Raw genomic sequence first — 57671 nt, forward strand, 5'->3', positions numbered from 1 at the left:
AAAAAGCAACACCCCTATGAATTATTAAAAGCAAATGGATACATTAAAAATCCTTTGGAGGAATTCTACTAGGAGGGAACGCATGCTGCCATTCTTTACGGATCCATATCCAGATGAATTGATATATTCGGCGATTGCGCGATATCACTTTTACAGTGGAAATATTGATTACAAAGATACATTGGAAGAAGTGTTTCAAAGTCGTTCTGTAATACCGAGTGTAGAGATTGGTAGTCATTTTTCTATATTAGCTGAGCAATTAGGCTCCAACTATTCTGTTGAAAGCTTATTAGCTAAGCATACGATCTACCCTTACTATGCTTCGTTTCTTTCCAAGCAACGCCAGAAAGAACTTCTACAAGATGTTCAAGTAGATGGAAAAGGACTTTATACAAGACTTGGCATAGTTGCAGGAAGCATTTGCAGAAAGAATGGACTCTTTTATTGCCCAGAGTGTGCAACTAATGATATTGAGCAACATGGAGAACCCTATTTTCATCGTGAGCACCAGCTACAAGGGATTGATTTCTGTGCACATCATGAACTGAAATTAATGAAGTATCCTATCGATTTTTCAAAGCAAAGTCGAATTGAGTTTATTCGATTTGATAAAAAGCTATTGAACTTATCAATGATTCAAGAAGTTGAACTAAAAGAGTTTATAGCCATTCAAATTGCTTTAGCAAAGATGGCTTATCAACTGCTGCAAGTTCCAATACATCAATTTTCAAGAGAATCTATTAATCTTAAATATCGTGTTCTTTTACGGGAGCGTAATTTAATAACAACGTCTAATCGAATTCGGCAAAAGGAGCTATACAAAGCATTTCAATCAAAGTTCCCAAAAGGCTTTTTAGATGAGTACGAATCAGCAATCAATGTAAATGATGAATACAATTGGCTGAAGGTCATTACACGCAATCTAAAACGTCATGTACATCCTTTCCGTCATTTGCTTATTCTTTATTTCTTAGAACAAGATTTGGAGTCCTTTTTACAAATTGAAGCTGATACAGGTCCTTTCGGTAGTGGCCCATGGCCCTGTTTAAATAAAGCAGCTAATCATTATAAGGAATTTGTGATTCATGAAGTAAATGTTACAAGGGATTTTAAATCAAATGCACCCATTGGCACGTTTGAATGCTCTTGTGGCTTTATTTACGCTAGAAAGGGTCCTGATAGATTATCTGAAGATAAATATCGTATTGGACGTACAAAAGCGTATGGAGATGTCTGGAAGGCTAAATTACATGAATTAGCAGTTGATGGAACCTACAGTATAAGAGCATTAGCTAGAATGCTTGGCGTGGATTCGAAAACAGTTAAAGGACATCTTGCCTCAGTTGAGAAAATAGAGAAATTACCTGATAAAGTTTTTCCACCAATGTTACATATGTATCGAAAGCAATTATTAAAAGGAATGCAGCAATATCCAAGTTACTCGAGAACACAAATTCGTCAATGTTTACCGAAAGAATATATTTACTTATATCGAAATGATAAAGAATGGCTGTTTGAACAGTTACCTATAATTCAGGCGAAGGAAAAGCCAAAATCAATTGTCAATTGGGACGTACGTGATCGAGAATATCTTTCTAAAATTAAACAGCTTTACAAAGAATTAATTGAACTGGAAAAGCCCGTACGTATCACGATTTCGATAATTGGGAAACGTCTAGGAATCTTATCAAATTTGGAGAAACATCTTGATAAGCTGCCACAAACTGAAAAATATCTAAATAAAATTACGGAATCTATACAACAGTTTCAGATTCGACGATGCTGTAAAATTATTGATCGTATGTTGCTGGAGCAAGAACCAGTTTTATTATGGAAAGTACAGCGTATTGGCGCTGTTAAGTCACATCATTTTCACGAAATAAAACCGTATTTGGAAGAGTATTTACGAACAAAACAGGAAGTGAAAAGTTATGAGCAAACAACAGGTTAAACTAGCTTGGCCTTTTGCTAAAGGTGAAAAAGCACAACTAATATGGATTGGTGAGCCATTTCGATATGATCATAAAATGATAATCAAAGCTTATTTTCGCTCACAAGGTCGTACAGAAGGTATATTAATGGATTGGGGTACATTACCATGCTTAGCAATCCAACATTATTATACTGATGGCATCATAACGGCTAGTCAAGTTTCTGAAAGTGTACAAGAAATCGATATGACTATTTATCCTAATAAAGTTAAATTTCACGAACGCCCTTGGTCTATTCAAGGAAGCAGTGATCCTGCAACTTCCCGTAGTTTCGTGTTCTCTTTTGATGGAAAGAATGTGATTTTACCAGTCATTGAAGTATTGCGTAGCATTTTAGCTCCGAACGGCTTCCTTTTATATCGCTTGTTTGAATCGAATTCATTTCCTCAGTTCTTCACAGAAACATATGAACCTAATAAAATCCATCTTAGCTTTTCATCACAATATGAATTGAAATACACAAAGACAACGTTCATTTATCAATTGGTGTGGTTGCTAACGAATCGAGACCTACGACAAGCCTATGAAAATATAGCATTTACTTGGTTGCAGGAAAAGACTTTGAAGTTCGAATGGAACTTTACACAACCGATTACAATAACAGCTCGTGTAAAGGAGAAGAATAACACGTGTACAGTATTACAAATTGTTAATGTGAAAAATAAAGATATTCCGTACCAACATATTTCGATTTCGCATCCAGAAATACAAAATCAAGAGAAATCCAATGAGGCAAAGAAATACACTTATCGTTTTCTAAATAGACAGGGTGATGAAGAGGGCTTTACATTAGATGAACAAGTAGATGGTTCTACAGAAGACTTTGATCTTGTACAAATGAATCAGTTGAAACATGAATATACATCGGTACCCAAAATCAAACGAATTAAAAGTAGTTCCTCAAAGCAGCGAACGAAAGAAGATGAAAATACTAAGAAATACTATGGCAGCAATGATTCAATTCGATCTACAGCAGACACTGGAGGTCAAAAACTAGCAAGAGGAATAGAACATCAAATGTTATCTGAAATTCAAGTACAAGGTGAATTGCAAGATTTCATTAATGTCCTTAGAATAATGGAGCAATATCCAGAAGTAAGTGCGATACGAGCATTTATAGATGTGTTACCAGAGGGAATTGGAGACCGCAGATTTACGAAATTGAGTGATAATATCACGAAACGACGTTATGTGATTGCAGAAGTATATATGATAAGTGGGAAGAAATTCAATATTATTGAAGTTGAGCGAGAAGATCGCTCTTTATCAATGCTAATTTTATCATCACTTGCAATAAATGATTGGAAATCGATTTATGATAGATTGTTAGTAAACCTTGTGAATGATAGTGGTACGTGGACAAGTAAGTCGCTGAAAAGTATTGAGGAGAGTAGGGTTACAGTGATGAAAGCTAAACACAGTTCTAAAGGGGTTAAGCATAAGGCTGAAATTCTATTAAATAAGTTAGAATAGCAGTGAAGATTTGAGTAAAGGAATAAATGAAATACCTCTTCCCTCAAAGAATAATCCAAATATTTCCCCGAATTAATTCACGCTATATACACTTACAATAACTAATTCGAGAGCTATCACCAATACTTCGTAATCAAAACGGTGCGACTTCTTTAACTTACATAAAACAATTACGCTAAGAGTGACTAAGTATATTATTTACTTTCTTTGTTAACAATAGTTAAGAGTGTTAACAGTATTAGAAATAGGAGGGTGCATTTATGAAGGCTGTAACTTATCAAGGACCAAATCATGTACAGGTTAATCAAGTAGAGGATGCAAAATTAGAAAAAAAAGACGATATTATAGTTAAGATTACTTCTACTGCTATTTGCGGATCTGATTTGCATTTATATCAAGGTAACATGCCATTACCCCCAGGATATATTATTGGCCACGAACCAATGGGTATTGTGGAAGAAGTTGGACCTGAAGTCACAAAAGTAAAAAAGGGAGACCGTGTTGTCGTTCCCTTTAATGTTTCATGTGGACATTGCTTTTATTGCCAACATGAAATGGAAAGCCAATGTGATAACTCAAACCCTCATTATGATTCTGGCGGATACTTTGGTTATACTGAGAAGTTCGGTAACCATCCGGGTGGTCAGGCTGAATATTTAAAAGTCCCTTTTGGAAACTTCACTCCCTTTGTTATCCCGGAGTCATGCGAATTGGAGGATGAGTCACTGCTCTTTTTATCGGATGTTCTGCCAACAGCTTATTGGAGTGTAAAAAATGCAGGTGTAAAATCAGGCGATACAGTTATTGTTCTTGGATGCGGACCTGTTGGGTTGATGGTACAAAAATTTGCCTGGATGGAAGGTGCAAAGCGTGTAATAGCAGTTGATTACTTGGATTACCGGATCAATCATGCGAAAAAGATGAACAATGTTGAGGTATTTGAGTTCACAAAATACCCTGATATGGGCGAACATTTAAAAGAGATCACACATGGTGGGGCAGATGTCGTCATCGATTGTGTAGGTATGGACGGAAAGAAATCACCCCTAGAGTTTCTGGAACAAAAATTCAAACTGCAGGGCGGAACCCTTGGACCTATTCAAATTTCTACTAAAGCTGTCCGAAAGTATGGGACAGTGCAAATGACTGGTGTTTACGGGGGTAACTATAATCTATTTCCATTAGGTGCATTTTGGATTAGAAATATTAATCTTAAAATGGGACAGGCTCCAGTCATTCATTTTATGCCAGAATTGTTTAAAAAAATAACAAATAACGAATTTGACCCAAGAGATATTATCACACACAAGATGTCCCTTGAAGAAGCAAGTCATGGTTATCGAATTTTTAATAATCGTGAGGATGAATGTATAAAAGTCGTTTTAAAACCGTAATCCTCTTCTCTTTCCAAAAAGACTTCATACTTTGTATAGAAGTCTTTTTATTCGACCATTTAGCCAAGAAGGTCAAAAAGTAATTGATAGATACAATGAATAAACTCGCATACAGTAAAGACGAACCTGCTGACCTAGTCAATGTAGCAATTGAAGAGCTAATACATCAAAAATATGAACTTCCCATCTACAATACTTTAAAAGATGCAGCCAATGATGTTCGAAAAAGGTCTTATCGTATGATTTATCATAACTTACTTAATGAAAATCAAAAAGAGAGCGTGAATCAACTTTTCGAGGTATCAGAAGGTTCTACAAACAGTCCATGGAATCAATTGAAAGAGGATGCAAAAAGAGCGACTTTATCACATTTAGAACTCTCGTTGCTCGCCGAGATTGGTTAATGGAAACTGAACATCTCTACAGAATTACTTCATGATATTAAGAATTTGTGGAACAACAAAACGTATTTTTTGTTATTCAGCAATAGGGTCAAATCGTATTATGTGGTTAGCCGGTTTTTTCTGGTTGACCTATTTTTTTAGGTACTATTCTTGAGGTAGCCGGGATTAAAGAACTGTTAAGTAAAAATAAGTTGATCCGTTAAAGGGGTAGAATATTGAGTAAAGCTCCTTGTCCTAAAGGTCAGTTCAATAAAGAAAAAAGGTGTCTCTTTTGAGGAAGAATAAGCTTCTGTGTTGAAAGTAAACCACTTTTTTCAAACTTTTTTAATTTATTTGTAGTGAACAACATAAACATTCTATAGAAGAAAATTATTTCTATAGGAGGTTTCCATGGATCAAAAGGATCAAAGTCGTCAATTAGACCAAATAAAGCAAATGCAACAAATGTTTAAAGCGAACATGAAAACTCAACCTTATCCCATGTACCCTAACTATGGGAAAATCACACGTTACGAAGAAATTCCGATAAGTTTACCTGAACAGCGCCAGCTGCGCCATCCCGGAGTGGAAAAATTTATGGTACCCCTTCCAATTATCGAAAACCCGAACTATAAAGGGAGTGAAAAGTTAACAGGAAAAGTAGCACTTATTACAGGGGGGGACAGTGGTATTGGTGCAGCAGTAGCAATTGCGTTTGCTAAAGAAGGCGCAGATGTTGCTATTTCATACTTAGATGAACATGAGGATGCAAATAGAACAAAAACGAGGATTGAACAACTCGGACAACGTTGTTTTCTAATGCCTGGGGACTTGCGAGACAAACAACAGTGTATCTCCATTGTAGAACAAACAGTAAATACGTTTGGACGTCTCGATATTCTTTGTAACCACGTTGGTATCCAATTCCAACAACTAAGTCTGCTTGACATTACAGATGAGCAATTCGATGACACCTTCAAAGTTAATATATACTCTCATTTTTACACAACAAGGGCAGCGCTTCCTCATTTAAAACCAGGCAGCTCAATCATTGGCACTTCTTCAGTGGTGACGTATGTAGGTGAGCAGCAAATGATTGATTATACGGCCACAAAAGGCGCAATAGTTGGTTGGACACGTGCCTTGGCTAAAAATGTCGTGAAACAAGGGATCCGAGTCAATGCCGTCGCCCCCGGCCGAATTTGGACCCCACTTATTTCAGCAAGTTTCTCGTCAGACCAAGTCGCTGTATATGGAGCATTTAATCCAATGGAACGAGTTGCCCATCCATTTGAACTCGCACCAACCTTTGTCTATCTTGCTTCTGATGATTCTCGTTTTGTTACTGGTCAAGTTCTTCATGTTGATGGGGGAGAATCCACACGTTCCTAATGGAAGGGGGTTACCATTTTGAGATATGAATTTAATCCAGAAGTAAAGCTATTGCTAGTAAACCATTCAAATGAAAAAGTAAGGATGGTCTATATGGAGGATTCCTGGCCCATGCCAAAAATAGGACTGAGACCACCATATTATTGCTACCCAAGTTACGAGCTGAATTATCCAATAATCTAAATAATAACAGACAAAAAGACTTCTATACACAGTGTGGAAGTCCATTCAACATTTCGCTTAGGGTTCGCAATTATGCTAACTTTCAATTCATCCATTTAAACTAATAGGATAACGGTTTTAAAACGACTTTTATACAGTCGTCCTCACGATTATTAAACATTTGATAACCATGACTTGCTTATCCAAGGGCCACTTTGTATGTGGGTCAAACTCGTTATTCGTTATTTTTTCAAAAAATTCAGGCATAAAATGTATGACTGATGCCAGTCCCATTCTCAGATTGATATTCCTAACTCAACCCAATGGAAACACATTATAGTTGCCCCCATAAACATCTATTAATTGGACCGTTCCATATTTTTGCACAGCTTTTGTAGAAATTTGAATAGGTCCAAGGGTTCCACCTTGGCAACTTTAATTTTTGTTCAAGAATCTCCAAAGATGATTTATTCCCGTCAATACCTACACAATTGTGGATTTGAAATAAAGTCGTACCGTTTATAAAAAAGATGTACCGTTTTAAAGAAAGTTATACCGTTTACAAAAAAGTTGCACCGTTTTATTCCTTTTCGATTAAAGGATTCTATGTGAGTTTTAATTAAACTTTTTTATAAAAAGGAATGTTCATTCAAAAAGAAAAGAACCCATTTTGATCAATCTTTTTTCAAAATGGATTCTTTTCTTTTACCGTAAAATATGGATTTGTCGAACGTTTTTGATCAAACTTTATTTTAAAGTTACATGAATTTGATCTCCCTGTTACTTTCTTCTTTCTAGTGCTAAAAGTTTTTCCTAAAGCAGAAAGGAACCGGGGTAAAGAAGCAGAAAAAAATTAGGTAAGCCAAATGGTTTTTTAATACCAATCAATACAATTCAGGCTGGATCCAATATCAGGGTCCAGTCTATTTTTTGGGCAATATCTCTCCAATACCTTGTTCAATAAGGGTCTTAAGTATCTAATGAAACCGGATCCAGCAAAGAGAGAAGAGGCTAGAGTAGGGTACTGACTTATTAACAATTAAACATAGTAGTCGTAGGAAATAGAGAAAAGCAAATTATAAATTGTGGGCCTCTTATTAGCTAGTATTGCTGAGGGCTTCTCAGAGATAGTTGTGTATGATGGATAAAGATTTAAAAAATGTAATTCAATTAATACCGAAGAAAATTACTTCTTCATCAATCTATTGGCGTTTGGCAAGCTGGCAACGAAACTGGACAAAACATTGGCCCAAAAAGCTCTTTCACTTCAGGATCGACACGAAAACGATTGATAGGCTGGGCAATCCGTTTCACGTAAAAAAAATGCGGCCGCCTCTTTCGGAATGCTTGCAACTAAAGCCATTTACAGTAATGACAATATCGTTTTTCTGTACCTTTATTTCAAAACCTAAAGGCAAAACGACTTGATTCACATGTATAAACGTAGGGGCAACTTTGATGTGTGGTAACTCTTATTTCAGAAGGTGTCCTTTTTTACTTCTAACATTATTTTAAAATATAAATAAGCGTGGTATCCGCCTAAATGGCGAGGATACCACGCTTATTGTTTTCATTTACCAGGTTTTGCCCCAGCCACATGAGTGGTCAAAAGGTTAGGCTGCTGCTACGGGGAAACGAACAAAATTGATGGCAGCTAAGGAAATATATACTTTGGTGTTTCCATAGCCACTACTGATTTCGATCACAAGTACTAATTCTGGGGTTACGGTTGAAAGTATGCCATCAATGAGATTGTTATCAGTTGCAACCTCAACTCTCGAACCAGCCCTATTGGCTAATTCAGCAGCAAGTGTATTCTGAAACATTTTATAGACCCTCCCTTACATTTCACTGACAAATTCGATTTTATCTATGCGGACCAAGGTTTGCTCACCGTTACCTTCTACCAATACTACGTAATCATTTTTAACTGCAATTAGTGTTCCTGTAACGGTATCAAAAGGGGTGGTAATCTGTACCTGTTCGTTTAATAGGCTCATTAATAGTTCGCGCATGGTTCTAGGAGGAGTTGGGGTGGTGCCTCCGCCTGAACTCCTTCCAATATCGACATCAAAATCGACATTTAAGCCTGGTAAGTTCAAGGAAAAGTCGTTACTAAGCCCGCTGCTAGTAATGCCTTGTGACAATTGGTTAAGAACATTTAGCAGTTCCCGCTGACGAGTAGTTAGTGCCAATTAGTATTCATCCTTTCTGTAATATAATGATCTTTCTCTATTTACTATATTCCGTTGCTGTCCAACGGGAAGGGCTTTTATTAAGAAGTATTGTAAATCCACCAATGCCTTAGACTGAAGATAGATAACTAGTATCAACTTGTCAAACTGACTGTTATTTCATAAAGGAAAAAAATAGGTGTCTAAATGTTAATTGAATTAGACGATGATTGATATCACTTCATCATCGGATGAATATTGATGTAGTAAACCGCTAGAAGGATAAGAGATATAATGCGTAAGCAACAAATTTTTTGTTAGAAAGACAAAGGGCTAAAACAAGCCATAAGCAGTGCATGTTAAGAACAAGAAATAGAGACTAAAGTTGCTACACATTTTACTATTTCTTAATTCTTAATAGGGTAGTGTATGGAAAACAAAATTTAAGGGGGGATTGTATGGTCAATCAACCACATGGAGGAAAGCTGATCAACTGCGAATTTACTGGTGAAAAAAGAGATGAAGCGATCAAAAATGCTCAAAAGCTTCCATTTATAACGGCTAGTTCCTGGGTGATTTCTGATTTGGAGCTGATTGGGACAGGAGGCTTTAGTCCGTTGACAGGATTCATGATGCAAGCTGATTATGAGAATGTTGTGCAACATACCCGTCTTGCAAATGGCGTGATCTGGAGTATTCCGATTACGCTGCCAGTAACTGAAAAACAAGCTAAAGAATTTCACCTTGGTGAACAAATTGCACTTAAAGGTAAGGATGGCATCATTTATGGGACGATTACCTTGGCCGAGAAATACGCATATGATAAAAAAAAGGAAGCACAGCATATTTATGGCACGACTGACGTGGCGCATCCAGGTGTGAAAAAAGTCTATGAGAAAGGAAATATATACCTTGGCGGCAAGATTACGTTGCTCAACCGTCCCGACCATAGTCAGTTTGCAGCGTATTATAAAGATCCTGTGGAAACACGAAGGATGTTTGAGGAACTAGGATGGAAAACAATTGTTGGTTTTCAGACACGCAACCCGGTTCATCGTGCGCATGAGCACATTCAAAAAACAGCACTCGAGTCTGTGGATGGCCTCCTGCTGAATCCGCTCGTTGGTGAAACGAAATCCGATGATATCCCCGCGGAAATCCGGATGGAAAGCTATGAAACTATTTTAAAAAACTACTATGTTCAAGATCGTGTTCGACTTGTCATCTATCCGGCAGCCATGCGCTATGCTGGGCCAAAAGAGGCGATTCTGCATGCGATTGTCAGAAAAAACTATGGCTGCACACATTTCATTGTTGGACGTGATCATGCTGGTGTAGGTGATTACTATGGGACCTATGATGCTCAAGAGCTAATAGCACAATATGAGGAAGAGCTTGGCATTCAGATTTTTAAATTTGAGCATGCGTTTTACTGCAAAATTTGTGAAAATATGGCATCCGCAAAAACGTGTCCACATAGTAAGGAAAATCATGTTCACTTAAGCGGCACAAAAGTACGTGAACTGCTCCGCGATGGTAAACGTCCACCAAAGGAATTTTCCCGCCCGGAGGTAGCAGATGTACTCATTAAAGGGATGCAAGGAAATTAAGCAAAGCAAAGCGGTTTGAAAAGGGTAGATCTAATTCACGAAAAGGAGATATAACTATGCCATGTCGCCTGCAATGATATTTGTTTTGATTTTACTGTTAACTATGTTTGCGGCGTTGATTTTTGAGGTGGCCCGGCCAGATATGATTGTTTTTTCAGTGCTGGTTATATTGCTGCTGTCTGGTATTCTGACGGTCGATGAAGCACTGAGCGGTTTTTCCAATGAAGGAATGCTGACGGTCGCGTTGATGTTCATCATTGCCGGCGCTGTCCATAAGAGTGGTTTTATTGACCAATGGCTGGAAAAATGGCTTCAAAACAGCCGTACCCACACAGGTACGATGATCCGTTTTTTTGTACCGATATCAGCGTTCTCGGCTTTTTTAAACAATACGCCGATCGTCGTAACGTTTACCCCCATGATAAAAAAATGGTGCGAAACCCGGGGGATCGCTCCTTCTAAGTTTTTGATTCCATTATCTTTTGCCACAATTTTGGGTGGGATGATCACATTGATGGGAACATCCACGAATCTCGTCGTTCATGGATTGCTGCTGGACTTCGGACTGGAAGGATTTTCGTTATTTACACTCACTGTCGTTGGTGTACCGGTTGCACTGATCGGGCTCATTTATTTATTTACAATTGGGTATAAACTGTTACCGGATAACAAAGGCTTCGGTGAGAAGATGAAGGAAGACTCTAAAGAATATATCGCTGAAATGCAAGTGACACAGGATTTCGCAAACCTTGATAGAAGTGTCAAGCAAGCTGGCCTACGTGAATTGAAAGGACTTTATTTGATTGAGATTATCCGTGGTAAGGAACGTATTTCACCGGTTAGATCAACAACGGTGATTCATGCTGGCGATCGGTTGATTTTCACTGGCTTGATTTCAACGATTGCCGATTTGCAAAAAATAAAAGGTTTGGAGCTGGAAACAGGGACGAACATTACCCTTCATGATTTGAAAGATGGATCGACCAATTTAGTGGATGCCGTTGTGTCAGACCAGGCGTCATTTTTATCCAAGTCAATTAAACAGTCGAAATTCCGATCACGTTATGATGCGGGTGTTATTGCGGTGCATCGGAATAATGAACGGATCCGGAGTAAGGTTGGGGATATTGTTTTAAAACCAGGGGACTCGTTATTACTTGTGGCTGGCAGTGACTTTGTTGAAAAATACCAGCAATCAAATGACTTTTTTGTTGTGTCATCACTGGGTATACCGATTACCTTGCACCAGAGCACAAAAAAAGGATGGTTTTCCATCCTTCTGTTGCTCGCGACGATTGTGACAGTAACATTTGGGTGGCTCGATATGTTTAAGGCGATGGCATTGGCTGTCTTAATCCTTTTAACAGCAAAAATTATTACTCCCCAGGAAGCCAAGAAATATGTTCATTTCAATGTTTTATTGCTGATTGCCAGTTCGCTTGGAATTGGCACCGCTATGATGAAAACAGGTCTTGCAGAATGGATTGCGTCTGCCCTGTTAAGTTTTGGCGAACCGTTGGGTTTATTAGTGATTTTATTTTTAATTTATCTCTTGACGAATGTATTTACGGAGATTGTCACCAATAGCGCAGCAGCTGTCATTATGCTGCCGATCGGAATTGAAATCGCACAGAGGCTCGCTGTTGATCCAAGAGGCATTGCTGTCTTGATTGCGATAGCTGCATCGGCAAGTTTTATCACCCCAATCGGTTACCAGACGAATTTAATCGTGTATGGTCCTGGCGGCTACAAGTTTACGGACTACGTAAAAGTTGGATTTCCACTCAGTTTAATAGTAATGGTGACGTCTGTTTTGATTATTTACTATGTATGGTTTTAGGAGGAAGCACTGATGGCTAAGTCAGAAAATATAAAATGGCATCATTCCAAGGTAACAAAGGAACAGCGGAGAATTTTGAATCAGCATAAGAGTGCGGTGGTCTGGTTTACCGGTTTGTCCGGTTCCGGCAAATCGACTATTTCGGTTGAACTGGAAAAAGAACTGTACAATAGGGGAGTTCGGACATTTCGTTTGGATGGGGATAATATCCGCTACGGTCTGAATAAAAATCTTGGTTTCAGTCCTGCAGATCGAAAAGAAAACATCCGGCGCATCGGGGAGGTATCCAAGCTAATGGTTGAAGCCGGATTGTTTACCTTGTCCGCATTCATTTCACCATACCGTGAAGATCGAGACGAAATACGCGAACTGCTTGATGAAGATGAATTTATTGAAGTGTTTGTCAACGCCAGTCTAGAAACATGCGAATCTCGTGATCCTAAAGGCCTTTATAAAAAAGTGCGCGCGGGAGAGATGAAAGGTTTTACCGGAATTGATGCACCATATGAAGCACCAGTGGCACCGGAGATTACGGTGAATACGGATATACAGAGCATTGAAGCATCCGTTCAAACGATTCTATCCTATTTGATAACGAAAGGGTACCTGAAATAATGATGGATGTGAGCTTTAAAGTGATGTTGGATATAGTAACAGACGCCGGTCGGGAAATTTTAGATGTTTATGATCAGGATTTTTTGGTTGAAACGAAAGCGGACGACTCCCCTCTGACAGAAGCTGACCGGCGTTCCCAGCAGATGATTGTCAAAGGACTTCGTGAGGCGTATAGCAAGGTCCCGATTTTAAGTGAGGAAGGTGAAGAGATTCCGTATGTTAAGCGCAAGAATTGGTCGATGTTTTTCTTGGTAGACCCGCTGGACGGCACGAAAGAGTTCATCAGACGAAATGGCGAGTTTACAGTGAACATTGCCTTGATTGAAGCAGGTTATCCCGTAATGGGTGTCATTTATGCTCCGGTGCTGGATACATTTTACTTCGGAAAGCCGGGGCTGGGATCATTTAAATTAGAAGAAGCCTCACGTGCGGCTGTAGCTGATGATCAAGCATTGATTAGGCAAAGCACACGGCTGCCAGTCGTTGGCTCGGATGACATCATTCATGTAGTCACGAGCCGCTCGCATATGTCAAAAGAAACGGAAGCATTCATTGGTGAGCTGCGAAGGGACTATGAAGTTGATGTGATATCAGCCGGAAGTTCTTTGAAATTCTGTCTTGTGGCTGAGGGTGTAGCTGGCTACTATCCGCGATATGCCCCCACGATGGAATGGGATACTGCAGCAGGACAGGCGATTGTTGAAGCTGCCGGCGGAACTATGCTGCGGTATGAGGATCATGAGCGATTTTATTATAACCGGGAGAATTTGAAGAATGGCTGGTTTTTGGTGAAGCGTCTTTAGATTTTATGTTAGCATTTTTCCACATTATTCTTTCCATATCCTTCATCATTTGCGTGTCTGACCATCTCGGTATCAGACGATGCTGCTTGGACTTACAGCAGCAGCCCCTTTTGCCTTCACTTAAACGTATATCATGTACAGTCTACTATTTTTTTCATAAATTGAAGTATAACCTATTAGAAAAATGATGTCGGTTATCAAATAGGGTCTGAACGGACAGATTCGAGAACCTAATTGAGAAGCATTCCTGTCATCCAAATCATCAGCTGCGCTTAAGATGTATCTACTTTCTGATGATATAAACAATAGGCTTTATTACTGGAGGGAGTTGTTTAAATGTGTTTAAAAATACGATAATATTGATTACCGGAGGGACAGGTTCCTGGGGATATGAACTCGTTAAAAAACTACTGCTATTTCAACCAAAGGAAATAAGGATTTTTTCACGGAATGAATTTGCTCAGGTGAAAATGAAACGAATATTCTCTGATCATACTAATTTAAACTTTGTAATTGGTGATGTAAGGGATTTTGAAGCGGTGAACGAAGCGGCAAAAAATGTGGATTATATATTCCATCTTTCGGCACTCAAGCATGTACCAATCTGTGAGGATCAGCCTTCAGAGGCGTTAAAAACCAATGTACATGGAACGGAGAATATTATCAAAGCAAGTTTAAGTCAAAAGGTTAAAAAGGTCATTGATGTTTCGACAGATAAAGCTGTCGAACCAATCAATTTTTATGGGCTTACAAAAGCAATCGGTGAAAAATTGATTGTTCAGGCCAATCAATTAAGCAATCATACACGTTTTGTCTGTATCCGTGGTGGCAATGTTATTGGAACAAATGGCAGCGTGATCCCGTTTTTTAAAGAACAAATTGCCGCCCATCATACAGTTCCCCTTACCTCCTCGGAAATGACCCGGTTCTTCCTGACAGTTTCTCAAGCCATTGATCTACTAATACACGCATCGGAACAAGCAATCGGCGGGGAAACGTTTGTCATGAAAATGAAAGCTTGCCGGATTGTTGATCTAATTGGCGTTATGGAAAAACATTTTGCGACAAGAGATATTGTCATCAATGAGGTTGGCATACGTCCAGGCGAGAAACTTCACGAGGTGTTGGTATCCAATGCTGAATCCAGAAATACGTATAAATATGATGACAATTATTATGTCATTTTACCTGATAATGCTTCAGAGAACGTAAAAAAACAGTATGAGAAGTTACCAAGGGTCTCCTTTAACCGTTATCAATCGAATGATGAATTAATGTCATCTGTTGAGATAGAACAGATTCTTAAGAAAGGAAATATTATCCCATCATAAATATTATTTTAGCACAGTAGATAAGGCTGAGACATAGCTGGCCAAAAGTGAAAAAAGTTGCGACCATCGAAAACCGATGGTCGCAACTTTTTTCACTGAAACTATATTTGTCATTTTTTTGTTTGAGAGCTGTGTATGGCTATATATACTTTTTCAAGTTTACTGCCATTAACCAGAATTTTCATTCGTTTTACTGCCTCCTAAGTGTGGTATCCACCAAAATGGTGGGGATATCACGCTTATTGTTTTAATCTACTAGGTTTTGACCAAGCTGCATTTAAGTTATTCTTGGCTTGTGCCGACCTTTTGCACTCCGTTATATCTGTTTTATAAATAACTTTTTATCTGCTGGACTAATTGTCTGGCCCGATGCGCGGTTGTATGATGCGTATGAATGAAGTGATATCCTTCTTCAGTAATCTTTTCTCGCTCGGCCGTATTTTTTAAATAGTAATTTGCCTTTTCTGGAAAATTTTCTTCATTTATATCTACAAAATGCTTGCCTGGTATGAAGCCAATTTCTTTAAGTTCCGGTAACGCAGGAGCCATCAGTAGTGTGTGACATGCTGGCACTTCAAAATATTTAAATGTCACAACTTGCCGAACAGAACCGCATGCGAAAAATAGTTTGGCCTGATTAATAGTTTTGGCATAATTTTCACCAATTAATGTTTTTTCCGCCTGTTCCGTTGTGAAATTCCTCCATCCTGGGTGAGGGCGATTGAAAAATCTAGGGTCATTCGTATAATACTGTAAGATTTTTTCTCTTAATGGATAGATGTGCGGAAGGGAAACTTCTCCCAGCATCATGAAATCGATCGTTTTTTCACTACCATAATCTCTAAAGATTGAAGTGTTGGCGAATTGAGGAAGCAAGTTTACCTGATCATGCCTTTGCTGAGGATAATAATGGTAAAAATTATGGCGGCATATGACAAAAAATGTGTTGATATGATTTTTCGTGATGTACCTTCGTCGTTGCTCGACAAGCCGGTGTGCATCGTTAACGATCAGTCCTACGGGTATACGGATCTCGGATAACCCTGTAACTACAGGAGTAAATGTTTTACCTACGTCATTCAGGATTAAAATATAATCTGGTTTTTCAGGGATTTTTCGTAGTATTTTGTTTATGTTTCCGGATTTTCGATAGACGATTAGTTTCGTCAAGCTTGCTAATTCGCTTTCTAAATAGTAATAATTATTATTTGTAAAACGAGAAGTATCTGCAGCTATTAGTAATAACGTTAGCATTGGTTATGAGCCCCCTAAATAAAAATGCCTTCCATGAATAGAAGGCTTAAGAATGAATGCTTTAGTTGTATCCTAACCTTGTTAGCGTTCTATGAAATGCTTGATTCATTTGCTCTTCCTGTACTTTACTTAAAACCGATTTCCACTTATTTGCTTTTCCTTCTCTTACAAAAGGCATGTTTTTATTTACAAACTGTGTATCGCCGTTTAAATGGATTTGCTGCCTCTGTTCCAATTGCTTCATATTATCAAAAGAGGACCACTCCACTGCTTCGTTGATTTCTTGTTCCGATCTGTCTAAGTTCAAAAAACGTATAATCCTTTTTGCTTCTTTAACAGTATTTTGAAGAAGGTCCTCGTATTTTATAAGCAGAAAACCATTTTTAACTTTTTCTTGGTTATCAAGCCAGCTATCTATATCCGCGCTCCACAATCCTTGCCCCACCTTTCCTTCTGTAAATGCTTGGAAAAATGTGTCAAAGTCACGATTATCATTATAATACTTCTTAAAATGATAATAGTAGGAAATAACGACATCCCTCGGATCCCTTACCAAATATATTACTTTTGGATAGGTGGGATTGAAGCTCGCATGACTCCAGACGAGATGTGGGGAAGGTAAGTTCTCGATTGGTTCCTTTGAGGCATTTTGAATCATTTCACCTTTCGTGGCCCAATCTATTTTTTTTCGGTATAATAACACGGCAACGAGAAATAATAGGAAATTGTTTCCCGATTTTGGATAGGCTACAAGACAAATATCGTCCTCTTTAATTTTGTATGTCTTGTCTGTCGACACAGTTATCATCCTTTCTTTTTATCAGCTTCGTCTGGCTGAACCTTCAACGGAATGGTATCAGGATTATTTGGATCAAAAAGTTCATTGGCCCAAAATAGCACAATTATGTCATCATCTGTTACATTTTCAATGGAATGGGTAAACCCTGGAGGTATATCCACCATCTTGATATTTTGATCGGAGACTGTATAAGTAATCAGTTCATCGGAATCGACCTTTCTTAATTGAATGTTTGCTGTACCTTTAATCACGCAAAATTTCTCTACTTTTGTATGGTGATAATGGTTGCCTCTTATAATCCCTTCTCGTGATGTTGACATGAAGATTTGACCGGCCTGATGTGATTTGATTAATTCAATCAACTTTCCTCTTTCGTCTTGATGTGCTGGTAAATCATATGAAAAATTATCTTTGTCTAAATAAGATAGGTAGGTCGTATACAAATATTTTGTTAATCGGTCGGACAGGTCAGGTATAATCAGTGATTTTCGCATGTTTTTTATTTCATAGAGCTTATCAGCCAGATTTCCAACTGTTGTATTAAATGTCTGGTTAATATGATAATAGCATGTTTTTTTTGTCTTTTTCTGTTTGAGACTATCCACAAAATGGTCTACCACATCATCAATATATACAAGTTCAAGGTTTTTGTTCGCATCATGGATTTCTATTTCTTTATCATGAGAGATTTCATAGCAAAAGGTAGCAACTACTGAGTTGTAATGTGGTTTGCACCACTTTCCGAAAACACCTGGGAGCCGGTAGATGTGTACATCTGCACCGGTTTCATTACTATAATGCTTCAGCACGTCTTCGGCAGCTTTTTTACTTGAACCATAAGCTGAATCAAATGCTGCTTGTGTAGAGGAAGAAAAAACAATTTTTGGTTTTTTTTGCTTCTTTCTTAAATAGTTGACGATTTGTTCTGTAAGCCCTCTATTAACTCTCCCGAAAGCTTCATCCTGTTGAGGTCGGTTCACTCCCGCCAGATGATAGATGACGTCCGATTCGTCTAATTGTTGATACAGCTGTGACAGGGTATCCCCGTGATGATACTGTTTGACAACAACTTCTTTTTCTCTGTGCAACCTATCAATAAGATTTTTTCCGATAAATCCACCTGCACCGGTTACTAATACATTTTTCATATTAATTACCATTCCTTTCGCTGCTCTCAAGGCACAAAAATGAAATGAAAGAAAATATCCCCCCTAAAAGTTACTATAAAATGGTTGGATGCGCAGATACACTACAGAGCACGGGAAAGTGGTGGCGCAGTTCTTCAATTTACTGCCCGCATATTAAGATGTGCTGTTTGCCATTTTCAAGTACAAATAAGTGTGCTAACGAGCACATAAACTAATCCTTGTCTGAATCATTCCAGTTTATTACGTGGCAGACAGCCAATGTCTGTTTTATCCACTATAAAATTAGGTAGGGATGTGTTTATGCTAAGGATTTTATCCTATTTGCTGTGGCGCTGGTGGGTACTACAAACCAATCGGGGGCTGCCAAGTCAAGTATCAAATCAAACAATTTCGACTTTCACTGAAGATTTAACGCAACTTCTGTTCCACTGTTTTAAGCGGGGAGGGGGGAGGCTAAAAACGTCACATCCTGTACGTCGGAAACCCCTGCTTCATGAAGTTTCTCGTTAGCCCGTAGTGTAGTTGGACAGTAGTTTAACACTGTTGATGACTTTTCTACATATTATGGAGTACTCTAAGTTATGTGCAAAAACAGGGCATAGGTCAAGGCCGTTTATCATACTCTCAAGCGGTAACGCCCCCACTTTAAGGTTTGGAGGTGAAACCAAAAAAGATAGCGGGGGGGGCAACTGCATGACAAAGGTTTAATTTTGTTCTCGACCTGCAGTGCATGGGTCACAAAGGTGCTACTTTATTGCTGTAAAGGAGATATGTATTTATGGAAGATATATGTATTCATACGAGGGATTGGATTGAAAAAACAACTCCAGCAACAGATGTACCCGATGTATATAAGGAATTTTATACAAATGAAACGGTACAATATGCATTGCCAAAAGGAGATCTGCCACAATGGGTCGATTGGGTGTCTCCACCACAATTTGGGGAGAATCATACGTTTGATGCATCTTATGTAGCAAAGATAGAAAATGGGAGTGTATGGATGTGTGAAAAAGGAGAAGGCATGGTCTATGCATTGACACCTGATAATAGGTGTTTACAGGATATGGTCTTTCATTTATATTGGAAATATTTTAAAAATGTTGCAGTAAAAAAAATTCCTTCCGCTCTCACTCATCATGGCACTTTGGGTGTTCTAGCCTGGGCTGGGCACTCCAATTACTGGCATTGGCTGCACGATACATTGGGACGTTATCATTTACTGCAGCTCAGCGGTTTTAAGATTGATAAATATGTCCTGCCGCCTTTAACTTTGCCATTTCATCGGGAAACAGTTAAATTGCTTGGAATCCCCGAAGATAAAATCATCCAGCTTACCCCGGGAATGCATCTGAAAGCCGACGATTTAGTATTGCCATCCGTCCCGTTTAACGCAGGGACATGTGTTAAGTGGACAGTTGAATTTCTCCGAGACTCATTTCTTCCATTGAAATCCCAGACAAGCGCAACAGGTTTTGAACGTATCTATGTTAGCCGAAAAGATGCTTCGTGGAGAAAGGTTACCAATGAAACAAATCTCATGAAAATTTTGACCCAAAAAGGATTTAAACATATTACTTTGAGCTCCTTAACCGTACAGGAGCAGATCGATATTTTTTCTTCAGCCAAAGTTATCATAAGCCCGAATGGTGCAGGACTGGCAAATATTATATTTTGCCAGCCGGGCACAAAAATTATTCAGTTATTTACGTCTACGTCAGATGAATTCATAAAAATTGGGCAGTATGTAGGTTTGGATTATCGTTTTTTTAAATGTAGAGTTGCAAACCCTGCTTCCAAAGCTCATGAAGTCGTTCAAAATCTTGTGGTTGATGGAAAAAAATTATCAAAGGTTTTGGAGGAGGAGGGAATCCATTAAAAAAGGGGGGACAGTGATAATGTAACAGAATCGGACCTTTGCCATACAGATGACTCCCACTTATTTTGGTTTCACCTCCAAATTTGGGAGTGGGAGTCTTACAGTCTGCTGATAGTGGTAAAAGAATGCCAATATTTTTTGTTTTTAACCTTCAATAATAGGGGTGTGTCTGGTAATGTATAAAGGTGAAGCAATCAAATTACATTTGAATTGCAATGCTAGAGAAGGATAAAGAAGCCATTGGGAGGGGTTTTTATTAAAAAACGGCTGTTTGTTTTGATTTCGTTGGCAGGAATATTTTTCTTGGCGGCTTGTGGACAGGCCAAGGATGCAACAGATTATGTGAATGTATCTTTTTCAGGAATGTCCGGAGCGGGTTCCGCTACATACAACATGGATGAAAGCAAAATGTTTGAAGACATTTTCGATATGGATTCCAAATCAGATTCTGTCAATCGGGAAACGCTGAAAGAAATGGGACAAATATCGGATGCTTATAAAATCAAACTGGATAAAAAAAGGGAACTATCCAATGGAGACAAAGTGAAGGTAACGGTATCCGTTAATGAGGATGAAACCAAGAAAATTAAAGGTGGGCAAAAGGAAATCACTGTGAAAGGCTTGGAGGAACCCAAGGAGTTAACCTCAGAAGATGTGGAGAACAACCTGAATGTTGATTTTAATGGTGCAAACGGCAGAGGAGAAGCAAACGTCTACAATAACCTCGATTCCGGGCTTAGTACGATTGATTTTGAGGTTGAAAATGACGGGAAGCTGAAAAACGGTGAACAAGCCAAGATTATTTTAAAAGATGAAGATTCCAAGAATGACATGCTACGGTTTGGTTATGTGCTGGCCGATGATTTTCAGCCAACGGTCAAGGTGAAGGATTTATATAACGTTGCTGAAAAAGCATCCGATATTGCCAATTTAAAAGATATCCAGAAACAGACAGAAAAAGATGCAAAAAAGCAGTACAGCCCTGGGGTGGTGCTAGAAGGCCATAAAATCAAATTAGAAAAATGGATGTACCGTCAATTCGGCGAGGACAAGGATGATGATTACAATAGTGATAAAATAGGCACAAGCGATGTCAGTGATCATGACGGCACTTTGATTGGCATCTACTCTGTTACCAAAACCGAAAAAGTATATGATGAGAATAAGAAAGATCTCGCAAACAAGGTTACTCATTTTATAGCTATAAAGGGGTATACAGATATTAGACTGGATGATAACAATAAAGCAGACCTATCAGACATAGGTGAAGTTTTCGGTCGTCATAAAACGAGTGAATCTATGAAATCGGTCATAAAAGGATATAAAGAAGCAGGGTTTAGCGAAGTGGAGAATTAAAAAGACCTATGATACATTCGTTCCATAAGAGCCTTCGCTCAGGTTGTCCAAGGGTGTGCCTAGTTTCATATAATTAGACGGATGGGAGGGGCTGTGACAATCCCGCAAACGTGTCAGATTGTTTAATAAAATGGATGGAGATTTAACTCCATCCATTATTATTCATGGAATGTTATTGGTTATTACGTATCTGATTTGAGCCATTTTCAATTTATTTTGCTAGACTTTTTTCTTTGTTGAGAAGTGGGTAAAGACCCTTTCCAATGTCACGGTCGGCTGCGCGACTTGATCATCGAAGCGCCAGCAGACAAAGAAAAAGGTATCTCCGATGAATGATGTGACGATTTCGGTTTGGCTATCGTTACAGATCGAGCCATCATTGATGGGGATACCGCTACACCACCGCACGATCAAGGATTGGACGGCGATATTGTTGATAAAAATAAAGGTTGGCAGAATGTTTATCAAGCTACGGAAAAGAGTGTTGTCTCCATTCGTCCGTCCAGACGGTTTCCTATTTTCATAGGCGAAAACACTTCTGTATCTGCAATTCCTCCTGCCTGTGAAACGGTCAATTCAGCGACGGGACGACGTTCAGCATCCCCTATGAATACACGCCCCTGTTGTAAACAGTTAGCAACCTTTTCTTCAGCTTCCCAAAGGATTATACTTAGAATTTTCACTTGAAGATCTGGCAGATCGATCGCTTTTTGAATAATTTCGCGACATTGATCTTTTGAAAAATTAACAGAAGCGTCACTGTCTTTAGGATCATAGGAAACGTGAGAGAACCAGCGGTCACGATTATTGATGGCAAGCAACATCCCTGTTGCTCCGGAACGTGTGATATTCAATGCGCTGAATTCCTTTCCTTTCACAAACGCACCTAGATCAGCTTCAAAATAAATCATAGCCCTATTCCCCTTCACTGCAGGCGCGTTTTTCACTCCAGCTAACTCAGTTTGTGCTTGATATCTCATAAATGATTTAATCACATGAATTATATGTCAATCACTTGGATGCTTCTTAGATAATGAACTTAGGGTCATTTGGGACAATCTTATCTCTCCTTGTGGTTTGGCCACATTAGAAAGAGACTGTTTCCCAGTTTATGTGCGGATCTGTCAGTACCTCTGCAATACGAACAGGAAGAGAGTGAAAAATAATCACCTCTTCGATCTTTGGGCGAAGAAATCAATTTATGAAATTCGCACCCAAATATGTGCTGCTTGAATAAAATGGGCAGTATCTGAGAAGGAGGATGGATATGAATTATTTTAATGATGATCAATCGTTTTCAGCATACCGTCAGCAAGGATCATGGGTTTGTTTTCCCGTACAAGAGGGATCTCAAAATCAAGGGGGTCTGGAAGGACAAATAAATATGTCTGATGGTTCTCAACAACCTGTAGTTTGTTATCCTTCACAACCTCAAGCCGAGGGTCAAGGACAAGGCGGCAATAGTCAAGGTCAATCAGGTGGTCAGGAGCAACAGGGCGGTGGCGAAAATGAAGGACAGCAACAAGGAGGTCAGGACCAGGAAGGTATGCCAACCCCCCAGGATATTCTTGGCCAATTTGGTCAAGGAGGAAATGAAGGACAGCAGCAAGAAGGTCAGGACCAGGGAGGTACGCCGACCCCCCAAGATATTCTTGGCCAATTTGGTCAAGGAGGGAATCAAGGACAGCAGCAAGAAGGTCAGGGCCAGGGAGGTATGCCAACCCCCCAAGATATTCTTGGTCAATTGGGTCAAGGAGGGAACCAAGGACAACAGCAAAGGGCTCAAAGTCAAGGCGGGGGCATACCTATGTATCCAGGCATGTTTGGTTTTGTCAACGGCTGTCAAGGAGGTAGGAGTGGTATGCCTATGTGCCCAGAAATGCAACGAAAATGGGGCCATCCACAAGTGGTTATGCCCCATGCTATATGGTTCCCAGTTAATTATGGATATTACTGGTGATGCAGTACCAATTTAATTTAAAATAAAGTTTTGTCAACACCTATAAGCCCATATTTTACAATCATAAGAATTCATTTGACAAAATGGGTTCTTATTTACGTTTAGTTGGGACGGTCGTAAACAAATTCCACCTTCTGAGGAATCGTACAATGGAGAACCTGCAATCGAATTATCGAATTGGTGTTCTGAAAGGCTTGACTTGTAAAAGGACAATTCAGAAAGTGAACGGGGAATAAGCGTAAAACGAGACTTAATTCCAAACACAATATTCGCTACAGTCCGGAACGAAAGGAAAAAGGGAGAATGGAGAGAAATCGTCCATTTATGGGTTCCAACTTTATTTTTCTCAGTCACCTTATACAAACTGCATACTAGCTCTTGATATAAGTTTTAGTTATTCATTCATTCTAATAATTAATGCTTAATTGTTTAATCCCTTTACTTCTTATAAGATAAAGACAAACCGTAAATTTCTGTATATAAAATCTTAAAGGTATCCTATCGTTTTTAATTGGCAGAGAGAATTGATCGATTGTGGGATATAACGGTTTATCTATCTAAAAAATGAGGATCTTATATGAGCTATATCAGCCTTGTATTGATGGAAGTCATATCACCAAATTTTTTATTATTGACAGTGGGTGCAGTGCTGCAAAGAAAGCTCCGATTTCCGCTGAGGCCGATAGCAAATCTGATTACCTATTGTTTCATGCCGGCAGCTGTTTTTTTAAATATTTACCAGGTTGAATTTGATTATCCTGGTTGAATTTTAGAGATTTTCGGGCGAAAAGGAAAGGTGCTTGAATACGATATAAATTTGCACCTCATAAATTATCTGAAATAAACAATCTTTTTAATTGAGAATTGTTATCAATTATGGTACGTTAAATAATAACGATCCATATAATTGAGTAAGGAGAATATATCATGCAAATATATTGGACTAAAATAAATAAGATTATTGAAGAGTCTCCTGAGGTTAAAACGTACCTGCTTGACTGTCCGGAAGGCTTTACATGGGAAGAAGGTTCCCATACCCATTTCGCACTGGAAGGTTTTAATGCTGGAGATAAACCAAACCGCGGACTCATTCGCCATATGTCAATTTCCACCTTGCCGCACGAGAATTCAATTGGTATCACCACACGCATCAGAGAGCAGTGCTCTGCGTTTAAAACGATTTTAAAAAATCTTGAAGTCGGCAATGAAATTGCAATATTTAAAACCCATTCGAATGTACCGCTTAAAAGAGAAGACAAAAATGTTTACCTGCTGTCATCAGGTGTGGGTCTGGCAACCTTCAGACCGCTTGTGCTTGATTATTTGGCAAGTGCTGATAACGTCAATCAAATTCATTCACTGAATATTGATTCATCAAAGGATTTTTTATTCACTGATGTTTTCGAATCGGCGCCTGACAAGAAGTTCACATCACAATTTGTCGATAACCGTAAAGACTACTATGAGGAAGTGAACAATCTTGCCGCTGACAAGGATGGACTTTTCTATATTGTCGGAAGTGATGAATTCATCATACAGAACATTGAAGTACTGCGTGAGCAGCGCATCAAGCCTGAACAGATTATGCTTGATAAGCATGAGCACCAACTGCCTGAGTTTTTATCATTTGATTTGACGATTTGATCGGGAAAAAATATTTTCTGGTTAAATACTCATATAGATGTTCCATTAATGGGCGCTTTTCTTTAATAAGAAGGCGTCTTTTAAATTGCTGTTCCGACCCAGCCAATCAATGGAAGACGTAAACCTCTTAACATGGCAGAAAATAAAACGTAGGCAAAAACGGCTGGGCAATAATCCATCACCATTGCTCAGCCAGTAAAGTCCTGTATATGTGTATATGTGGAAATAGATGAATTTTAATTTTTCTTTAATAAAAGGTAATGCTCGATTCCGTCTAATATCCTTTCAAGACCAAAATTGAAGTCATCTTTTATATCATTAGCATCCTCATTTTCCTCGGTATATGCTCCTGACATCAAAACAGGATAAAGATCCGGGAAGCGGTCTTGTGTAACAAGCTTTTTTAGCGATATGCTGTAGTCAAGGCCATTAATTTCACTAAGACTTTTTCCGGTTTGAATTGCCATGTTCATATCTTTTGTGATAGTCCCACACCAACGCGCGTATCCACTCAACAGAAGAACAATCGACATTTTTTCGTAATCGTTTAATGGTAGATTGCGTGTGGTACGCAGTGCCATATCCACTGCTTTAAGTTGATTTGGTGTAAGTGGAATACTTGTGATGGGAATATCGCTGAACCAAGGATGCTCGTGAAAAACTTTAACCCAGATTTTTACGTATTGACGCATATTTTCACGCCAATCTGTTTCTGATTTTTCCTTTGGATACGTAATATCGGAAATCTTCTCTTGCATTAGTAATAGTAAATCATCCTTACTAGGAATATATCGATAGAGTGACATTGGTGTAAATCCTAGAGACGATGCCAATCGATTCATTGATAATGCAGCCAGCCCTTCCTTATCCGCAATATCTACAGCGGCTACAACTATTTGTTCGATACTAAGCTCCCGCTTTGGTCCCCTTTGTGGCTGTTTCCCCAATCCCCAACTGATCGCTATGCCGGGGGGCAAGTTTTTCAATTCCTGGTTTGACTTTTCATTATCTTTCACGTTTTTTCACCTCTAGTTATCCACTACCCAGTTTTCAAAAATCTATATGTGAAAAAAACATAGGTAAATTTTTTAATTTTTTTGTTGCAACTTTATTGTATGTGTAATAAACTGTTTATGCAATAAACTGTTTATGTTATATAAAAATGATTGCCATGCAAATGGTAAAGGAGGAGCAAAACGTATGAATTAACTAAGCTATAGGGGCTGATGATCTTCAGAAGAAAATTGAAGAAGAAAGAAATTGTTTTAGATGTATCGCCTGAGTGGTTCCGAAAGGGAAGATTGATCAAGGCTATTGCATGACCAATTATGCTGATGTTCCCATATGTTTGGTGATGCAGTTCATGTGATTTGTGCTTGCGCTCTTGCTTCGATAAAACATGGGTGTACGTGTTTAGTTTAAAGGAGGATTTGTTTATGTCAGATGCTAATATTGTCCTTTCAAATGGGAAAATGAACAGAGCGGTCATCATTGGAGGAGGTATCGGTGGACTGTTAACAGCCAAAGTGGTTTCTAATTATTATAAAGAGGTCTTGATTGTGGATAGAGATGACTTTCCTGAAAAACCAGAAAATCGATCTGGAATTCCACAGGGATATCAACCGCATCGATTAACTCCACGTGGAAAAATGATTATCGAGGGTTTTTTTCCTGGCCTGAGCGAAGAGCTGCTCGAAAAAGGTGCTGCTTTAACCCAAAACAAGGTCTATCGATTTACTAATCCATATGGAATCTTGAGTATGCCGAATTCGGAAAGGGATCTAATGTGTAGCAGAGCTCTTCTAGAGTGGGGGATACGTCAGCGAATAAAAGAAAATACTAATATCCAATTTGTTTCTAAGCATATTGTGAATGGTTTACAAACAAGTCCGGATCAGATGACTGTTACTGGCATCCATGTAAAAGAACGTGGTCAATCAAGGCGTCAGAAGGTAATCCCCGCTGATATGGTCATAGATACCAGTGGACGGCAATCCAAACTGACAAATTGGCTGCAGGAATTGGGGAATAAGATACCTGCACCAGACGTTTTAAAAGTCTCGCTTGGATATAGTACACGGCATTACAAAATACCAGCAGATTTGGATAAGAAATGGGCACTGATTCATGTTGAAGGACGCCCTATTTATAGGGAAAACACTGGCATCTTTGCGATGATTGAAAATAATAGTGCAGAAATGTTAATTTGGAACGCGGGTGGAAATTATCCAAGCACTGACGCCGTAGAGTATGAACAAGCGGTAGCTGATCTTGCAGATCCTATAATCAAAAAGGTCTGGGAAAATATTGACCCAATTACGCCTCCCAAGGGGTATCGTATCAAAGAATTATTTCGTAACCGTTTTGAAAAAATGAACCGTTGGCCATCCGGATTATTGGTTTTAGGGGATGCACTTTGTAATTTTGACCCAATTTATGGGCAAGGGATGACGATGGCGGCTATAGAGGTAGAAGTACTGGAAACCTGTATGCAAAATCAACAAATAAACCCTCGGTTAAATTTTGAGAGAAGTGTGCTCCAAAAATTTCAAGAAGAGATTGAACCTGTATGGTGGCTGAACTGTGTTGCTGATTTAAGTAGACCCGGTGTGGAATATGTGGGTGAGCCATTGAAAGGAGTTTCTTTTGCACAGAAATACTTTGATTTATATATCAAACATGCGACAACTGAAAACAATTTTAATTTATTTTCATTGTTTTGGGCTGTGAATGCAACATTGTTTTCACCAAGTCGAATAATCAATCCCCAAATGATGGAGATCATTCTTAATGGATCGAATGAGGGGAAAAAGTGGCTTGAAGAGCTGGTTGGAGGAAATGGAAAGGAATTAGAAAATGTCATTTTTGAGAATGTACCGGCTTTTAGATAATTGCTATAAAAGGACTCCGGGGAACTTGGGTGTGAAGCAGTAGAAACGACTGAACGAAAGCTGCAGTCATTCAAGAAAAAGTATATCAACAGATTTACCGTACTGCTGAAGACTTGATATGGTAAGAATAGTTCTTTCATAAAGGAGCCATCGAACTTTATCTCAAAGTGACGATATCTCCCTATTTCCTCAGAAAATGCACCGGCAGTGGGAATAGCTGATATGGCACAGTTCTTTTTGTATACTTGTTTTATAGATGGCATAATTCTATAATTGTATGAAAAAAGGATGAGTATGATGCCGGTTAATTCCTTTGAAAACTATCCCATGAGCTGGAAGCCATCCATTGATAAAACAAAAAAACCGATTTATCAAGTACTTGCTGAACAATTAAAACAGGATATATTAAATGAAGTTTTATTGCCAGGCACAAAACTTCCACCACAGCGGGAATTGGCTGACTATTTAGATTTGAATTTGAGTACCATTTCAAAAGCATTTAAAGTGTGCGAGTTGAAGGGCTTGATAAGTGCTTCTGTTGGAAGCGGCACCTTTATATCATATGATGCGTTATCTAATGCGTATTTACTTGAAGATGCAAAACCGAAACATTTAATAGAAATGGGAGCAACGCTGCCAGATAACGCTTCTTATGAGCCGCTCCTGCATGAACTGAAAGGCATGTTAAAAGAGCCAGATTATGAAAAATGGTTTGGATATGGACGGGCGAATGAAAACCTTTGGCAAAAGGACGCTGCTGTAAAATTAATCAGAAGAGGGGGATTCGAAACTACTGTTGACCGCATTTTATTTGCAAATGGCGGCCAAAACGCAATTGCTGCCACGCTGGCGAGTCTTTGCCAACCTGGGGATCGTATCGGCGTTGATCCTCATACTTACCCAGGCTTAAAAACTGTTGCAGCGATACTTAGTATACAAATAGTACCAATCAAGTCAGAGGACTATGCGATGAGCCCAACGGCTTTTGAATATGCTTGTAAAAATGAAAATATTAAAGGTATTTACTTGATTCCGGATTATCATAATCCGACTGCCTCCCGTATGTCTGTTGATAATAGGAAAGAGATCGCTGCGATTGCCAAAAAGTATAATCAATTCATCATTGAAGATGCAGCTTATCATCTCCACAACGAGAAGCCACTTCCAGCACTTGCATCATTTGCACCGGAACAAGCCATTTATATTGCGAGTTTATCGAAATCATTGGCACCGGGTTTACGATTAGCTTATGTAGCGGTGCCGAGTCAATTCAAGAAGCTAATTTCAAAAGCTCTTTATAATTTAAATGTATCCGTTTCTCCGTTACTAGCAGAATTGACAGCTCGTACAATCGTATCGAATCAATTTGAAGTGCTAATTGAACAACACCGAAAACAAACTGTTCGCAGAAACCGAGTCGTAAATCAATATTTAGCCGACTACACTTGTGCGGGTCTTGAGACAGGTATTTTCCGTTGGCTGTTGTTACCAGGCAAGATTACAGGAGCCGAATTTGAATTGTTAGCCGCACAACAAGGGGTTCAAGTGTATGCGGCGGAACGTTTTGTAGTTGGAAATAGTTGCCCGGAGCGGGCTGTCAGGATTGCTGTCTGTGCGCCAGAAACGATTGAAGAGCTGGAGCGGGGATTGATTATACTTCAACGATTATTGCTTAACCATACATAATATTGTATGGCTGTTTCGTGGGTGCTATGATGAAACTGTTGAACTGTACAAAAAATTAAACGGAGGTTGATAACATGAGTGCAAAAGCATTTTTAGAAATTACTATGGTTATTGATGAAGCAAACCGACCAGCAGCAGTCAAAGTATACAGTGACTATCGCCAACCTTTCTTAGATAATATAAATGGTGCTGTATCGAAAGATTTACTTGTACGAGATGAAGATGTTCAAGTCCTGCATGGGTTTGACAGTGCTGCGTCTGCGCAAGCTTATCTTGAAAGTGACATGTTTACAAATGATGTTTTTGTGGGTCTTAAACCTTTGGTAAATGCTGATCCTGATGTAAAGATTTACAGTGCAGCATAAATGAATGATATGTATATTGATTAGGGGCCAAATGCATAGTGTTTCTTAACGTTTTTCTCTTAAAAAGGGTATTCGATGATAAAATTGTTCGCCATACAATGAATGTGTTGTATGGCGTTTTTGTTCATGATACGATGTATTAATCTTAATATTATAATTATAATAATTTATTTTGAAGGCACTATATTATCAATTATCAGGAAGGGCAGGCAAACTCATGCTACAGAAAGGGTTAAACAATAATCCAGCTTGGTTACAAAAATATGTTGATTCGCCTGACAAACAGCAACAATTGTATAAGAAGACTTTGTTCGTTGTTATTATGTCCCAAGTTTTTGGGGGTGCGGGACTTGCAGCTGGTATTACAGTCGGTGCCCTTTTAGCCCAAGATATGTTAGGAACTGATAGTGTAACAGGTCTTCCTACAGCTTTATTTACTTTTGGGTCAGCTGGTGCTGCGCTTCTTGTTGGACGAATCTCTCAACGGTTCGGTCGTCGTTCCGGGCTTGCAACAGGGTTTATTGTTGGAGGAATTGGAGCGATTTGTGTTGTCATTTCGGCAATCATAAATAGTGTTATTTTATTATTCTTATCTTTACTTATCTATGGATCCGGAACAGCAACTAACTTGCAGGCACGATACGCAGGAACTGATTTGGCAACTTCCAGTCAAAGAGCAAAGGCTATCAGTATGGCGATGGTTTCCACGACATTTGGTGCTGTTGCAGGGCCGAACCTGGTCGATGTAATGGGGGAATTTGCAACATCCATAGGGATTCCTGCTTTAGCTGGTCCATTTATATTAGCAGCTGCAGCTTATATTTTTGCTGGTTTTGTTCTACTCTTACTGCTGCGTCCCGATCCTTATGTTGTTGCTAAAGCGATTGCAGATCATCAAAGTGAGCGTGAAAATGAAAAGTCCCATAAATCTTCCAGTACTTTATCTAGCAATAAACGAGGTATCCTCACAGGTGCCGCTATCATGATATTGACCCAGTTCATCATGGTAGCAATTATGACAATGACACCTATTTATATGGGGAACTATGGGCATAGCTTAAGAGCTGTGGGGCTTGTTATCGGCTTTCACATTGGAGCAATGTATTTGCCTTCTCTAGCAACGGGATATCTTGTTGATAAAATTGGTCGTGCGGCTATGGCGATTGCTTCAGCTATGACATTGATAGCCGCGGGTATACTGGGTGCAATTGGACCTGCCGATTCCCCGGAGGTCATTGCTATAGCACTTTCCCTGCTTGGGCTTGGCTGGAATTTTGGATTAATTAGTGGTACAGCTATTTTGGTTGATTCAACTTCACCAGTCATTCGGGCTAAAACGCAAGGTTCAGTAGATGTTTGGATTGCTTTCTCAGGAGCTTTAGGGGGAGGTTTATCAGGAGTCGTGGTCACTTATTTCAGCTATGGCATGCTTTCTATTGTTGGTTCATTGCTATCGTTGCTAATCATTCCAACCATTTTTTGGGCAGGGATTCATGCGCAGCATAAATCAGATAAAAGTAGCGACCACCAATTAAGTGAAGCAAAATAACAGGTATCAAAAGACGATGATTACAATATTGATTGCTATTGATATTTAGATTAACTTATTCCAATCCAGGCAGAAGGGAAGGTCATCAATGGAAAACAAATTTGCCAAGAGAACACATCTGGTCGAGTCATCTGAAACCCGTGAAATTTTGAAAGTGACAGAAAGACCGGAAATCATTTCTTTTGCTGGAGGACTTCCAGCACCAGAATTGTTTCCTGTAGAACATTTACAGAATGCGTGCGCTGCTGTATTGAAAGAAGCGGGGGAATCTGCGCTTCAATACAGCACGACTGAAGGATTTCTGCCATTAAGAAGAGTGATTTTCCAAAGGATGAGCAGGATTGGCATTAACACCAATTTGAAGAATGTCCTTGTTACATCTGGGTCACAACAGGCGATTGATCTGTGTGGCAGGCTCTTTATTGATGGAGGAGATACTATTATTTGCTTGAGCCCAACCTACCTTGCAGCTATTAATGCCTTTAAGACTTATAACGCTAAATTCGTCGAGGTAGATATGGATGATGAAGGAATGATCATGGAAGAGTTAGAGAAAAAGTTAATAGAAAATCCAAACACGAAGTTTATATATACTATTCCGGATTTCCAAAACCCTACAGGGCGAACGCTAAAATTGGAAAGGCGAAAGAAGATGGTTGAACTTGCCAGTCAATATAATGTGTTGATCGTAGAGGATAATCCCTATGGGGCTATTCGTTTTTTGGGAGATGAATTTCCACCTGTTAAACATTTTGATACAGAAGGCAGAGTAATTTACATTAGCACCTTTTCCAAAATATTGACACCAGGCCTTCGCCTTGGTTGGATTTGTGCAGATGAAGGTTTTATTGAAAAATATGTTGCTTTTAAGCAGGCAGCGGACCTGCATACTGACAGCTTCGCTCAAAGAATGACTGCAAAGTACCTGGAACTTTATGATCTCGAGGAGCACATCCATAAAATCAAATCTGTTTATAAAGAAAGATGCACAGTAATGTTATCTTGTTTGGAAGAATTCTTCCCCAAGCGTTTGTCTTACAGTAAGCCGGAGGGCGGATTATTCATTTGGGTTGAGCTCCCGGAAAATGTTAGCGCAGAGCACATCTTTTCAGAGGGCTTGAAGAATAATGTTGCCTGTGTTCCCGGTACGCTGTTTTTTCCTAATAGGACATCAAGAAATGCATTACGTTTAAATTACTCCAATATGTCAAAAGAGAAAATCATTGAAGGAATAAAGCTTCTGGGTGAAGTATTACACCGTGAATTACAAAAAGAAACAACTTTTTTAGATTCCAAACTGACAGTTAACTGAAGAAATAAGGGTTTGAGAAAATCAGAAGTTATCTCTTGATAATTATAATACTATCATTCAACTACTTTCCATTGAACGATTGGTTAACTAGTTCACAAAGATTGGAGGCGTACGATTTTGAAAGCCACACCAAAAGCGTATCTCAAAATTACTTTAGATGTCGATGTTGCTAATCGAACAGATTAACGCGCAGTTTATTTGAAAAAAACGTTGTGATTAAAAATTTTCAGGCATATATGCAAGATATAAAGAAAGCTGCGGATCTTGCACATGAAATGGAAAGGAGACGTTAAATTGAGGTCTTGGGGAAAAATTTATTTTGGTTGGTATCTGGTCGCAACAGCTGCAATCATCACCCTCCTCACCAACGGATTACGTTTGGGAATCGGTCCTTTTGAAAAACCGATTCTTTCAGATTTGGCGATGTCTCGTACGGAATTTTCAATGATTGTGGCCATAGGGATGCTTGTTTACGGAGCTGGGATGCCAATCGCAGGATGGCTATTAAAACGGTTCAACACACGATCTATTCTTTTAGCTGGCTTGGTTCTTACATGCATTGCAGTTGTATGGACGATAGCTTCCAAAAATGTAATATCATTTTTACTTTCCTTTGGCGTTTTACTGTCGCTGGGACTCTCCTTCATGAGTCCTGTGACTATGACACCGATCATCAGCAAATGGTTTGTCCGTAAAAGGGGCCAGGCACTTTTCTATATGACAACCGGAGCAATGGCAGGTATCGCAGTTGTCACACCGCTTGAGACTGCTCTCATTCATTCTATTGGTTGGCACTACACCTTGTTGTTTTTTGGCTTTCTCTTTCTTGTGCTCGTCATTCCGTCGGCGGTGTTTATTATGCGTGAAGCACCATCAGAAGAAAATTCAGGCACGAGTAACCAGGATGCCGGCAAATTGAAAAAAAACCTACAGACAAAATCAACAATTACATGGGCAGACGCTTTGAAAACGAAATCCTACTGGCAGATTGTAGTTGGGCTGTTTGCCTGCGGATTCAGTATGAACCTTCTTGGTTCACATGCCGTACCGATGCTGACAGATCACCATTTTTCCCCAACCACTGCTTCTTTTGGGGTCGGTCTAATTGGCTTTACAGCCATCTTCAGTACGCTGGCGTTAGGGACGATCGCGGACAGGTATCCCCGGAGAAAGATCCTGGGTATGATCTATGTAGTACGCGGATTTGGTTTTCTTGGTTTAGTGTTCGCTATTACTCCTTGGCAGCTTTATATTGTAGCAATCATTGGAGGACTGGTATGGGCAGGTTCAACTGCAACGGCTTCTGCAATCCTCGGTGATTTGTACGGCGTACAACTGGTCGGAATTCTATATGGGTGGGCATATTTTGGACATCAAATCGGGGGAGCTGTTGGCAGCTTTTTAGGGGGATGGGGTTATGAAACGTTCGGCACACATATTGTTTCATTCGGTGTCACCACCATCTTGCTAATCGTGGCCGGCCTCGTTTCTTTCCGATTGCCTGCAAGTTTGTCTGTGCCCAGTATGTCGTTGAACCACAGGGAATTGCGAGCAAAAGGATAAACTATCTGTATAATTGGAGTTTATGCCAAATATAAAGAGATAAAGGGAATCCCAGAAGCCCCAGCATTCCAGGTGAATTCCATTCAAGACATTGGTGGACGTGGGCAACTAGCTCTTCTGAATGCCAAGAAAGCCGGATTCCGCACATTTGCTAAGGCTATTTTGTCCAAATTAGAAAATCATGAGATGCTCCTTGCTATTGGAGGGTATTGTAAAGACTTTTAGGGGGAGATAAATAATTATTATGCCTCTTATAACAAAAGGAGTCTGAACTACCATCCGCCTATTGGCGAAAGGTAGTTCATTGTGCATGTAGAGGTGAACTAAACCGTAGTTAATAAGCCGTCCAACCGCCATCTGCGGCAATAACCTGTCCATTTACAAAACTTGCTTCTTCGGAGGCTAAAAAGATGGCCAATTGTGCAATTTCCTCTGGTTCTCCAGCCCTTGGATTAATCCCCATACCCAATGCTTGACGACTTGCCCCAAATTCACTCAAATTCGCCATGGAAGAGCCAATGTTTGTTTTGACCGCTCCAGGAGCGATACCATTACAGCGAATGCTTTTGTCTGCATACATAAATGCGGTGTTTTTCGTTAAGCCTACAACAGCATGTTTGGAAGCTGTGTACGCAGCACCGGCACGCGCACCGTATAGCCCGCCAGCAGAAATGTTGTTGACAATTGTACCGTAACCCTGCTCTAAGAATAGGTTGACTGCAATTCGCATTGATTTCATTACGGCTGTAGTATTGACAGAAAAAACTTTTTCCCAACGTTCGTCTGAAATTTCACCGACAGGTTCCATACCATCCATGATGCCTGCGTTATTCACAAGAATGTCTAATTTCCCAAAAACTTTTTTTGTTTCAGCAACTAGTTGTTGCAGCTCTTCCTCTGAAGCTACATTTGTCTGGATAGCAAAGGCTGCCGCACCTGAAGCTTTTATACCGTCCGCTACGGCCTGAGCACCTTCTAAATTTAAATCCGATACAACAACTTTTGCACCTTCTTTTGCATAGCCTTCTGCAATCGCTTTACCCATGCCAGAGGCTGCCCCAGTGACAATTGCTACCTTGTCTTTTAATCTCATTTAAAAACCCTCCCTTTTTATTGTACAGTTGTTCAATAAAAATTATAATAATATAAATAGAGACTTACAATAAGCAAAAAAACAGTATATGTTCATTAAACAACATGGAGTATGAAATATGTCCAATAAGAGGTGAAAAATGACACGCACAGATTTGCGCATTGTGAAAACAAAAGAAGCATTGCATCAAACTTTATTAGCTTTACTAAATGAAAAAATGCTAGAGGAAATTACAATTTCAGAACTTTGCAGAAAGGCAAAAGTGAATCGAGGCACGTTTTATTTGCACTATCAACAAATAGAGGATTTATTTGAGGAGTATTTTAAAGAGATCACAGAAGATTTAGCACGTTCTTATCAAGAGCCATATCGCCATGTTTCAGTCTTAAAAACGGATGAATTGAACCCTGCAACGATTCGAATCTTTCATCATATCGAAAAATATAAGCCTTTTTATCGTATTATTTTTTCAAAAAGAGTCCCTTTAATGTATTATTATTTATTATTTGAAGAAATAAGCCACTTATTACTTCACGATCAAGAGTCCTTCGTTCAAGGAGGAATTAACCAACAGCTATATTGCGCCTATCAAGCGAACGCCATTATCGGTATGATCATTCATTGGTATGAAAATGATTTTTCCTATAGTGCAAGCTATTTAAATCATCAGCTTGTTGAAATTCTCAATATGAAAATAAATAATTAGTCTGCTTCTATCAAGGGAGAGCGAATTACCATTGATAAATCTGTTTAATTCTTGGATAAAAAGAAAAAATGATGTCATGATCTTTTGGGGTTAGCGGCAGAAAACGATTATATATAAGGTGCACTTTCGTATATACTTAAACCATTAGGAGTGAAAACGGAGGGAACAAACTCATATGACAAATAGCAATAAAAAAGCGTTGTCATTAGAACAACGTGAAGCATTACTCACAGTATTGAAAACTCGTTTTGAGACAAACATGAACCGTCATGAAGGACTTGAATGGGCTAACGTTCAAGCAAAGCTGGATGCGGATAATGAAAAACTATGGTCGCTCCATGAAATGGAAAGAACAGGTGGTGAACCAGATGTTGTGGGTCATGATAATAACCTGGATGTATATATTTTTTATGACTGTTCACCGGAAAGCCCCAAAGGCCGCAGAAGTGTTTGCTATGACCGGGAAGGACTGGATTCAAGAAAAAAACATAAACCAGAAAACAACGCTGTCGACATGGCGGCTGCTATGGGTATTGCAATTTTGACAGAAGAACAATATCGGGCATTGCAGAGATTTGGTAATTTCGATATGAAAACGTCAAGCTGGGTGCAAACACCTTCCGATATAAGAGCGCTCGGGGGTGCGTTGTTTTGTGACTATCGCTACGGGCATGTTTTCGCGTACCACAATGGTGCGTCTTCGTACTATGCCTCCAGAGGCTTCCGCGGCCTGCTGCAAGTATGAAATGAACTGACTTTACAGGAGAATGGTTCAACCGTGAGGGAACTATTCTTTTCTTTGAAAGTCATATTGCTTATATCATGGCGGAATGGGATAAAACACAAATAAATTTACTTTAAAAGGGGTTGAATGATGTATAAACTAAAAACCAAAGAAACGGACAGCAGTGTCATTGCGTTTATTGAAAGTGTAGATAATCAGGGGAAGCGCGAAGATGCTTATACATTATTAGACATTTTCGCTGAGACAACAGGTTATGAAGCTAAAATGTGGGGGACAAGTATCATAGGATTTGGAAAATATCATTATAAATATGCATCAGGTCATGAAGGAGACGCGCCCTTAGTTGGTTTTTCACCTAGAAAAGCTAAAATCAGTTTATATTTTGCAACTGGGGATCCCCAACGAGAGAAATTATTAAAGGATTTTGGAAAACACACAACTGGAAAATCTTGTGTATATATTAATAAGGTAGCAGATATTCAGGTTGATGTATTAAAGTCGTTCATCAAAGAATCTGTAGTGTTTTTGAAGAAAACCTACCCGGATGAATAGGCCTTTTCTATTACATTCGAAACTGCACCTATATGTTGACTGCGCTTCCAAAAGTGTTGACATTAAATTACAGCGATGATAGGATTGAATTATCGGAATATTCGACTGCATGTTACTGGTGTGACCAGGCATGGCGGTAATGGATGGATGAAAAATTGCCAATCCATTTATCGCCATGCCTTTTATATTTATAAATAAAAGATCGTTAGCAAGAACAAGCAGTAAGGTCACAGCCAAAAACGTGGTTCAAGTAACGGACTGTTCATGGAGAACTGCCGTTATTCCTACAGGAGGGGGTGAAATGAAACCGTTGTCAACGATTGTTTTTCTAACGATCACATTTTTATAAAAAGGAGAGGGAGAATAAAGTTGATGAAAAAACGATCATTGTTTTATTTAACGATTATAGCCATCATGTTATTGAGCACCATCTCAAGCGTTTTTGCTCCCGTTGCAGATGCTAAAGGTAAAAGCCCTATGAAAAAGTACGAAATATATCCAACACCACATAGTGTGAAGTATGGCAAAGGGATGCTTTCTCTTCAAAAGGGAGTGCAAGTTATTTATGATGACACCATTGATGAAGTAACCAAAAGAAAAGTAGCAAAGATATTTACAGATAATGGTTTAGAGGCTCCACCTGCTGTGAAGGAGCCGTCAAAAGATAAAATTAATTTGATGATTGGCACGAAAGGGTCTCATGGTCCAGTGGATACGTTTGCTGCCAAACATGTGGACAGCCAAGGGATGGATTATGACAAAATCGATGCCTATCAATTAGAAGTCCAAAAAAATAATATCGTGATTTTGGGAAAGGATACGGATGCCAGTTTTTTCGGGGCGGTCACATTAGGAGATATTTTGTCCCAAAGCCCGCAAAAAGTAATTCGACATGTAAGTATTAAAGACTTTGCAAACACGAAAGTCAGAGGATTTATTGAAGGTTACTATGGTATTCCCTGGAGCAATGAAGATCGCATGTCTTTAATGAAGTTTGGCGGAAACTTTAAAATGAATTCATACGTCTTTGCGCCGAAGGATGATCCGTACCACAGGGAAAATTGGGAAAAGCTGTACCCAAAAGAAAAATTGGAAGAAATAAGAGAAATGGCTGAAGTTGGCAAAGAAACGAAAACACAATTTATCTGGACAATTTCTCCGTTAGGCGATGTAGCTGAGCTTGCAAGAAAAGAAGGCCAGGATGCCGCCATGGCAGTTCTCGAAGAAAATACTGAAAAAATGCTTGCCAAATTTGATCAGTTGTACGATGTTGGCGTACGCCAATTCGGGGTCTTAGGGGACGATGTAGGCAACCTTCCACTCGATTATGTCGTTCAATTAATGGATGCAGTCTCTGAATGGGCTGATGAAAAAGGGGACGTACGAGACACACTCTATACCCCTGCAAGCTATAATTCAGGTTGGGCGTGGAATCCGGAAGAATTAAATGCATATGAGAAAGGATTCGCCAACAATATCCATATTCTCTGGACAGGATCGACGACCTGTGCACCGGTTGTTCAAAGTACAATAGATGTCTTCAAGAATAAAAGCAATGATGGCGTAGAAAGAAGAGACCCGTTGTTTTGGCTGAACTGGCCAGTAAATGATGTGGATATGTCAAGGGTCTTCCTGGGTAAAGGGGAAATGCTCGAACCTGGCATCAAGAATCTCGCTGGGGTTGTAACCAATCCAATGCAAGAGGCTGAGGCATCGAAGACATCCCTTTTTGCCATTGCTGATTATACTTGGAATACGGAGGATTTTGATGCGCAGACAAGCTGGGAGGACAGCTTTAACTATATTGAACCAGATGCTTCAGAGGAGTACCACGAACTCGCAAAGCATATGTCTGATGCAGATCCGGATGGTTTGAAATTATCGGAAAGTGAAGATATCAAAGAACTCTTGGATGTGGTAACGGAAAAAGTGAATGACGGGAAATCTTTAAAAGAAGTTGCCCCGCAAGCAATTGCAGAGCTGCAAAAAATCTCCGGCGCAGCAGATGGATTTTTGGCTAAAACAAAAAATAAAAAACTGAAAGAAGAATTGGAACCGTTCGTGAGAGCTTTACGAGATATGGTCCTTGCAGATATCGATTGGATGAATGCAGCTCTTGCTATAGAAGCAGGGAATAAAGCGGAAGCTTGGAACATGATTTCCAAAGCACAGTCGCTGCGGAAGAAAAGTTTGAACTATGATCGGCCGCTAATAGACGGATCAATGAAAGCAAAGCCAGCTCAAAAGAGGCTGCAGCCATTTACGGATAACCTAGAGGAGAAAGTGATACAACAAGCTGAAAAATTATTTAACGTTGGCACAGCAGACTCCAAGGCACACCTGTTTACCAATGCAGCTGATTATGAAGAACTGCCTGTAACTGAGAAGCCTGCTGTTACATCTATTGATGGTACTGCTGAAGTGAAATTGGCCAGAAACGAATATATTGGTTTAAAGCTAAGCCGGATAAAAGATTTAAACAGCATTAAGACAACGGCAGTTGATGGACTGACACTCCAAACATCACTGAACGGCATCGAGTGGGAAACTGTCCAAAACCAAAACAAGCCTTCTGACGCACGATATGTCCGACTGATCAACAAAACATCCAGCTCTCTTGATTTTGTGTTAGACTCGTTTAGAGTGGAATCGAATGAGGTAGAGCCAAAATCAGTGGAAGATAAAAATGTGGAGTTTCATGAGTCATCGCCATTGAATGTATTAGATGGTGACTTATCCACATATATTTGGTTTAACAAGGCGCAAACAAAAGGGCAGTTTATTACTTATAATCTGGGACAGACGATTGACCTTACCCGTTTGAAATTGTATGTTAAGAAGAATGAAGGTGATTTCCCACGCCATGCAGTTGTTGAATCCTCAATGGATGGCGAGAAATGGAATACAGTGATGACCCTTGGCAATCAAGAAGGACCAAACGAGGGGGAAGCAAGCGATGAAGACAGTATCGAGGATGTCTTTAATAAATTGGAAGGTGAATACCGTACAAAAGAAGTAACAGATATTGGACAAGAGGCTAGATTTTTACGGTTTAAAGTAACCCGGACGAAACAGGGTACAGGCAATTGGCTTAGAATGCAAGAAATTGAAATCAATGGTGGGGCGTTTTTGCCAGAAGTCAATGACCCTACTATCACCACGACTTCAAATGTAAAGGCAGGCTACGATATTGGGAATGTTGCAGATGGCAAACTGGATACGAAGTTTTCGTCTGCAGATGAAAAAGCCGGTGAGATACACTATCATGTGGGCGAAGCAGGTACTAGCGTAACTGGAATCACACTTTTGGCAGACCCATCGCATATTTCCAACAGCAAGGTTTCAGTTCGGACATTACATGGCTGGAAAGAACTTGGAACGATGAAATCGGGGTATACATTTTTTGAGACAAAGGGAATGGACGCCGTATTAGCGTTGAAAATAGCGTGGGCTGACGGAAAAGCGCCTGAGCTTTATGAGGTTAAAATTGATAAAGTGGAAGACAGTGGAAATGTTGAATCGACTATTATGGCAATTCAATCACTGGTGGATCAATACACGGATGAAGGAAAAATTGCGAATAGCCGTGATGCACAAGTGTTGCAAACACATTTGTCTTCGATCGACCATTATGTGGAAGCAGCGTCATTGGAAAAAGCAGTTAAACATATGAATGGGTTTAAACAATTGGTTAGCAATTACCAGGAAAATGGCAAAATGGATAAGGAATCTGCAAAAACATTGGTAAAGCATGCAAATCATCTGATTGAAGCGTGGCAATAGCATGCAAGAACGGGACTTCCCTGGCTGCCTGGGGGAGTCTTTTTTTGAGCCCGATATGTTGGTGATGTTTATTCTATTGTGCTAAGCGGTAGGCTGCTGAAACGAGAGGTTATTGGGAGGCGAGAACCGAATTTGTTCCTGGCTCTCTTTTTTCTCGTTTTCTGTTCCCATTCTTTGCAAGCAATGGTACGATTGCATAAACGCTTGCTATTCAATTGAACAATCATAATCGGGGGGAGTTTTTTTGCAGGATAATAGCTTAAGAAGGTTTGGTGTGGCGATGGAAGGGGATTTACTGCGGCGATTTGACAGCTTTGTACAACAAAAAGGTTATGTCAATCGGTCCGAAGCCATTCGCGATCTTGTCAGAGATGCTTTGCTCAGACACGTATGGGACGAAGACGAGCAAATTGCAGCTGGCAGTATTCTTTTATTCTACAATCATCACCGCAGGAATCTGATGGAGGAATTGACCAATATCCAACATGAAATGCACGACCAGATAATGGCTACGACCCACTTTCATCTGGACAACGATCATTGTCTGGAAATGATTATTGTAAAGGGAAAACCGAACGAAATACAACGACTGAGTAATCAGTTGACAAGTTTAAAAGGGGTGGACTATGGACGTTTGACTTTAGCCCCGCTCAATAGTATTTAGTAGATTAAAAGTTCGATTCATTTCATTGAAATCGAGCTTTTTTACAAAGAAAAAACCAGGATGTGGCCAGCACTTCAATGTGAGTAAGGATGGTTTTCCTTAGTTACTAACGTAAGTCTTTTAAATACCAGGCGTCCATAGCTGAATGGTCAGAGCCTGCTATTGGTTCATGCAAAAGTGTAAATCCGAATTTTTCGTACAGCATACACGCATTTTTCAATTCATGCTGGGTCTCCAAGTAGCAAGATGTATAATATTTGGAAGCAAAAGATAAAGCCGTTTCCATCAATTTCTTTGCATACCCTAAACCCTGCACATGAGGGTTTAAATATAGCTTTTGCAACTCGCAAATCTGCTCGTGCTCGTTGAATGGTGCTATACCGATTCCGCCAACGACTTCACCATCCGATACCGCAACCCAATAATTTGCATGCTTTACATGATTATAATATTGATAGAGCTCGTTCAGTTGCGGATCGAAATAGGCTGTACCGGGGATTGCCAACCCAAGTGAAGCCAGTGAGTCTTGTATGATCATCTTTATCTTAGCATTGTCTTCTTTTTGAATTTGTCGAATAATCATATGAGATTTCTCCCTTCATGAATATGCCAAAAATGTAAAGTCGGTAAGCTGAATGAAAACCCTTCCTGCTGTGGAGTGGCCTGCATAATACGGAGTTTAATAACGAGGAGGGGGGGTACTCTGAATTATACTCAAAACCATACCTTCCCGCAAATAAACGGATAGCCCAGAAGTTATTAAGTACGCAGTGGATTTTGTATGTTTTAAAAGACTCCGGCAGTCTCTCCCTTTGCTTTGCCGCTCCCCAGTTAAAGCCTTTTATCCAGTAATCTGTATTGCCGAACCAATTCAGATAGTGAAACGATGTTAGCAACCCTTTCATATTTCGGAATGTATTTTGTCAATATGCTATACGTCATCAGCCCGGATACTCCCACATGTCCAATAGCTATAAGCTGGTCTGTATTTGATAAGTTTCGTTCCACTAAATCAGCTTGTTTGGTTATATGCTGAACGGAATACACATCATCAAAAAAAACGTTGTTCTCTAACACAGGAACGCCGATTTCTTTCGCCAATTCAGGGACGACGCTATTTCCGGTAGTTTTACTATCCAGGTAAAATAAACCGTGCTCTTTGCACACCTCTAAAATAATCCTCATAATCCGCTTGTCTTCCATGACTTTGGAACCCATATGATTGTTCATGCCAATTGCGTGCGGGACATTTTTAACAGCATTTTCTGTCCGCTTGCGAATTTCTTCATTACTTAAATCAGAAGTGATTGCTCCTGGCCCTAACCAACTTTTTTTACCGGATTTTGGTTCCATAGGCAAGTGGATGATGACATCATGCCCCTTTTTATACGCCTGGTTGGCATCCTCTTTTGTAGTAGGCATAAAAGGCATCACAGCTATTGTTAAATGGAAGGGCAGGTCAAGTATTTCTTTTGTTCCTTTCATGTTGTTGCCGAAATCATCAATGACAATCGCCAGGTTTTTATCAACGGGAGCGGCAAACGTTATAGAAGGTTGTATCACTAGAAGCGTTAATAACATAAAGGCAGTTAAGTTTTTCATTACAGCACCTCCTGGAATTATAGTGCGGAGAAAAGAGATATTTATGCTATAAAAGGGCGACGTGTACTATCCGGCAATAAGTCGGAATTGATAATTCATCATCTCTTTTTTGGCTGAAGAAGTGCGTATAATCTATCGTTTGTTGGTTAATATAAGGATAAAATTCTATTATTTGGAAGGGATAATGAACCATGATTGGGAGAAGCTTGCCAAGGAAAGAAGGTAATAATAAGGTCACTGGTGCAGCGAAGTATACCTCTGATTTCTCAGCCGTCGGGCAGCTACATGCTAAACTGATTACAAGTCCTCATGCGCATGCAAACATAAAGTCTATCGATACTTCCGGAGCAAGGCAATGTCCAGGTGTCCGGGCAGTGATTACTGGACAGGATTGTCCTATTTTAACGGGTTCAGCAATCGAGGATAGACCTATCTTAGCAATAGATAAGGTACGCTATTTTGGTGAGCCGGTTGCTGCCATTGTTGCCGATTCAGAATATGAGGCTCAACATGCCAGCGACTATATAAAAGTGGAATATGAACTTTTGCCAATCATTCATTCAGCAAAGGAAGCGATAGCGGGAAAACGTCCCCTCGTTCATGACCAGTTGGTGCATTATAAACGTGCGAAAGAAGTAAGACCAGATCCCAAGCGTAACGTAGCGAATCACGTGAAGGTCCGTAAAGGGGATATCTTTGCAGGGCGCGAAAAGTGTGAATGTTCCATTGAAACAAACGTATTCATCCCTCAATCTGACCATGCTGCTATGGAGACACGCGCTGTCCAGGTAGAAATTTTACCTAATAAAGAAGTACATATTTATTCATCGAGCCAGGCCCCGTTTATGATCAAACAGGTTATAAGCAAATATTTTATGTTGAATGAAAACGATGTGGTTGTGCATACTCCTTTAGTCGGCGGAGCTTTCGGGGGAAAGGCAGCCGTCCAGCTTGAGCTGATTGCGTATGCAGCTTCCAAAGCTGTGGGAGGAAAACTGGTTAAACTTACGAATACAAGAGAAGATGACATGGTCAGTTCTCCTGTACATATTGGTATGAATGCAAAGGTCCTGTTAGGTGCTACACGTAAAGGAGAGCTTATTAGGGCAGAAATTCAGTTTTTATTTGATGCAGGAGCTTATGTGGATGAATCATCTGATATTACGACAACTGCAGCCCTAAACTGTACCGGTCCCTACAAGATCGATTATGTCTGGTGTGATTCCTATTGTGTGTATACGAATCACCCATACGCCACATCATTTCGCGGCTACGGTCATGGCGAGTTGACATTTGCAATGGAGCGTGCACTGGATGTATTAGCAGAAAAATTGGAAATGGATCCAGTAGAATTACGCAAAAAAAATACAATTAAACCTGGGAATACGACACCAACCCAAGCACTGCTGACCAAAAGCAATATTGGCAATACTGCAAAATGCCTGGAGCGGGTCAAAGAATTAATTAATTGGCAAGAAGGTCGGACAATCAAGGTGTCAGACCGTATCATCAAGGCAAAGGGAGTCAGCTGCTTATGGAAAACCTCCATGTCGCCAACCAATGCGTCATCGGGAGCGGTCATTACTTTCAATAAAGACGGCAGTATGAATTTGAATGTAGGCGTGGTGGAAATCGGACAGGGGACCAAAACAGCGCTAACGCAGCTGCTTGCTGAAAGCATGAAAGTGGACGAAAGTAAAATACATATCATGATGGACATAGATACACAAACAAGTCCAAGACACTGGAAGACTGTGGCAAGTACTGGATTATACATGGCCGGAAATGCTGTGTTGGAGGCAGCAGAAGATGTGAAGCGACAACTGAAAGACAATGCTGCGTATGCATTGCGATGTAAGCCGGAGGACTTGGATGTGGGAGGAGCCCATGTATACTTGAAAAGCAATCCGGAAATCAATGTGAATGTAAAGGATGTGGCAAGCGGGTACAAATACGAAAATGGGAACGCTGCGGGACGGCTGGTTATCGGGCATGGCGGCTTTGTAATGAACCACCTGACTAAAATCAACCAACAGACTGGCGAAGGTGTGCCTGGTCCTTCCTGGACCGTTGGTGCTCAAGCTGTAGAGGTGGCATTCGATACGAAAACGTTCTTTTACAAGATCACCAAAGCCGTCTCTGTAATCGATGCCGGCAAAATAATTAATCCTAGAGGGGCTCGCGGACAAGTTACCGGTGCAATGAGCATGGGCCTGAGCTGGGCCAGCCGGGAAGGATTTTCATTTGATGAGCTGGGGCATGTCAAAAATAAGCAATTTCGTACCTATAAGACACTTCGTTTTGATGAAAATCCTACATATGTTGTGGAATTTTTGGGTACGCCCCAGCTGGATGGTCCGTATGGTGCCAGGGGGCTGGGAGAGCATGGAATTATTGGCATGCCTGCTGCACTGGCTAACAGTTTATCAGCCGCGGCAGGTGTTCCGCTTAATCAGTTGCCAATCGTCCCCGAATTGATCTGGAAACAGAAAAGAGGAGGAGTCATTTGAAATCAGCAGGCTTCGAGTACTATCGTGCCCATACTATTTCTGAAGCGATTGAGATGTTCGCAATGTTAGAAAGCGAAGGAAAATCTCCTCTTTTTTTTAACGGCGGAACAGAAATCATAACGATGAGACGAATCAATGTCCGCTATACAGATGCTAGGGCGGTCATAGATATCAAGGGAATTCCCGAATGCGCTTATACCGGGTTTCAACGTGATCGGTTCGTAATTGGAGCATCTGTATCGCTCGCCCGATTGGAAGAAACGATTGCATTTCCACTGTTGGCCAAAAACAGCAGCCGGATCGCTGACCATACTTCCAGAGAAAAAATCACCATAGGGGGGAATATTTGTGGGAATATCCAGTACAAAGAGGCAGTGCTGCCGTTATTGTTAACGGATTGCGAGCTTATGATCGCAAACAAATCCGGCGTGGATATTCTGCCGATCCATCAAGTATTTGACCAACAAATAAATCTTGCCCCTGGGTCGTTCATTACCCAGATTCTAGTGCCTGAACAGTTTCTTGAAGCGCCCTTCGTCAGTAAAAAAATAACCAGGATGGATCGTATCGGTTATCCATTGGTAACGGTTTCAGCTTTAAAGGCGGGGAACTGGTTACGTGTTGCGTTTAGCGGCGTTTGTGGATTTCCGTTCCGACATACTGGTCTCGAAGTAGCGTTGAATGACCAACGACAGTCTGTAAAGCAACGAATTGCAACGGCGGTCAATCAGCTGCCTGCACCGGTATTGGACGATCTGGAAGGCTCCGCTTCATACCGTCTTTTTGTCTTACGAAATGTACTGGAAGAAACATTGATTGAATTGGAAGGGAATGAAAGGCATGGAACAATCAGTCGAATTGACGATTAATCAGGAAAACAAAAGGGCGTATGTTAGACCGATGAATACGTTATTGCAAACGTTGAGAGAAGGTTTCGGGCTTACTGGAGCTAAACCTGGATGTGAAAATGGCGATTGCGGGGCATGCACCGTTCTTGTAGATGGGAGACCGATGAAATCATGTCTCATGTTAGCGATGGAAGCAGCCGGACGGCAAATAACCACCATTGAAGCCTTCAAAGACACCCCTGTCCAAAAAGCATTTCTGGAAAAATGCGCTTTTCAATGCGGTTACTGCACATCCGGCTTTATCATGAACTGTGAAGCGCTCGCCTTGAACTATCCCAATGCGACTGAATATCAAGTGAAAAACTGGCTTCAATCCAACATTTGCCGCTGCACTGGTTATGAGGAAATAAAGGAAGCAATCATGGAAGTATTGCACATGCAAGCAGGCAAAGATGTTTCCAATTGAGCGCAAGCAGGCATCTACTACACAATGAATGCCTGTCGGATTCATTTACTGGGAATTTTTTTCATGAGTAACACGCCTAGAAAGCATAATCCAAGATAACCAAATAGCGGATACAAAACTGTGAGCAACTGTCCATATCCAATCTGGCTGATGAAAAAGATGGCCGATAATATCATACATACAGCAGTCTTGTACGGCAGCTGGAAACTGGCTGTGAGCTGACGGGTTATTCCATACACATTAGCAACGACGGTATTAAATATTTCTCCATAAATCGTCAACAAAAATAATATGTGAATCATACTGCCGAACTGTTTCACAATTTCTGCCATAGGAATTTCGAAAGCAAAACTTTCCGGGTGGGCAGATAATGAAAAATGACTAATCAATAAAATGACACACAGCCCCATTCCTCCTAAAAACCCGCCCCATCTTAGTATGCGCTCATCCTTTATTTCTTTTCCCAGAGGTACAAGTACGACTAGTGCAGTGATCATGTTGAAGGATGCATAAGTGAATGGCGAAACAGCCCAAAGCACACGGCCAGGGAATCGATTAAAAAGAATGGATTCAAATAACTGGGGCTTCCCATCAAATATGAAGACAAATACAAACAAACTGAAAAGAATAATCAAGGGAACAATGTAAGCGTTGATAGCAAATAACCCCTTCAGTCCATTCATGACGACAGGATAACAAAGCAAAAGGGTCAAAAGGATTCCCGCTTGAAATGGCAGCCCAAGTTGTTCATGAAAGAGAGCTCCCGCACCGGATAACATAACCGATGTTACGGATACCACAATGATGAATATAGTTACATTCAGCCATTTTCCCCACTTTCTGCCAAATAAATATTCATTAAATTCTTTATAGGAATACAGTTGCATGCGCGCAGAAATAATCATTATTTTTGTGCCGAACAGAATGAACAAAAGGCAGCTGCAGATGATTGCCAATGCCCCTGCTGAACCGAAATGACTGAAAAAGGTAACGATTTCCTTCCCGGTAGCCAGACCAGCTCCAACAACGGTGCCTATGTATGTCGCTGCGACAAGCAGTATCGATATCCACTGTTTCATTCTTTGCTCCTCCTCTCTACCATATGTATGATAACGACAAGGAGAAAAGACAAGCTTTTTTGGGTAGGAATGCTAAATTGTATCCCCTTTTTCCATAAGGTTGACAACTATGGCAGGCTTGTTTATAATTGTTGTCATGTCAATAGTTATCATGATAAGTATATGTGTATAGATTTTATAATGACGAAAAGACAGATTGGAGATATTTTATGAATGAGTCGCTTGATGATACATTGGGCTTTGCCATCGCACAAACTGGAAGAAATCTTAATCACTTGATGTTTGCGCTCTTAAAACCCTTCGATATCACACCGGAACAATGGGTGGTGCTTAAGCGGTTGGGAGAACATAACGAAATTTCCCAAAAGGATTTAGCCAGTATTTCCCAAAAAAATCAAACCACATTGACAAGAATTCTAGATCTGCTAATAGGCAAGGGGTTAGTCCAAAAAAAGATGAGTAAAGACGACAGGCGCTCCTTTTTAATTGAACAAACAGTACAAGGCAGGAGACTGCAACAAGAAATCGCGCCCGTGGTAGAAGATATTTACCAGGGTATGATGAATCGTATTCCGGAAGATCAGTTCACCACGTTTAAACAAGTCCTTTCCCAGATTAATCAGGGAATTGATGAAGCTTTTCAAACAAAACGAGGTGCACAAAAAGAATGACCCGGCAAACCATTTCCAACCAATTGAATACGATTTATACCGCTTTTAAACAAGCCTTTGAAATCAAAAGGAACCCTTTTCCGTGGGTAAAAGCACTAAGTGCCGGAATAGCTTTTAGTTTGCCTGTATTCGTTGGTTTGTTATGCGAGAATATGGCATATGGACTGCTGGCTTGCATGGGGGCCTTTACCTATTTGTATGTATTTGATCTTCCTTACGTACAAAGGGCGAAAAAGATTTTCTTCGTGATGTGGGGGATAGCTCTTTCCGTTGTTTTGGGAACACTTTTAGCCCCATATCAGCTTATTGCTGCGATTTTTATGGGCTTGATCGGCACTATCTCTGTTTTTATTTTTGGTGCTTTAAAATATACTGGACCATCTGCTATTTTCTTTGTGTTGACTTTTGCGATGGCTTCTGGGATGCCTGTTGACCCATCACTTGCTCCACTGCGGGGAGGGCTTGCTTTATTAGGTGGCGCATTGTCCTGGGTAATTTGTATGTTAGGCTGGTTCGTTCATCCTCATGGGCCGGAAACAAATGCGATAAAAAAAGTGTACACCGAATTGGCAAGATTTCTGGATGCGATTGGAACGCGCAACTTGCAAACGGAGAGGCAAAGAATGGTCCTGACGATGAAGCAGGCGGATAATACGCTTTTGGCTGGCTACTCTCCCAAGCATGTCACAAATGAATATAAACGGCTGGTCCTGCTGTATGAACGGGCGAATACTATATTTTTGCGGGGACTGGAATTTTCCGCGAACAGGAATGAGCCTTTGCCGCCTGAATTGGGACAGTCAGTCAGAGCTTTAGCGAATACGATCGGGTCAGGAAGAAAGAATGAAGCTGTTATCTTCCAGCCGAAAGATGCCGATGAAGTAATCGCAGATTTATTTACTACAATTTATGATGCCGATGCCGTCATCAATGAACCGATTGGCAGGATTCGTCAAGAAGTCCAAATTCTAAAGCCATCATTAAGATCCGTTTTAATAGGTGCCTTTGACAAGCATTCACTGACTTTCCTTTCCTCTATACGGTACGGAATTGTATTGACATTTGCTGCAATAGTGGCTTATTCTTTTGATTTCAGCCGATCTTATTGGGTGCCGTTATCTTGTGCTGCAGTTATGTCAGGCATGACTACTGTTGCAACCTTTCATCGAACTGTCCAAAGAACATTTGGAACAATCATCGGCCTTTTGATTGCAAGTCTGATTCTTGCTTCTGTGCACAACGGCTTGATGATTGTTTTATTCATTTTGGTTTTAACATTCATCACAGAGCTTTTTATCGTGCGAAACTACGGGGTTGCAGCAATATTCTTTACTTCATCCGCTTTAATCATGGCGGAGTATGCGACACAAATACATGATTTTTCTTTCTTTGCCACAGCGAGACTGGCGGATATTCTTGCAGGAAGCTTAATCGGGTTGGCTGGGACGTTAATCGGAAGGCGCTCCGTATCAAATCTGCTTGATCATTTGATTGCCAAAACGCTCCGCAGCCAGGGGCAGTTTTTCTTGGTGTTGTTCTCTGGCAATCAAAATAGCGGAAGATTGAGGGAAAGTAAAGAAGGAAGAAAGATGCATACCAATATCACCAACCTCATGACAGGGTACGATACTGCATGCGGGGAGCTTTTTGTTAACAAAACAAATTTGGAATCCTTGTGGCCAGTCATATTCTCCATTGAGCAGCTTGGATACTACCTTCATGCCAGCTTGAAATACCATGAACGACCTGTTTTAACGGAAACGCAGCTAGCTGGATTCATGTATGTTTTTCATATGATGGCGGCTGAAATTGATAATCATGATGCCCCGCGGGATAAGACAGTACCTGTCATCAAAGGCTTCTCCAATATTCGTAATGAGATTTTAAGCCTTCAGGAAGCTCTCCAATTTCATGGTAAAATATCGCTATAAAATGAGCTGGTTTCGCAAACTATGTTACCTGGAATGAAGGGCAGCGATTCCCGAGGGAAAAGCATGCGCCTTGAGACACCATAGTGAACATTTTTTGTGAGCGAGGAGACTTCAGACATGCGTCCACCTGTAGTGAAAGGCAACGGCGTTATAATAGCTTGTATATATCAGAATGGATAGGCTGAAAAGCAATGCCTAAATATACTATACGAGGAGTACCTGTAATGATGATAATCAAGGAAGAAAAGAACATGGTTTTTAAGGAGATGGGCAAAGAGAGGTTGAAAGCTGATGTCTACTTTCCAGCTGAAAAGGGGAAATACCCAGGTGTTATTCTCATTCATGGCGGTGCGTGGTTGCAAGGATATAAGGAAATGTACTCGGAATGGGCTCCTTATCTTGCTAAACAGGGCTATGTAACCATGGCTTTCGATTACCGTTTATCCACACCTGGGATAGCTGCATATCCGCAGGCTGTTCACGACGTGAATTCAGCTATTCAATTTTTCGTTCGTCATGCAGAAGAATGGCAAATTGATCGGGATAATATTGTGCTCATTGGCGATTCTGCCGGAGCACATCTTGCAACCCATACAGCTATTGATAGCCAAAGTGAACCTTCTTATCATATTGCATCCACAATTGGTATTTATGGAGTCTATGATTTACCAGCTTGGCAAAGGCATACCAAACTAGTAAGAGATAATGATCCTGTCCATCAATTTTTAGGCGTATCATTCGATGAAAAACCGGAATTATATAAATCAGCCTCCCCTTATAGCAAAATAAAGGAATTAAAAGAGCCTTTTGATACCAGCTTTTTTATTATATGGGGGGATGAAGATGAAGTTGTGCCTGCCCGCCAGTCTGAGGAGTTTTCTGTATTACTGGATCAGAAAGGATTCGACACGCAAACACTTATCATTCCGGGTAAAGGACATTATTGGTTTAATCTTTTCGAAGGGATGGAAGGTGGTTCATTAAAAGATGACCCAAACCCCCTCGTCATTCCAAACATTCAGCACTATTTGAGGATGAAATTAAAAAATTAAAACCGGATTGAATTAGCATATTGTAGTTCCTTCGAACGATTTCTTATATTGCCTTCAAGGGATACCATTTCCTTGAAGGCAATACATGATGAGGCACCCATGGACATCCAATATGGTCATAGCTTTATCTGCATCTTTAACGATTTGAAGTTTTACCTATCAGAGTCTTCGTATTGTTGTCCGATTCTGTGTCGGTGAAGCACATTTGAAAAGGATGAAAAATGGCAAGTTGACATTTTGTAAAAATGATTATATAATTATCTCGAATTCGAGGTAATTTGTTTGAGTAAATATCTTTCTTCTCTCAAAGTACCACTCTTTTGTCTGTATGATGTACCAGCCCAGGCTTTTAAAATAGTGCTTCACCACATGACAAGAAATAATTTTGGACAATTACTTCGAATTCGTAATAAATTCATATGAATTTATTACAGCAAGACAATATCACATCATTAATCAGCTATTTGGAAAGGAGCGAAATGAAGTGGAAAAACAAACAAACGGAATCCATCATATTAGTGCGATTGTGGGACATCCACAAGAAAATGTAGATTTTTATGCTGGTGTTTTAGGCTTACGCTTAGTGAAACGAACGATAAATTTCGACGATCCTGGCACTTACCACTTGTACTTTGGCGATGAGGGAGGAGAACCTGGGACGATCATTACTTTTTTCCCATGGGCAGGCGCCCGTCAAGGCGTTATTGGTGATGGCCAGGTTGGTGTCACCTCATATGCTGTACCGAAAGGAGCTATGGCATTTTGGGAAAAAAGATTGGAAAAGTTCCATGTTCTCTTCACGAAAACAAAACGCTTTGATGAGGAATATCTGGCATTTGATGATCCGCATGGCCTTCATTTGGAAATTGTTGAAAGAGGAGCGGGTGCAATCAATACCTGGACTTTTGGCGGAGTGAAACCGGAAGTGGCCATCAAAGGATTTGGAGGTGCAACATTATATTCATCCCGTCCGGATAAAACGGCCGATCTGTTGGAGAATGTAATGGGTCTTGAACGTCTGCGAAAAGAAGGAGATCTCATCCGTTTCCAATCTTCAGGTGATATTGGAAATATCATTGATCTTAGAGCAGTGCCGGCTGAAAGAGGCAGAATGGGTGTCGGTACAGTCCATCATATCGCATGGAGGGCGGCGGATGACAGTGACCAGTTGGAATGGCAGCAGCATATTGCAGCAAATGGTTACGGCGTAACGCCAGTACGGGACAGAAATTATTTTAATGCTGTTTATTTCCGGGAGCATGGGGAAATCCTTTTTGAAATTGCTACCGATCCCCCTGGTTTCGCACATGATGAATCTGCAGAGACAATGGGAGAGCAGTTGATGCTTCCTGCACAGTATGAACAACATAGAGAGCAATTGAAGCGCACGTTGATACCAATACAAGTAAGAGAATTAAACTGACTTACGAAAGCAAACCTCCCATGTAGCTTTTGGCTTGTTTCGAGTCGGCAAAAATGAATATTACTACAACGAAGAGCTGATCAATAACTTTGATTGGCTTTTTTTTTGACCGCAGGCATATGCTGCATCGTGGCAGATGAAATAAATTGTAACAAAAGTGTTTATATGTTAATATGCTCATATAAGTGGTATAGTCGTTAAAAATTTCAAATATGATAAGGGAGGGATAGTTTTGGAAGGGGAACAATTTGAAAGTGATACTGTCAGGCAAGAGTTGGATGAAGAAACGTTATTTGTGGTGTCGCAGACTTTCAAAGCATTAGGAGATCCAACAAGAATCCGTATTCTTCACTTGCTTTTCCATAAAGAGTGTTCTGTGAATGAGATTGCGGAGACTTTAGAACTTCGCCAGTCGACCGTATCCCATCAATTACGTTTCCTGAAGAACCTGCGGCTTGTAAAATATCGTCGTGAAGGAACAACACTGTATTATTCTCATGATGACGAGCATGTGATGCTCATACTGAAACAAGTGATTGATCATGCTTGCCATAGCTAGTAACGTATAGGGTGGATCTATTTTATGATTTTCTATTTAAATGGTGGTATACATCATATATTCATATGTGCGCATATAAGTATTTAATGATATAGGAGGTGTAACATATGGGACATGATCATCATGGCCATCACCATACACATGGTGCGAATAAAAAGGCGCTCATGATCAGTTTTATCATCATTACAGGATACATGATCGTAGAAGTAATCGGGGGATTAGTCACCAACAGCTTGGCCCTTTTATCTGATGCGGGCCATATGCTAAGTGATTCCATATCGCTTTTGGCTGGTTTGCTGGCATTTACGTTGGGTGAGCGGATTGCTAACTATGCAAAGACCTATGGATATAAACGGTTTGAAATACTAGCGGCTATTTTTAACGGAGTGACGCTGCTGATTGTTTCGATATATATCTTTTTTGAAGCGTTTCAACGACTGAATAATCCTCCTGAAGTGGCTTCAACGGGCATGTTGATTATTGCGTTTATCGGTCTGTTAGTGAATGTTGTAGTTGCATGGATATTGATGCGGGGAGGAGACACGAAAGAAAATCTGAATCTGCGTGCAGCTTATTTGCATGTTTTAGGGGACTTATTAGGATCGATCGGTGCAATTGTCGCCGCGCTGCTCATATTCTTCTTCAATTGGGGGTGGGCAGATACATTGGCAAGCGTGATCGTGGCCTTGCTTGTATTGACGAGCGGATGGCGCGTGACACGTGATGCTGTTCATGTATTGATGGAAGGTACTCCTGCTAATGTGGATATGGATGATATCATACAAACATTGAAGCATACACGAGGAGTTGAAGGTATACACGACTTACACGTATGGAGTATTACGAGCGGGCAAAATGCGCTTTCCTGCCATATTTCTGTGGATGGTGACTTGACGGTAGAAAAAAGCCAGATACTCCTTCGTACTATCGAACATGAATTAGCTCATAAAGGAATAGGCCATGTCACGATTCAATTGGAAACCGAAAAACATCCCCACGGAAATTCGCTTATGTGTCAAATGGATACTGCTGTAGCAACGCATCGGGCTCATATGCATTAACTGAGCCGATTTGCGGGAAAGCCGATTGGTTTTGTTAAAACTAATCGGCTATTTGCCATGCGAGCCAAAGTATTTATGGATGAAGCATCCAGTTGTAAAGCAAATTTGGTTGGAAACAAGGGAGGGAGCGGGGGCTCATTGAAAAAGTTTGTTTGTGATAATCTGAACACTGAACCATGGTGTTGGGAGCAATGTAATAAGTGAAAGGCTTAGGGAGGACTCGGAAGGACTATAACGATAGGCCTCGTATTCAGCAGAAAAAACGATATTTTTCACGGTTAGAATGGAATTTAAGCTAAATAACGCATTTGAAAAACAGTGGTTATTACTGCTATAGTAGGTTGTGTAGATTGTAATCAGGATTGTGAATTATTTTACAAATTATGGGGGGACTATATGAAACTATTAGTTCGAGGAGTTGATTGATATCAAATCAAATAATGTTGATAATGTTGAGAACAAGGGACAAAAAGACGATTACTCATTGGAAAGAGTCCCAAGAAATAAAAGGAACATGGGCTGGATAAGTATTACGAACATCACTTTTGGTATCGCAACAGCAATCTTCTATTTCCAATTAGGCAGCGTGATGGCATTACAATTCGGTGCGATCAACGCCATTATTTCGGCAGTATACGCTATTGTTGTCGCTGGTATACTGGGGACGTTCATTGCATATCTATCGGCTAAAACCGGTATGAATGTCAACCTATTATCCCGTGGCGGTGGGTTTGGCTATATCGGAGCATCACTTACCTCACTTATCTACGCATCCAATTTCATTATGTATTGCGCTTTTGAAGGTATGATCCTGGTATTCGCAGTACATGAATTCTTCCCTTCTATACCAAAATCGGTATTCATTATTATCTTTGGCTCCATTGTTATACCACTTAACTGGTTTGGAATAAAACAGCTGGATAAATTACAAAAGTGGTCACTGCCATTATTCGTCATATTCTTGGGAGCAGCCATCATCGTTTCGTTGTACAAGACGCCTATTTACGAAGGGAATTTTTTGACTTATATGCCTGAAGGGGTCAAAGTCGGCGGTTCTGCCTTGCTTCTATGTATTGGAATGCAGCACGGAATCATGGGATTGACTGCCCTGTTGGCTTCAGACTACGCCAGATTCTTAAAGCCCAAAGATATGAAAGGCACCATCGCAATCGGTTTCATTCCGCAAATATTTTGCTATGGCGTGATGGGCGGGCTTGGAATATGGTTTGGTGTTTTGCTTGCTCAGCCGAATCCCGGTGTGTATATTGTGCAGCTCCTTGGTATCGGGGGAGCTTTGTTTACGTTGCTGACACAGATAAGGATTAATGTTACAAATATTTACAGCAGCTCATTGTCGCTATCCAATTTCTTTGAAAATGTAATGAATTTCAGACCAGGGCGCCGCTTTTGGGTTGTTGCTGCTGGGGTAACTGCCATGGTATTAATGCTTGGCGGAATCGTCGACCATCTGGACACTGCGTTAACATTTCAAGGTGTTTTTCTCCTGTCATGGGCAGCGGTTTTAGTCACCGATGCGTTAGTAGTGAAAAAGTTATGCAAAATAGGACCTGCTTATTATGAAGCGAGGCAGAGCAATTTGCATAAATGGAATCCGGTCGGTGTTGTTTCATTAATTATTGCTAGTGTATTGGGAACAATTGCTGCATTAGGTTATATGGGTGCCTTTTTACAAAATACCGCTGCCATTTTTGCGGCCATATTAGCGGCAATCCTGACGGTAGTCATCGCTTTTATAACCAAAGGTGCTTATTATACACGGTACCAGGTGGATGATATCCCCAAAGAAGATTATATTGCATAGGAGGAAACAATTTTCCTGGAAAATATCACTATATATGTCCGCTCTTTATATATGTGTAAGGGCTTCATGTCTGTAATTCACAATCCCTGTTACATCGACAATATAGCGTTTTGGTTCTCCGTTGATGTGATGGAGGGGCAAGAACGCAAGCTATAGCGATACACCTAACAATGTATCAGCGAGGCTTGCTTTCTTTTTTGGCAGCAGGTTGGGGAATAGGCAATGGTAAGCTGTATACTAGGTAAACACCGGATTTCCTACATGGAAACAGGAATCGATGCACATGACTAAGCATGTGCACTTGTGCATGGTACAATGGAAACAGAATCAGCATTTGATTGAAAAGAGGCTTCCAGAATGGGGCATTATGTACTGTATAACTTCAAAGGAATTTTTATCACGCTCATCATTGCTATCATCGGGGGCGTGTTATTTCAATTACTGCACATTCCAGTTCCGTGGCTGCTTGGTCCGATGATCGCCATGGTGCTCGGAAAAAATATGCTGCAATGGGATTTTGCATGGCCATA

Annotated in this window: 49 protein-coding genes and 1 pseudogene (2 of these 50 cut by a window edge); 38 read left to right on the top strand and 12 right to left on the bottom strand. The window is 40.2% G+C overall.

Going from position 1 to position 57671, the window contains the following annotated elements:
* The 6 genes from ACFSMW_RS11535 to ACFSMW_RS11560 form a co-directional block, all read left to right on the top strand.
* Window positions 1-72: the 3' portion of an ATP-binding protein gene (locus ACFSMW_RS11535; protein WP_390355778.1), read on the top strand. The gene continues 1623 nt to the left of window position 1, outside the view; only the last 72 of its 1695 coding nucleotides appear in the window; its start codon lies beyond the left edge, outside the window; its stop codon occupies window positions 70-72.
* A gap of 10 nt (window positions 73-82) precedes the next feature.
* The gene (locus tag ACFSMW_RS11540; protein WP_328005686.1) at window positions 83-1951 is read left to right on the top strand and encodes a TnsD family transposase; all 1869 of its coding nucleotides are present in this window, start codon (window positions 83-85) and stop codon (window positions 1949-1951) included.
* Complete coding sequence (locus ACFSMW_RS11545) at window positions 1932-3464, top strand: Tn7-like element transposition protein TnsE (protein WP_000043576.1); 1533 nt, start codon at window positions 1932-1934, stop codon at window positions 3462-3464. The genes ACFSMW_RS11540 and ACFSMW_RS11545 overlap by 20 nt, the downstream gene beginning before the upstream one ends.
* 260 nt (window positions 3465-3724) lie before the next feature.
* Window positions 3725-4858, top strand: coding sequence for a zinc-dependent alcohol dehydrogenase (locus tag ACFSMW_RS11550; protein WP_000649059.1), 1134 nt, complete (start codon window positions 3725-3727; stop codon window positions 4856-4858).
* Between the two features lie 83 nt (window positions 4859-4941).
* Window positions 4942-5262 (top strand): DUF4158 domain-containing protein, encoded by a 321-nt coding sequence (locus tag ACFSMW_RS11555; RefSeq protein WP_016201446.1) that lies wholly within the window; start codon window positions 4942-4944, stop codon window positions 5260-5262.
* Window positions 5263-5652: 390 nt separating this feature from the next.
* Complete coding sequence (locus tag ACFSMW_RS11560; RefSeq protein WP_390355781.1) at window positions 5653-6633, top strand: SDR family oxidoreductase; 981 nt, start codon at window positions 5653-5655, stop codon at window positions 6631-6633.
* Window positions 6634-6916: 283 nt separating this feature from the next.
* On the opposite strand, the pseudogene ACFSMW_RS11565 reads toward ACFSMW_RS11560, so the two are convergent.
* From ACFSMW_RS11565 to ACFSMW_RS11575, 3 genes and pseudogenes are all read right to left on the bottom strand, one after another.
* A pseudogene (locus ACFSMW_RS11565) lies at window positions 6917-7288 on the bottom strand (glutathione-dependent formaldehyde dehydrogenase); the annotation flags it as partial.
* 1120 nt (window positions 7289-8408) lie between these two features.
* Window positions 8409-8621, bottom strand: coding sequence for a hypothetical protein (locus tag ACFSMW_RS11570; RefSeq protein ID WP_390355783.1), 213 nt, complete (start codon window positions 8619-8621; stop codon window positions 8409-8411).
* A 15-nt stretch (window positions 8622-8636) separates the two neighbouring features.
* Window positions 8637-8990, bottom strand: coding sequence for a DUF2642 domain-containing protein (locus ACFSMW_RS11575; protein WP_390355784.1), 354 nt, complete (start codon window positions 8988-8990; stop codon window positions 8637-8639).
* Window positions 8991-9427: 437 nt separating this feature from the next.
* Between ACFSMW_RS11575 and sat the strand changes: the two genes are divergently transcribed.
* From sat to ACFSMW_RS11600, 5 genes are all read left to right on the top strand, one after another.
* Window positions 9428-10579, top strand: coding sequence for a sulfate adenylyltransferase (gene sat / locus ACFSMW_RS11580; protein WP_390355786.1), 1152 nt, complete (start codon window positions 9428-9430; stop codon window positions 10577-10579).
* Between the two features lie 61 nt (window positions 10580-10640).
* Window positions 10641-12419: an SLC13 family permease gene (locus ACFSMW_RS11585; RefSeq protein ID WP_390355788.1), complete on the top strand. Its 1779-nt coding sequence runs from the start codon at window positions 10641-10643 to the stop codon at window positions 12417-12419.
* Between the two features lie 12 nt (window positions 12420-12431).
* Window positions 12432-13034, top strand: coding sequence for an adenylyl-sulfate kinase (gene cysC, locus ACFSMW_RS11590; protein ID WP_390355790.1), 603 nt, complete (start codon window positions 12432-12434; stop codon window positions 13032-13034).
* A complete protein-coding gene (gene cysQ / locus ACFSMW_RS11595; RefSeq protein WP_390355791.1) occupies window positions 13034-13837 on the top strand; it encodes a 3'(2'),5'-bisphosphate nucleotidase CysQ in 804 nt (267 codons plus the stop codon). Before cysC ends, cysQ begins: the two co-directional genes overlap by 1 nt.
* Window positions 13838-14175: 338 nt before the next feature.
* Window positions 14176-15168 (top strand): polysaccharide biosynthesis protein, encoded by a 993-nt coding sequence (locus tag ACFSMW_RS11600; RefSeq protein ID WP_390355793.1) that lies wholly within the window; start codon window positions 14176-14178, stop codon window positions 15166-15168.
* Between the two features lie 327 nt (window positions 15169-15495).
* On the opposite strand, the gene ACFSMW_RS11605 is transcribed toward ACFSMW_RS11600, so the two are convergent.
* The 3 genes from ACFSMW_RS11605 to ACFSMW_RS11615 all read right to left on the bottom strand — a co-directional run bounded on the left by ACFSMW_RS11605 (window position 15496) and on the right by ACFSMW_RS11615 (window position 18369).
* Complete coding sequence (locus ACFSMW_RS11605; RefSeq protein ID WP_390355795.1) at window positions 15496-16422, bottom strand: glycosyltransferase; 927 nt, start codon at window positions 16420-16422, stop codon at window positions 15496-15498.
* Between the two features lie 61 nt (window positions 16423-16483).
* Window positions 16484-17221 carry a sulfotransferase domain-containing protein gene (locus ACFSMW_RS11610; RefSeq protein ID WP_390355796.1) on the bottom strand — a complete coding sequence of 246 codons (738 nt, stop codon included), beginning with the start codon at window positions 17219-17221 and terminating at the stop codon, window positions 16484-16486.
* Window positions 17222-17226: 5 nt separating this feature from the next.
* Window positions 17227-18369, bottom strand: a complete 1143-nt coding sequence (locus ACFSMW_RS11615; protein WP_390355798.1) for a polysaccharide biosynthesis C-terminal domain-containing protein — start codon at window positions 18367-18369, stop codon at window positions 17227-17229.
* Window positions 18370-19147: 778 nt separating this feature from the next.
* Here ACFSMW_RS11615 and ACFSMW_RS11620 point away from each other — a divergent pair.
* Both ACFSMW_RS11620 and ACFSMW_RS11625 read left to right on the top strand, forming a co-directional pair.
* Window positions 19148-20248, top strand: coding sequence for a glycosyltransferase family 61 protein (locus ACFSMW_RS11620; protein WP_390355800.1), 1101 nt, complete (start codon window positions 19148-19150; stop codon window positions 20246-20248).
* A gap of 240 nt (window positions 20249-20488) precedes the next feature.
* A complete protein-coding gene (locus ACFSMW_RS11625; protein WP_390355802.1) occupies window positions 20489-21604 on the top strand; it encodes a hypothetical protein in 1116 nt (371 codons plus the stop codon).
* 464 nt (window positions 21605-22068) lie between these two features.
* On the opposite strand, the gene ACFSMW_RS11630 is transcribed toward ACFSMW_RS11625, so the two are convergent.
* Entirely contained in the window at window positions 22069-22584 is a 516-nt protein-coding gene (locus tag ACFSMW_RS11630; protein WP_390355803.1) for an FAD-dependent monooxygenase, read from the bottom strand.
* Window positions 22585-22871: 287 nt separating this feature from the next.
* Between ACFSMW_RS11630 and ACFSMW_RS11635 the strand changes: the two genes are divergently transcribed.
* The 3 genes from ACFSMW_RS11635 (at window position 22872) to ACFSMW_RS11645 (ending at window position 25208) form a co-directional block, all read left to right on the top strand.
* Window positions 22872-23564 carry a hypothetical protein gene (locus ACFSMW_RS11635; RefSeq protein ID WP_390355805.1) on the top strand — a complete coding sequence of 231 codons (693 nt, stop codon included), beginning with the start codon at window positions 22872-22874 and terminating at the stop codon, window positions 23562-23564.
* 577 nt (window positions 23565-24141) lie between these two features.
* Window positions 24142-24330 (top strand): hypothetical protein, encoded by a 189-nt coding sequence (locus tag ACFSMW_RS11640; protein ID WP_390355806.1) that lies wholly within the window; start codon window positions 24142-24144, stop codon window positions 24328-24330.
* 161 nt (window positions 24331-24491) lie between these two features.
* Window positions 24492-25208 carry a dihydropteridine reductase gene (locus tag ACFSMW_RS11645; RefSeq protein ID WP_390355808.1) on the top strand — a complete coding sequence of 239 codons (717 nt, stop codon included), beginning with the start codon at window positions 24492-24494 and terminating at the stop codon, window positions 25206-25208.
* A gap of 236 nt (window positions 25209-25444) precedes the next feature.
* On the opposite strand, the gene ACFSMW_RS11650 is transcribed toward ACFSMW_RS11645, so the two are convergent.
* The gene (locus ACFSMW_RS11650) at window positions 25445-26224 is read right to left on the bottom strand and encodes a TetR/AcrR family transcriptional regulator (protein WP_390355809.1); all 780 of its coding nucleotides are present in this window, start codon (window positions 26222-26224) and stop codon (window positions 25445-25447) included.
* A gap of 420 nt (window positions 26225-26644) precedes the next feature.
* On the opposite strand from ACFSMW_RS11650, the gene ACFSMW_RS11655 reads away from it, so the two are divergent.
* From ACFSMW_RS11655 to ACFSMW_RS11680, 6 genes are all read left to right on the top strand, one after another.
* A complete protein-coding gene (locus tag ACFSMW_RS11655; RefSeq protein WP_390356421.1) occupies window positions 26645-28099 on the top strand; it encodes an FAD-dependent oxidoreductase in 1455 nt (484 codons plus the stop codon).
* A 297-nt stretch (window positions 28100-28396) separates the two neighbouring features.
* The gene (locus tag ACFSMW_RS11660; protein WP_390355811.1) at window positions 28397-29785 is read left to right on the top strand and encodes an aminotransferase-like domain-containing protein; all 1389 of its coding nucleotides are present in this window, start codon (window positions 28397-28399) and stop codon (window positions 29783-29785) included.
* A 74-nt stretch (window positions 29786-29859) separates the two neighbouring features.
* Window positions 29860-30150: a hypothetical protein gene (locus ACFSMW_RS11665; protein ID WP_390355813.1), complete on the top strand. Its 291-nt coding sequence runs from the start codon at window positions 29860-29862 to the stop codon at window positions 30148-30150.
* Between the two features lie 217 nt (window positions 30151-30367).
* A complete protein-coding gene (locus ACFSMW_RS11670) occupies window positions 30368-31699 on the top strand; it encodes an MFS transporter (protein WP_390355815.1) in 1332 nt (443 codons plus the stop codon).
* Between the two features lie 88 nt (window positions 31700-31787).
* A complete protein-coding gene (locus ACFSMW_RS11675; protein ID WP_390355817.1) occupies window positions 31788-33011 on the top strand; it encodes an aminotransferase-like domain-containing protein in 1224 nt (407 codons plus the stop codon).
* A gap of 294 nt (window positions 33012-33305) precedes the next feature.
* Window positions 33306-34574: an MFS transporter gene (locus tag ACFSMW_RS11680; RefSeq protein WP_390355819.1), complete on the top strand. Its 1269-nt coding sequence runs from the start codon at window positions 33306-33308 to the stop codon at window positions 34572-34574.
* A 334-nt stretch (window positions 34575-34908) separates the two neighbouring features.
* Here the strand turns inward: ACFSMW_RS11680 and ACFSMW_RS11685 are convergent, their stop codons facing one another.
* The gene (locus tag ACFSMW_RS11685) at window positions 34909-35667 is read right to left on the bottom strand and encodes an SDR family oxidoreductase (RefSeq protein WP_390355821.1); all 759 of its coding nucleotides are present in this window, start codon (window positions 35665-35667) and stop codon (window positions 34909-34911) included.
* Window positions 35668-35806: 139 nt separating this feature from the next.
* On the opposite strand from ACFSMW_RS11685, the gene ACFSMW_RS11690 reads away from it, so the two are divergent.
* The 5 genes from ACFSMW_RS11690 (at window position 35807) to nikR (ending at window position 42117) form a co-directional block, all read left to right on the top strand.
* On the top strand, window positions 35807-36373 hold the full coding sequence (locus ACFSMW_RS11690; RefSeq protein ID WP_390355823.1) for a TetR/AcrR family transcriptional regulator: 567 nt from the start codon (window positions 35807-35809) through the stop codon (window positions 36371-36373).
* A 175-nt stretch (window positions 36374-36548) separates the two neighbouring features.
* Complete coding sequence (locus ACFSMW_RS11695) at window positions 36549-37118, top strand: DUF4256 domain-containing protein (RefSeq protein ID WP_390355825.1); 570 nt, start codon at window positions 36549-36551, stop codon at window positions 37116-37118.
* Between the two features lie 129 nt (window positions 37119-37247).
* Window positions 37248-37670 (top strand): DUF1801 domain-containing protein, encoded by a 423-nt coding sequence (locus tag ACFSMW_RS11700; protein ID WP_390355827.1) that lies wholly within the window; start codon window positions 37248-37250, stop codon window positions 37668-37670.
* 372 nt (window positions 37671-38042) lie between these two features.
* Complete coding sequence (locus tag ACFSMW_RS11705; RefSeq protein WP_390355829.1) at window positions 38043-41453, top strand: beta-N-acetylglucosaminidase domain-containing protein; 3411 nt, start codon at window positions 38043-38045, stop codon at window positions 41451-41453.
* A gap of 244 nt (window positions 41454-41697) precedes the next feature.
* Complete coding sequence (gene nikR / locus ACFSMW_RS11710) at window positions 41698-42117, top strand: nickel-responsive transcriptional regulator NikR (RefSeq protein WP_390355831.1); 420 nt, start codon at window positions 41698-41700, stop codon at window positions 42115-42117.
* 106 nt (window positions 42118-42223) lie between these two features.
* On the opposite strand, the gene ACFSMW_RS11715 is transcribed toward nikR, so the two are convergent.
* A complete protein-coding gene (locus ACFSMW_RS11715; protein WP_390355833.1) occupies window positions 42224-42700 on the bottom strand; it encodes a GNAT family N-acetyltransferase in 477 nt (158 codons plus the stop codon).
* Between the two features lie 248 nt (window positions 42701-42948).
* The gene (locus ACFSMW_RS11720) at window positions 42949-43719 is read right to left on the bottom strand and encodes a divergent polysaccharide deacetylase family protein (RefSeq protein WP_390355835.1); all 771 of its coding nucleotides are present in this window, start codon (window positions 43717-43719) and stop codon (window positions 42949-42951) included.
* A 191-nt stretch (window positions 43720-43910) separates the two neighbouring features.
* Between ACFSMW_RS11720 and ACFSMW_RS11725 the strand changes: the two genes are divergently transcribed.
* Genes ACFSMW_RS11725 through ACFSMW_RS11735 form a run of 3 tightly spaced genes read left to right on the top strand, consistent with a single transcriptional unit; the run spans window position 43911 to window position 47543 of the window.
* A complete protein-coding gene (locus tag ACFSMW_RS11725) occupies window positions 43911-46229 on the top strand; it encodes a xanthine dehydrogenase family protein molybdopterin-binding subunit (protein ID WP_390355837.1) in 2319 nt (772 codons plus the stop codon).
* Window positions 46226-47098, top strand: coding sequence for an FAD binding domain-containing protein (locus ACFSMW_RS11730; protein WP_390355839.1), 873 nt, complete (start codon window positions 46226-46228; stop codon window positions 47096-47098). The genes ACFSMW_RS11725 and ACFSMW_RS11730 overlap by 4 nt, the downstream gene beginning before the upstream one ends.
* Entirely contained in the window at window positions 47070-47543 is a 474-nt protein-coding gene (locus ACFSMW_RS11735) for a (2Fe-2S)-binding protein (RefSeq protein WP_390355841.1), read from the top strand. The genes ACFSMW_RS11730 and ACFSMW_RS11735 overlap by 29 nt, the downstream gene beginning before the upstream one ends.
* A 41-nt stretch (window positions 47544-47584) precedes the next feature.
* Here ACFSMW_RS11735 and ACFSMW_RS11740 read toward each other — a convergent pair whose 3' ends face one another.
* Window positions 47585-48622 (bottom strand): YkvI family membrane protein, encoded by a 1038-nt coding sequence (locus tag ACFSMW_RS11740; protein WP_390355843.1) that lies wholly within the window; start codon window positions 48620-48622, stop codon window positions 47585-47587.
* Window positions 48623-48831: 209 nt separating this feature from the next.
* On the opposite strand from ACFSMW_RS11740, the gene ACFSMW_RS11745 reads away from it, so the two are divergent.
* The 8 genes from ACFSMW_RS11745 to ACFSMW_RS11780 all read left to right on the top strand — a co-directional run.
* Window positions 48832-49293, top strand: coding sequence for a MarR family winged helix-turn-helix transcriptional regulator (locus ACFSMW_RS11745; protein WP_390355845.1), 462 nt, complete (start codon window positions 48832-48834; stop codon window positions 49291-49293).
* Entirely contained in the window at window positions 49290-51224 is a 1935-nt protein-coding gene (locus ACFSMW_RS11750) for an FUSC family protein (protein WP_390355847.1), read from the top strand. Before ACFSMW_RS11745 ends, ACFSMW_RS11750 begins: the two co-directional genes overlap by 4 nt.
* 224 nt (window positions 51225-51448) lie before the next feature.
* Complete coding sequence (locus ACFSMW_RS11755) at window positions 51449-52276, top strand: alpha/beta fold hydrolase (protein ID WP_390355849.1); 828 nt, start codon at window positions 51449-51451, stop codon at window positions 52274-52276.
* Between the two features lie 484 nt (window positions 52277-52760).
* Entirely contained in the window at window positions 52761-53699 is a 939-nt protein-coding gene (locus ACFSMW_RS11760) for a ring-cleaving dioxygenase (protein WP_390355851.1), read from the top strand.
* Between the two features lie 232 nt (window positions 53700-53931).
* Window positions 53932-54258, top strand: a complete 327-nt coding sequence (locus ACFSMW_RS11765) for an ArsR/SmtB family transcription factor (RefSeq protein ID WP_390355852.1) — start codon at window positions 53932-53934, stop codon at window positions 54256-54258.
* A gap of 107 nt (window positions 54259-54365) precedes the next feature.
* Window positions 54366-55319 (top strand): cation diffusion facilitator family transporter, encoded by a 954-nt coding sequence (locus ACFSMW_RS11770; protein WP_390355853.1) that lies wholly within the window; start codon window positions 54366-54368, stop codon window positions 55317-55319.
* A gap of 427 nt (window positions 55320-55746) precedes the next feature.
* Window positions 55747-57141: a purine-cytosine permease family protein gene (locus tag ACFSMW_RS11775; protein ID WP_390356423.1), complete on the top strand. Its 1395-nt coding sequence runs from the start codon at window positions 55747-55749 to the stop codon at window positions 57139-57141.
* 357 nt (window positions 57142-57498) lie between these two features.
* A protein-coding gene (locus ACFSMW_RS11780; RefSeq protein WP_390355854.1) for an AbrB family transcriptional regulator crosses the window boundary here: on the top strand, window positions 57499-57671 show its 5' portion. It continues 937 nt past the right edge of the window; only the first 173 of its 1110 coding nucleotides appear in the window; its start codon is at window positions 57499-57501; its stop codon lies beyond the right edge, outside the window.

The sequence above is a fragment of the Tigheibacillus halophilus genome (assembly GCF_042683165.1).
GTDB classification, from domain to species: Bacteria; Bacillota; Bacilli; order Bacillales; family Amphibacillaceae; genus Tigheibacillus; species Tigheibacillus halophilus.

Bases quoted from the DNA above. Each gene is read 5' to 3' on its own strand.
- ACFSMW_RS11560 (WP_390355781.1), top strand. From the start codon at position 5,653: ATGGATCAAAAGGATCAAAGTCGTCAATTAGACCAAATAAAGCAAATG.
- ACFSMW_RS11740 (WP_390355843.1), bottom strand. From the start codon at position 48,622: ATGAAACAGTGGATATCGATACTGCTTGTCGCAGCGACATACATAGGC.
- ACFSMW_RS11690 (WP_390355823.1), top strand. From the start codon at position 35,807: ATGACACGCACAGATTTGCGCATTGTGAAAACAAAAGAAGCATTGCAT.
- ACFSMW_RS11660 (WP_390355811.1), top strand. From the start codon at position 28,397: ATGCCGGTTAATTCCTTTGAAAACTATCCCATGAGCTGGAAGCCATCC.
- ACFSMW_RS11550 (WP_000649059.1), top strand. From the start codon at position 3,725: ATGAAGGCTGTAACTTATCAAGGACCAAATCATGTACAGGTTAATCAA.
- ACFSMW_RS11705 (WP_390355829.1), top strand. From the start codon at position 38,043: ATGAAAAAACGATCATTGTTTTATTTAACGATTATAGCCATCATGTTA.
- ACFSMW_RS11630 (WP_390355803.1), bottom strand. From the start codon at position 22,584: ATGAGATATCAAGCACAAACTGAGTTAGCTGGAGTGAAAAACGCGCCT.
- ACFSMW_RS11670 (WP_390355815.1), top strand. From the start codon at position 30,368: ATGCTACAGAAAGGGTTAAACAATAATCCAGCTTGGTTACAAAAATAT.
- ACFSMW_RS11620 (WP_390355800.1), top strand. From the start codon at position 19,148: ATGGAAGATATATGTATTCATACGAGGGATTGGATTGAAAAAACAACT.
- ACFSMW_RS11585 (WP_390355788.1), top strand. From the start codon at position 10,641: ATGTCGCCTGCAATGATATTTGTTTTGATTTTACTGTTAACTATGTTT.
- cysC (WP_390355790.1), top strand. From the start codon at position 12,432: ATGGCTAAGTCAGAAAATATAAAATGGCATCATTCCAAGGTAACAAAG.
- ACFSMW_RS11745 (WP_390355845.1), top strand. From the start codon at position 48,832: ATGAATGAGTCGCTTGATGATACATTGGGCTTTGCCATCGCACAAACT.
- ACFSMW_RS11750 (WP_390355847.1), top strand. From the start codon at position 49,290: ATGACCCGGCAAACCATTTCCAACCAATTGAATACGATTTATACCGCT.
- ACFSMW_RS11735 (WP_390355841.1), top strand. From the start codon at position 47,070: ATGGAACAATCAGTCGAATTGACGATTAATCAGGAAAACAAAAGGGCG.
- ACFSMW_RS11605 (WP_390355795.1), bottom strand. From the start codon at position 16,422: ATGCTAACGTTATTACTAATAGCTGCAGATACTTCTCGTTTTACAAAT.
- ACFSMW_RS11570 (WP_390355783.1), bottom strand. From the start codon at position 8,621: ATGTTTCAGAATACACTTGCTGCTGAATTAGCCAATAGGGCTGGTTCG.
- ACFSMW_RS11665 (WP_390355813.1), top strand. From the start codon at position 29,860: ATGAGTGCAAAAGCATTTTTAGAAATTACTATGGTTATTGATGAAGCA.
- ACFSMW_RS11700 (WP_390355827.1), top strand. From the start codon at position 37,248: ATGTATAAACTAAAAACCAAAGAAACGGACAGCAGTGTCATTGCGTTT.
- ACFSMW_RS11615 (WP_390355798.1), bottom strand. From the start codon at position 18,369: ATGAAAAATGTATTAGTAACCGGTGCAGGTGGATTTATCGGAAAAAAT.
- ACFSMW_RS11675 (WP_390355817.1), top strand. From the start codon at position 31,788: ATGGAAAACAAATTTGCCAAGAGAACACATCTGGTCGAGTCATCTGAA.
- ACFSMW_RS11755 (WP_390355849.1), top strand. From the start codon at position 51,449: ATGATGATAATCAAGGAAGAAAAGAACATGGTTTTTAAGGAGATGGGC.
- ACFSMW_RS11640 (WP_390355806.1), top strand. From the start codon at position 24,142: ATGAGCTATATCAGCCTTGTATTGATGGAAGTCATATCACCAAATTTT.
- sat (WP_390355786.1), top strand. From the start codon at position 9,428: ATGGTCAATCAACCACATGGAGGAAAGCTGATCAACTGCGAATTTACT.
- ACFSMW_RS11725 (WP_390355837.1), top strand. From the start codon at position 43,911: ATGATTGGGAGAAGCTTGCCAAGGAAAGAAGGTAATAATAAGGTCACT.
- cysQ (WP_390355791.1), top strand. From the start codon at position 13,034: ATGATGGATGTGAGCTTTAAAGTGATGTTGGATATAGTAACAGACGCC.
- ACFSMW_RS11685 (WP_390355821.1), bottom strand. From the start codon at position 35,667: ATGAGATTAAAAGACAAGGTAGCAATTGTCACTGGGGCAGCCTCTGGC.
- ACFSMW_RS11695 (WP_390355825.1), top strand. From the start codon at position 36,549: ATGACAAATAGCAATAAAAAAGCGTTGTCATTAGAACAACGTGAAGCA.
- ACFSMW_RS11540 (WP_328005686.1), top strand. From the start codon at position 83: ATGCTGCCATTCTTTACGGATCCATATCCAGATGAATTGATATATTCG.
- ACFSMW_RS11545 (WP_000043576.1), top strand. From the start codon at position 1,932: ATGAGCAAACAACAGGTTAAACTAGCTTGGCCTTTTGCTAAAGGTGAA.
- ACFSMW_RS11645 (WP_390355808.1), top strand. From the start codon at position 24,492: ATGCAAATATATTGGACTAAAATAAATAAGATTATTGAAGAGTCTCCT.
- ACFSMW_RS11720 (WP_390355835.1), bottom strand. From the start codon at position 43,719: ATGAAAAACTTAACTGCCTTTATGTTATTAACGCTTCTAGTGATACAA.
- ACFSMW_RS11770 (WP_390355853.1), top strand. From the start codon at position 54,366: ATGGGACATGATCATCATGGCCATCACCATACACATGGTGCGAATAAA.
- ACFSMW_RS11635 (WP_390355805.1), top strand. From the start codon at position 22,872: ATGAATTATTTTAATGATGATCAATCGTTTTCAGCATACCGTCAGCAA.
- ACFSMW_RS11715 (WP_390355833.1), bottom strand. From the start codon at position 42,700: ATGATTATTCGACAAATTCAAAAAGAAGACAATGCTAAGATAAAGATG.
- ACFSMW_RS11655 (WP_390356421.1), top strand. From the start codon at position 26,645: ATGTCAGATGCTAATATTGTCCTTTCAAATGGGAAAATGAACAGAGCG.